56 protein-coding genes and 1 pseudogene (1 of these 57 running past the window's edge) are annotated in these 57,671 nt (G+C 40.8%); 40 read left to right on the top strand and 17 right to left on the bottom strand.

Annotation, left to right across the window (positions count from 1 at the left end; genetic code table 11):
* The 3 genes from IF202_RS15625 to IF202_RS15615 form a co-directional block, all read right to left on the bottom strand.
* Positions 1–132, bottom strand: partial view of a hypothetical protein gene (locus IF202_RS15625; protein WP_191595853.1) — the 5' portion only. Its footprint begins 60 nt before the window's first position; 132 of the gene's 192 nt are visible here — the first part of the coding sequence; it begins with the start codon at positions 130–132; the stop codon falls past the left edge of the window.
* A gap of 140 nt (positions 133–272) precedes the next feature.
* A complete protein-coding gene (locus IF202_RS15620) occupies positions 273–968 on the bottom strand; it encodes a ChrR family anti-sigma-E factor (protein WP_191595852.1) in 696 nt (231 codons plus the stop codon).
* Between the two features lie 6 nt (positions 969–974).
* The gene (locus IF202_RS15615; RefSeq protein WP_191595851.1) at positions 975–1,550 is read right to left on the bottom strand and encodes a sigma-70 family RNA polymerase sigma factor; all 576 of its coding nucleotides are present in this window, start codon (positions 1,548–1,550) and stop codon (positions 975–977) included.
* 293 nt (positions 1,551–1,843) lie between these two features.
* Here IF202_RS15615 and IF202_RS15610 point away from each other — a divergent pair, with 293 nt between their 5' ends.
* The 11 genes from IF202_RS15610 (at position 1,844) to rlmF (ending at position 11,744) form a co-directional block, all read left to right on the top strand.
* Positions 1,844–2,287, top strand: a complete 444-nt coding sequence (locus IF202_RS15610; protein WP_191595850.1) for a nuclear transport factor 2 family protein — start codon at positions 1,844–1,846, stop codon at positions 2,285–2,287.
* Positions 2,288–2,302: 15 nt separating this feature from the next.
* Complete coding sequence (locus IF202_RS15605; RefSeq protein ID WP_191595849.1) at positions 2,303–3,067, top strand: SDR family NAD(P)-dependent oxidoreductase; 765 nt, start codon at positions 2,303–2,305, stop codon at positions 3,065–3,067.
* Between the two features lie 91 nt (positions 3,068–3,158).
* Positions 3,159–4,409 (top strand): NAD(P)/FAD-dependent oxidoreductase, encoded by a 1,251-nt coding sequence (locus IF202_RS15600; RefSeq protein WP_191595848.1) that lies wholly within the window; start codon positions 3,159–3,161, stop codon positions 4,407–4,409.
* On the top strand, positions 4,403–5,191 hold the full coding sequence (locus IF202_RS15595; RefSeq protein WP_235963577.1) for a DUF1365 domain-containing protein: 789 nt from the start codon (positions 4,403–4,405) through the stop codon (positions 5,189–5,191). The genes IF202_RS15600 and IF202_RS15595 overlap by 7 nt, the downstream gene beginning before the upstream one ends.
* Before the next feature lie 57 nt (positions 5,192–5,248).
* On the top strand, positions 5,249–6,535 hold the full coding sequence (locus tag IF202_RS15590) for an SAM-dependent methyltransferase (protein WP_191595847.1): 1,287 nt from the start codon (positions 5,249–5,251) through the stop codon (positions 6,533–6,535).
* A 14-nt stretch (positions 6,536–6,549) separates the two neighbouring features.
* A complete protein-coding gene (locus IF202_RS15585) occupies positions 6,550–7,083 on the top strand; it encodes a DUF2878 domain-containing protein (RefSeq protein ID WP_191595846.1) in 534 nt (177 codons plus the stop codon).
* Positions 7,083–7,823, top strand: coding sequence for a hypothetical protein (locus IF202_RS15580; RefSeq protein ID WP_191595908.1), 741 nt, complete (start codon positions 7,083–7,085; stop codon positions 7,821–7,823). The genes IF202_RS15585 and IF202_RS15580 overlap by 1 nt, the downstream gene beginning before the upstream one ends.
* A gap of 51 nt (positions 7,824–7,874) precedes the next feature.
* Positions 7,875–8,432: a DUF3833 domain-containing protein gene (locus IF202_RS15575; RefSeq protein ID WP_191595845.1), complete on the top strand. Its 558-nt coding sequence runs from the start codon at positions 7,875–7,877 to the stop codon at positions 8,430–8,432.
* Positions 8,433–8,649: 217 nt separating this feature from the next.
* Entirely contained in the window at positions 8,650–10,197 is a 1,548-nt protein-coding gene (locus IF202_RS15570; protein ID WP_191595844.1) for an EAL domain-containing protein, read from the top strand.
* A gap of 78 nt (positions 10,198–10,275) precedes the next feature.
* Positions 10,276–10,626: a DUF6164 family protein gene (locus IF202_RS15565; protein ID WP_191595843.1), complete on the top strand. Its 351-nt coding sequence runs from the start codon at positions 10,276–10,278 to the stop codon at positions 10,624–10,626.
* 134 nt (positions 10,627–10,760) lie between these two features.
* Positions 10,761–11,744, top strand: coding sequence for a 23S rRNA (adenine(1618)-N(6))-methyltransferase RlmF (gene rlmF / locus IF202_RS15560; protein ID WP_191595842.1), 984 nt, complete (start codon positions 10,761–10,763; stop codon positions 11,742–11,744).
* 23 nt (positions 11,745–11,767) lie between these two features.
* Here the strand turns inward: rlmF and IF202_RS15555 are convergent, their stop codons facing one another.
* The gene (locus tag IF202_RS15555) at positions 11,768–12,673 is read right to left on the bottom strand and encodes a pseudouridine-5'-phosphate glycosidase (protein ID WP_191595841.1); all 906 of its coding nucleotides are present in this window, start codon (positions 12,671–12,673) and stop codon (positions 11,768–11,770) included.
* Complete coding sequence (locus tag IF202_RS15550) at positions 12,670–13,746, bottom strand: carbohydrate kinase (protein WP_191595840.1); 1,077 nt, start codon at positions 13,744–13,746, stop codon at positions 12,670–12,672. The genes IF202_RS15555 and IF202_RS15550 overlap by 4 nt, the downstream gene beginning before the upstream one ends.
* 201 nt (positions 13,747–13,947) lie before the next feature.
* Between IF202_RS15550 and IF202_RS15545 the strand changes: the two genes are divergently transcribed.
* The 3 genes from IF202_RS15545 to IF202_RS15535 all read left to right on the top strand — a co-directional run bounded on the left by IF202_RS15545 (position 13,948) and on the right by IF202_RS15535 (position 17,547).
* Positions 13,948–16,260: a putative bifunctional diguanylate cyclase/phosphodiesterase gene (locus IF202_RS15545; protein ID WP_191595839.1), complete on the top strand. Its 2,313-nt coding sequence runs from the start codon at positions 13,948–13,950 to the stop codon at positions 16,258–16,260.
* Positions 16,261–16,308: 48 nt separating this feature from the next.
* The gene (locus IF202_RS15540; protein WP_191595838.1) at positions 16,309–17,028 is read left to right on the top strand and encodes a 1-acylglycerol-3-phosphate O-acyltransferase; all 720 of its coding nucleotides are present in this window, start codon (positions 16,309–16,311) and stop codon (positions 17,026–17,028) included.
* 372 nt (positions 17,029–17,400) lie between these two features.
* On the top strand, positions 17,401–17,547 hold the full coding sequence (locus tag IF202_RS15535) for a hypothetical protein (protein WP_191595837.1): 147 nt from the start codon (positions 17,401–17,403) through the stop codon (positions 17,545–17,547).
* Between the two features lie 161 nt (positions 17,548–17,708).
* Here IF202_RS15535 and IF202_RS15530 read toward each other — a convergent pair whose 3' ends face one another.
* Entirely contained in the window at positions 17,709–18,209 is a 501-nt protein-coding gene (locus IF202_RS15530; RefSeq protein WP_191595836.1) for a nuclear transport factor 2 family protein, read from the bottom strand.
* A 128-nt stretch (positions 18,210–18,337) separates the two neighbouring features.
* Between IF202_RS15530 and IF202_RS15525 the strand changes: the two genes are divergently transcribed.
* The gene (locus tag IF202_RS15525; protein WP_191595835.1) at positions 18,338–19,222 is read left to right on the top strand and encodes a LysR family transcriptional regulator; all 885 of its coding nucleotides are present in this window, start codon (positions 18,338–18,340) and stop codon (positions 19,220–19,222) included.
* Between the two features lie 142 nt (positions 19,223–19,364).
* On the opposite strand, the pseudogene IF202_RS15520 reads toward IF202_RS15525, so the two are convergent.
* A pseudogene (locus IF202_RS15520) lies at positions 19,365–19,730 on the bottom strand (transposase); the annotation flags it as partial.
* A gap of 101 nt (positions 19,731–19,831) precedes the next feature.
* Between IF202_RS15520 and IF202_RS17350 the strand changes: the two are divergent.
* A complete protein-coding gene (locus IF202_RS17350; RefSeq protein ID WP_206705530.1) occupies positions 19,832–20,008 on the top strand; it encodes a hypothetical protein in 177 nt (58 codons plus the stop codon).
* 299 nt (positions 20,009–20,307) lie between these two features.
* Here IF202_RS17350 and IF202_RS15510 read toward each other — a convergent pair whose 3' ends face one another.
* The 4 genes from IF202_RS15510 to IF202_RS15495 form a co-directional block, all read right to left on the bottom strand.
* Positions 20,308–20,751, bottom strand: coding sequence for a YtoQ family protein (locus tag IF202_RS15510; protein ID WP_191595834.1), 444 nt, complete (start codon positions 20,749–20,751; stop codon positions 20,308–20,310).
* Positions 20,752–20,918: 167 nt separating this feature from the next.
* The gene (locus IF202_RS15505; protein WP_191595833.1) at positions 20,919–22,274 is read right to left on the bottom strand and encodes a DUF3482 domain-containing protein; all 1,356 of its coding nucleotides are present in this window, start codon (positions 22,272–22,274) and stop codon (positions 20,919–20,921) included.
* A 3-nt stretch (positions 22,275–22,277) separates the two neighbouring features.
* Positions 22,278–23,603 (bottom strand): DUF2868 domain-containing protein, encoded by a 1,326-nt coding sequence (locus IF202_RS15500; RefSeq protein ID WP_191595832.1) that lies wholly within the window; start codon positions 23,601–23,603, stop codon positions 22,278–22,280.
* A gap of 62 nt (positions 23,604–23,665) precedes the next feature.
* Positions 23,666–24,142 (bottom strand): Lrp/AsnC family transcriptional regulator, encoded by a 477-nt coding sequence (locus IF202_RS15495; RefSeq protein WP_191595831.1) that lies wholly within the window; start codon positions 24,140–24,142, stop codon positions 23,666–23,668.
* A 138-nt stretch (positions 24,143–24,280) separates the two neighbouring features.
* Between IF202_RS15495 and IF202_RS15490 the strand changes: the two genes are divergently transcribed.
* The 4 genes from IF202_RS15490 to IF202_RS15475 all read left to right on the top strand — a co-directional run bounded on the left by IF202_RS15490 (position 24,281) and on the right by IF202_RS15475 (position 28,645).
* Positions 24,281–25,252 carry a DMT family transporter gene (locus IF202_RS15490; RefSeq protein ID WP_191595830.1) on the top strand — a complete coding sequence of 324 codons (972 nt, stop codon included), beginning with the start codon at positions 24,281–24,283 and terminating at the stop codon, positions 25,250–25,252.
* 179 nt (positions 25,253–25,431) lie between these two features.
* Positions 25,432–27,045 carry a methyl-accepting chemotaxis protein gene (locus IF202_RS15485; RefSeq protein WP_191595829.1) on the top strand — a complete coding sequence of 538 codons (1,614 nt, stop codon included), beginning with the start codon at positions 25,432–25,434 and terminating at the stop codon, positions 27,043–27,045.
* 152 nt (positions 27,046–27,197) lie between these two features.
* Entirely contained in the window at positions 27,198–27,500 is a 303-nt protein-coding gene (locus IF202_RS15480) for a helix-turn-helix domain-containing protein (protein WP_191595828.1), read from the top strand.
* A gap of 50 nt (positions 27,501–27,550) precedes the next feature.
* On the top strand, positions 27,551–28,645 hold the full coding sequence (locus IF202_RS15475) for a hypothetical protein (protein ID WP_191595827.1): 1,095 nt from the start codon (positions 27,551–27,553) through the stop codon (positions 28,643–28,645).
* 77 nt (positions 28,646–28,722) lie between these two features.
* Here the strand turns inward: IF202_RS15475 and ettA are convergent, their stop codons facing one another.
* Together ettA and IF202_RS15465 are read right to left on the bottom strand one after the other, a co-directional pair.
* Positions 28,723–30,384 carry an energy-dependent translational throttle protein EttA gene (ettA, locus tag IF202_RS15470; protein ID WP_191595826.1) on the bottom strand — a complete coding sequence of 554 codons (1,662 nt, stop codon included), beginning with the start codon at positions 30,382–30,384 and terminating at the stop codon, positions 28,723–28,725.
* A 56-nt stretch (positions 30,385–30,440) separates the two neighbouring features.
* A complete protein-coding gene (locus IF202_RS15465) occupies positions 30,441–31,364 on the bottom strand; it encodes a DMT family transporter (protein WP_191595825.1) in 924 nt (307 codons plus the stop codon).
* Positions 31,365–31,504: 140 nt separating this feature from the next.
* Between IF202_RS15465 and nrdR the strand changes: the two genes are divergently transcribed.
* The 8 genes from nrdR (at position 31,505) to IF202_RS15425 (ending at position 39,136) form a co-directional block, all read left to right on the top strand.
* Positions 31,505–32,026: a transcriptional regulator NrdR gene (nrdR, locus tag IF202_RS15460; protein WP_191595907.1), complete on the top strand. Its 522-nt coding sequence runs from the start codon at positions 31,505–31,507 to the stop codon at positions 32,024–32,026.
* Entirely contained in the window at positions 32,023–33,198 is a 1,176-nt protein-coding gene (gene ribD, locus IF202_RS15455; RefSeq protein ID WP_191595824.1) for a bifunctional diaminohydroxyphosphoribosylaminopyrimidine deaminase/5-amino-6-(5-phosphoribosylamino)uracil reductase RibD, read from the top strand. Before nrdR ends, ribD begins: the two co-directional genes overlap by 4 nt.
* Positions 33,199–33,456: 258 nt before the next feature.
* Positions 33,457–33,963: a transcription antitermination factor NusB gene (gene nusB, locus IF202_RS15450; RefSeq protein WP_191595823.1), complete on the top strand. Its 507-nt coding sequence runs from the start codon at positions 33,457–33,459 to the stop codon at positions 33,961–33,963.
* A 204-nt stretch (positions 33,964–34,167) separates the two neighbouring features.
* Entirely contained in the window at positions 34,168–34,995 is an 828-nt protein-coding gene (locus IF202_RS15445; protein ID WP_191595822.1) for an AraC family transcriptional regulator, read from the top strand.
* Between the two features lie 64 nt (positions 34,996–35,059).
* Positions 35,060–35,641 (top strand): LysE family translocator, encoded by a 582-nt coding sequence (locus IF202_RS15440; RefSeq protein ID WP_191595821.1) that lies wholly within the window; start codon positions 35,060–35,062, stop codon positions 35,639–35,641.
* Between the two features lie 563 nt (positions 35,642–36,204).
* Complete coding sequence (locus IF202_RS15435; RefSeq protein WP_191595820.1) at positions 36,205–37,470, top strand: MFS transporter; 1,266 nt, start codon at positions 36,205–36,207, stop codon at positions 37,468–37,470.
* Between the two features lie 177 nt (positions 37,471–37,647).
* Positions 37,648–38,730, top strand: coding sequence for a YHYH protein (locus IF202_RS15430; RefSeq protein ID WP_206705529.1), 1,083 nt, complete (start codon positions 37,648–37,650; stop codon positions 38,728–38,730).
* A 94-nt stretch (positions 38,731–38,824) separates the two neighbouring features.
* On the top strand, positions 38,825–39,136 hold the full coding sequence (locus IF202_RS15425; RefSeq protein ID WP_191595819.1) for a DUF6172 family protein: 312 nt from the start codon (positions 38,825–38,827) through the stop codon (positions 39,134–39,136).
* A gap of 158 nt (positions 39,137–39,294) precedes the next feature.
* Here the strand turns inward: IF202_RS15425 and IF202_RS15420 are convergent, their stop codons facing one another.
* Positions 39,295–39,720 carry a PACE efflux transporter gene (locus IF202_RS15420; protein ID WP_191595818.1) on the bottom strand — a complete coding sequence of 142 codons (426 nt, stop codon included), beginning with the start codon at positions 39,718–39,720 and terminating at the stop codon, positions 39,295–39,297.
* 91 nt (positions 39,721–39,811) lie between these two features.
* On the opposite strand from IF202_RS15420, the gene IF202_RS15415 reads away from it, so the two are divergent.
* From IF202_RS15415 to IF202_RS15405, 3 genes are all read left to right on the top strand, one after another.
* Positions 39,812–40,687 carry a LysR family transcriptional regulator gene (locus IF202_RS15415; protein WP_191595817.1) on the top strand — a complete coding sequence of 292 codons (876 nt, stop codon included), beginning with the start codon at positions 39,812–39,814 and terminating at the stop codon, positions 40,685–40,687.
* 128 nt (positions 40,688–40,815) lie between these two features.
* A complete protein-coding gene (gene thiL / locus IF202_RS15410; protein WP_191595816.1) occupies positions 40,816–41,766 on the top strand; it encodes a thiamine-phosphate kinase in 951 nt (316 codons plus the stop codon).
* A 55-nt stretch (positions 41,767–41,821) separates the two neighbouring features.
* The gene (locus IF202_RS15405; protein ID WP_191595815.1) at positions 41,822–42,304 is read left to right on the top strand and encodes a phosphatidylglycerophosphatase A family protein; all 483 of its coding nucleotides are present in this window, start codon (positions 41,822–41,824) and stop codon (positions 42,302–42,304) included.
* A 104-nt stretch (positions 42,305–42,408) separates the two neighbouring features.
* Here IF202_RS15405 and hydA read toward each other — a convergent pair whose 3' ends face one another.
* From hydA to IF202_RS15390, 3 genes are all read right to left on the bottom strand, one after another.
* Positions 42,409–43,848 (bottom strand): dihydropyrimidinase, encoded by a 1,440-nt coding sequence (hydA, locus tag IF202_RS15400; RefSeq protein ID WP_191595814.1) that lies wholly within the window; start codon positions 43,846–43,848, stop codon positions 42,409–42,411.
* A gap of 111 nt (positions 43,849–43,959) precedes the next feature.
* Positions 43,960–45,423, bottom strand: a complete 1,464-nt coding sequence (locus IF202_RS15395; protein WP_191595813.1) for an NCS1 family nucleobase:cation symporter-1 — start codon at positions 45,421–45,423, stop codon at positions 43,960–43,962.
* 91 nt (positions 45,424–45,514) lie between these two features.
* Positions 45,515–46,756: a Zn-dependent hydrolase gene (locus IF202_RS15390; protein WP_191595812.1), complete on the bottom strand. Its 1,242-nt coding sequence runs from the start codon at positions 46,754–46,756 to the stop codon at positions 45,515–45,517.
* Between the two features lie 407 nt (positions 46,757–47,163).
* Here IF202_RS15390 and IF202_RS15385 point away from each other — a divergent pair, with 407 nt between their 5' ends.
* The 9 genes from IF202_RS15385 (at position 47,164) to IF202_RS15345 (ending at position 57,138) form a co-directional block, all read left to right on the top strand.
* Complete coding sequence (locus IF202_RS15385) at positions 47,164–47,811, top strand: TetR/AcrR family transcriptional regulator (RefSeq protein ID WP_191595811.1); 648 nt, start codon at positions 47,164–47,166, stop codon at positions 47,809–47,811.
* A 261-nt stretch (positions 47,812–48,072) separates the two neighbouring features.
* Positions 48,073–49,269 carry a 7,8-didemethyl-8-hydroxy-5-deazariboflavin synthase CofG gene (gene cofG, locus IF202_RS15380; protein WP_191595810.1) on the top strand — a complete coding sequence of 399 codons (1,197 nt, stop codon included), beginning with the start codon at positions 48,073–48,075 and terminating at the stop codon, positions 49,267–49,269.
* Entirely contained in the window at positions 49,266–50,501 is a 1,236-nt protein-coding gene (cofH, locus tag IF202_RS15375) for a 5-amino-6-(D-ribitylamino)uracil--L-tyrosine 4-hydroxyphenyl transferase CofH (RefSeq protein WP_191595809.1), read from the top strand. The genes cofG and cofH overlap by 4 nt, the downstream gene beginning before the upstream one ends.
* Positions 50,501–51,478: a 2-phospho-L-lactate transferase gene (cofD, locus tag IF202_RS15370; protein ID WP_191595808.1), complete on the top strand. Its 978-nt coding sequence runs from the start codon at positions 50,501–50,503 to the stop codon at positions 51,476–51,478. The genes cofH and cofD overlap by 1 nt, the downstream gene beginning before the upstream one ends.
* The gene (cofC, locus tag IF202_RS15365; protein WP_191595807.1) at positions 51,478–52,161 is read left to right on the top strand and encodes a 2-phospho-L-lactate guanylyltransferase; all 684 of its coding nucleotides are present in this window, start codon (positions 51,478–51,480) and stop codon (positions 52,159–52,161) included. Before cofD ends, cofC begins: the two co-directional genes overlap by 1 nt.
* The gene (cofE, locus tag IF202_RS15360) at positions 52,154–52,927 is read left to right on the top strand and encodes a coenzyme F420-0:L-glutamate ligase (RefSeq protein WP_191595806.1); all 774 of its coding nucleotides are present in this window, start codon (positions 52,154–52,156) and stop codon (positions 52,925–52,927) included. Before cofC ends, cofE begins: the two co-directional genes overlap by 8 nt.
* A 102-nt stretch (positions 52,928–53,029) precedes the next feature.
* The gene (gene npdG / locus IF202_RS15355) at positions 53,030–53,722 is read left to right on the top strand and encodes an NADPH-dependent F420 reductase (protein WP_191595805.1); all 693 of its coding nucleotides are present in this window, start codon (positions 53,030–53,032) and stop codon (positions 53,720–53,722) included.
* A gap of 84 nt (positions 53,723–53,806) precedes the next feature.
* Entirely contained in the window at positions 53,807–54,811 is a 1,005-nt protein-coding gene (locus IF202_RS15350) for a TIGR03842 family LLM class F420-dependent oxidoreductase (RefSeq protein ID WP_191595804.1), read from the top strand.
* Between the two features lie 398 nt (positions 54,812–55,209).
* Entirely contained in the window at positions 55,210–57,138 is a 1,929-nt protein-coding gene (locus IF202_RS15345; RefSeq protein ID WP_191595803.1) for a methyl-accepting chemotaxis protein, read from the top strand.
* The last annotated feature ends 533 nt before the right edge of the window (positions 57,139–57,671 follow it).

Genomic DNA, 57,671 nt, shown 5'->3' with positions numbered 1-57,671 from the left:
TAACTGAGATTGTCCACTAACACCTGAATCAATTTTATCTATCTCTCCACCACGGGCAAGGAACTCTTGCATCTGCTTTTCAATGGATTCCGACGTTTCCGAAGCAGCTGGCTGTTTTTTCTTAGTTGCCATGATAAATAGTCCTTGTTATTTGATTGAACAAGGACTATACCAGAATTTCACAAACTTTGCTTGTTATTGGCTAACGTCTGCAATCGTGCGTTCATATTCGCCCATGATTAATTGTGAGTGAAGTATAAACTGTCTCTTTTTTATGCTTGAGAATGGGGGTGATAGCGACGAATAATTGGGTTTAATAATCGTGCTAACCAACCGGTAAACTCAATTGGTGCATCTAGAACGGTTAAGCAAATACATTCCGCATCTTTGGTGACAATAGGCTTATGCTTATGGCTGGCATCACGATTAATAAAGTCACCTTGGCGATATACTCCACTCTCATCTGAAAACGCACCTTCCAATACCAATGTTATCTCATCACCTGTGTGAGTATGGGTTGGCATATGCGCACCCGCTTTTACTCTAGTCAGTGCAATCTGTGCTCCACCTTCTTCGTTATAAAGTGTGGCAATTTTAAAAGAGGGTGATAATCGCATCCAATTAAGGTCATCATAATTTTTAGTAATGAACTGGCGTAAGCTGCTAGGGATTTTGTATTCATCCCATTGCGATGGATTTTTTAGCTGAAGTGGTTTTTCAACGCGATCTTCTGCTTTCGGCTGTTTCATTAGTGTATCGAAAAAGCTGTTTTTTAAACTGTTTAGCTGGCGTTCTTCTGTTGGTGTTTGATCAAACAGGTGCGAACCGAGCATTTCAAGTTTTCTAATTTGCTGCTGGCATTCATTGCAATGTTCTAAATGTGTAGACACACACAAAGAGTGAGCTAAGGCTAATGAGCCTGCAGCGTAATCGGTCAACATTTCAATCGATGGATGGTAGTTAGTCATCGAATACTACCTCTTAACGTAAATAGTGAGTTTGTGCAAAGCAAGACGGACTCTAGACTTAATTGTGCCTAGGGGAAGAGATAACTCCTCCGCTGCCTCCTTGTGAGTTTTGCCTTCTAAATAAACCTTTGCCAATACCTGCTTTTGGTCAGGTGGCAACTTATCCAAACCTTGTTGGATACGTTCTTGGTCCCTTTTCTGCTGAGCGTCTTTAAACGGATCTGCGTTTTCATCGATGACATTTTGCCAAAGATACTCAGGATCAATATCAGACTGATGGCGGCTGTTTTTACGCAAATAATCAATACGTGCGTTTCTTGCTAGAGTAAAAACCCATGTATTAAGAGAGGCTGACTCTTTCTTGTATGTGTGAGCCTTATTCCATATACGGATCATTACTTCCTGAGCAATATCATCGGCCATCAAATTGGCACCTGGTTGCTTAGCGAGACAAAAAGCTCTCACCTTTGGAACATAGTGGTCGAACAAACGAGCTAAAGCTGCTTGATCTTTATGTTCAGCAATCGCAAACATATCATCTATGCGCTGCTCGTCAGATTGTAATTTTGTTGCGCGTTCCATTTATAGCTCCGTAAAGAAAGGAAGGCTGTTATCACGCTTTGCTTGCGTTTAATTAATATACGTATCAAAGGTAAGTGTGGATCACTTTTTTCTATTTACCTAAATAAAAGATGAGCAAAGGCAAAAAATAGGGGTAAATGATAGAGCAAGTGAATTTAATGTATGCGTTAGGTTAATAACTTTTTATTTGAAATAGTGTTTACACAAAAAATGTGATCCAAAACAAAAATGGCAGCGTTTAAGTAAAGTAGATAAAAACGGATTGATTCCCTATTTTAAGGCAAGTGGAGCGTATGGCGGATTCTAAAATGGATTCTAATTATTTGTTAATCGAACGTTTCAAAGAATTTTATCAAGATGTCAAACATCCGCAGTTAGATAAAATCGATGAAATTTATACAGAAAATGTTGTCTTCAAAGATCCTGTGCACGAACTACGTGGTTCAGAAGCACTTCATGCGTATCTTTCTGAGATGAGTGTGAATGTTCAAAGTGGTCGGTTTGAATACTTAGATCAAGTAGTTTCAGAAAATACCGCTTACATAAAGTGGAATATGCACTTTAAGCATCCTAAGCTTGGTAAGGAAACCATCACAGTCCGTGGCATAAGTCAGGTGCAATTCAATGGACGTATTTACTTTCATGAAGATATTTACGATTTAGGACAGCTTATTTATGAGCATGTGCCTTTGTTAGGGTCTGTCGTGAGAAAATTAAAAAGACGATTAGCGGTTTAGTCTAGGGATATTTTAATGAAGGATGTGAATCAGCGAATTGTTTGGATAACGGGCGCTAGCTCTGGTATTGGTCTCTCACTTACTAGGCGTTATTTAGATGACGGCTGGAAGGTATTGGCAAGTGCTCGAACACAGGGTGAACTTACACTACTTCTCGATACCTATGAACACTTGATCTTTGCCCCTTTTGATGTGTCTGATGGGAATCAGGTAGATGCAATGAAAGAGACGCTTAGTGCTTTAACATCACATCTAGATTGCGCCGTTTTAAATGCAGGGACTTGCGAATACTTAGACATAACGGATGAAAATCCTGATTGGAAAATGATGGATCGAGTTATGTCGGTTAACTTTTTTGGCTTGGTGAACAGCGTTGATGTTTGTTTATCACTACTAAAGAAAGCGCATCACCCACATCTTGTTGGTGTCAGCTCACAAGCGGTACAAGCGTCATTCCCGCAAGCTGAAGCTTATGGTGCAAGTAAAGCGGCAACACGATATTTTTTATCTTCTCTTCGAATGGATCTGAAGCAATTCAATATTGATGTCACTTGCTTATTACCTGGTTTCGTCGATACGCCTCTAACGCAAAAAAATACTTTTTCTATGCCTTTTCTTATGTCAGCAGATGAAGCCGCAAAACGCATGCATACGGCATTGAATTCACGCCCGTACGAATTCGCTTTTCCGAAGCGATTGTCTGCCATGCTTTGGATGGGACGTCATTTTCCCAAATTATGGCTTTCTATGTTGGCGCCTAAAAGTACAGAGACAAAGTAGTTCAAAAATTTACACTTCAAAACAAGCGAAGCTGACAAAATACATTATCGTGCCTAGTACACAAGGTACTGAGTTTTAAGGAGACAAATAAGTGAAAGTGGCCATTATAGGATCAGGGATTTCAGGGTTAACCAGCGCATACCTTTTACAGCGTAAACATGAGGTTACCGTATTTGAGTCAGCACAACGTATTGGTGGTCATACCGCAACCGTAGAAGTGCAAGAAGAAGAGGGTACCAGAGCAATTGATACCGGATTTATTGTCTTTAATGATTGGACGTACCCGAACTTTATTCGATTGATGAACGAGATCGGTGTTTCTTCACGCGCAACGGAAATGAGCTTTAGCGTTAGCTGTCAGCGTACAGGCTTGGAATATGGCGGAAATAATTTAAATACCTTGTTTTCTCAACGACGTAATCTTTTTAATTTCCCTTTCCTTGGTATGTTGAAAGACATTCTTCGCTTTAATAAAGAAGCCATTCAAGACTTAGAAAGTGGCGAATTACGAGAAGGCGTTACATTAGGTGAATACCTCAAAGAGAAAGGCTATGGGAAACGCTTTGCGAGTCATTACTTGATTCCAATGGGGAGCGCTATTTGGTCATCTACACTGGATGAAATGATGGCGTTTCCTTTGGTGTTTTTTGTTCGCTTCTTCAAAAATCATGGTTTGTTGAGTGTGAGTGATCGCCCACAGTGGCGTGTTATTGAAGGTGGTTCTTCTGCATATTTGCAGCCTTTAGTCGAGAGTTTTACAGATGAAATTCGTTTAGGTGTTCAAATCAAGCAAGTACAGCGATTTGCTGATAGTGTGGTGATTCAACTAGAAGACGGTTCTGAAGAAACATTCGATCAAGTGGTTTTTGCTTGTCATAGTGATCAAGCGTTATCGTTGCTTGCTGATTCAAGCCAAGACGAAAAAGATATATTGTCTGCTATTCCTTATCGTAATAACGATGTCGTTCTGCACACAGACACTAGCTTGTTGCCAAAAGCCAAACTGGCTTGGTCGAGCTGGAATTATCATCTAGGTACAGACCAAAATAAGCCAGCAACCCTCAGCTACAACATGAACATCTTGCAACATTTTTCAAGCGATACGACCTATGTTGTTACTCTCAATCAAACTGACATGATTGCGCCAGGTAAAATCATCGGCAGCTTTAAATACGCACATCCTACTTTTACGTTAGAAGGTATCAAAGCACAGGATCGTTGGTCAGACATTAATGGCGTGAATAACACTTGGTTCTGTGGCGCTTATTGGCGTAACGGATTCCATGAAGATGGTTGCTGGAGTGGTGTGCGAGTGGCGAATGGACTGGGTGTGGAATGGTGAGTCAGTCCATTGAAACGATGAACGAAAACGGTGCGATGAAACACAGTGCTATTTATCAAGGCACCGTTCGACACCGTCGTTTTTCTCCTAGATCTCATTCTTTTAGATATCGTATTTTTATGATGTATTTTGATTTAGATGAATTAGATACCGCTTTGGCTTTGAGTCCTTGGTGGTCTATGAAAACTTGGTCTTTAGCACGTTTTGCCCGTAAAGATTATTTTGGTGATGCTTCTGTATCGATAAAACAAGCGGTACTCGATGTAGTAAATGAACGCCTTGGCTTAGCACTTTCAGGCCCAGTTCGTATGCTGACGAATTGCCGTTATTTTGGTTTTATCATTAATCCAATCACCATCTATTACTGTTTTGATGAGGAAGAAAAATTGCAAGCCATGTTGCTTGAGGTCACGAACACGCCTTGGAGTGAAAAAATTGCTTACATTTTAAAATGTGATCCAAATAATCAGACGCAACGTATTCAATTTAATAAGGAAATGCATGTGTCGCCGTTTCACCCAATGGATCATTTTTATGATTGGCGCAGCAACATTCCAGCTAAGAAGTTAGCTGTTCACATGGAGAATAAAGAATTATCCGGTGAGCAACGTGTGTTTGATGCCACTTTATCTTTATCCCGTGTGCCAATGACATCCTCTTCTATGGCTCGAGTGCTTTTTAGCTATCCGGTTATGACGATGCAAGTAGCATTTGGTATTTACTGGCAAGCATTCAAATTGTGGGTGAAAAAGGTACCGTTTCATTCGCACCCTACCCATTAACTGTTTATCAAAAAGTGGTCCATTTGAAAAAAACACTCATTAAGGAGACTAATAATTATGAACTCCGTAAGTATGGATAATCAAAAAGTGAGAAAAAACAACACAACGACATGGTTCGATAGCCTAGCCCGTAAAATGGTTTTTGCTATGTTAGAGCGATTGGAAGTCGGTCATTTAATTCTAGAAGAAAATGGTAATATTTACTTATTTGGTGAAGAAAAAGAGAGCTCGAAGTACATTGCTCATATCCATATTCATGACATAAATACTTATCGAGATATTTTTCTGAACAGTAGCATTGGTGCCGGTGAAGCTTATATGAAAGGCTGGTGGACATCGTCTGATGTTGTTGCCGTGATTCGTTTGATGGTAGCTAACTTAAATTTGATTAATAAAATGGATGCCAAACGGCCTATATGGAGCCGTATTGGTGCCAAGATCATGCACAAAATGAATGCTAATACTAAAAAAGGTTCAAAAGAAAATATTTCTGCTCATTATGATCTCGGTAATGATTTCTTCTCTTTGTTTCTTGATCCAACCATGATGTACTCCTCTGCGATTTATCCTCAAAAAGGAGCGTCTTTAGAAGAAGCCTCTGTTCATAAGCTGGATCGTATTTGTCAAAAGCTACAGCTGAGTAAAGAGGATCATCTTTTAGAAATTGGTACGGGTTGGGGTGGCATGGCGATTCATGCGGCCAAACATTATGGCTGCCAAGTCACAACGACCACCATTTCTAAAGAACAATATGAATTTGCCAAAGAACGAGTAGAAGCAGAAGGCTTACAAGATAAAATTACTTTGTTACTTGAAGATTACCGTGATTTAGAAGGCCAATACGATAAGCTCGTATCGATCGAAATGATTGAAGCGGTTGGTCATAAGTTCTACGACAGTTATTTTTCAAAATGCAGTGCACTATTGAAGCCTCATGGTGTAATGGTTATTCAGGCAATTACCATTGCCGATCAGCGTTATGACTATGCGCGTCGTTCTGTTGATTTCATTCAGCGTTATATCTTTCCTGGTGGCTGCTTGCCATCTAACCAAGTGATTGCTCATAAAATTGCATCTAAAACAGACATGCAAATTGTCGGTTTAGAAGATATTACTGAGCATTATGCTAAAACACTTGCGGATTGGCGCACACGCTTCCATGCGGCTCGTCACCATGTCATGGACATGGGGTTTGATGATGTGTTCTGCCGTATGTGGGATTTTTACCTCGCGTATTGTGAAGGTGGCTTTAAAGAACGAGCGATCAGCACTGGGCAGTTTGTGTTTGCAAAACCTGAGCATCGTTTGTCTATCGAGCAACCTGTTTTGACTGTACGAACATAAGTTTGGCTGACAATATGAAGCGCTTCTTTAATGCGGCTTTGTTTCAAATCATCTGGTTTGTTTGTTTGCTCGCAGGCAGTGCTTGGGCGCTTGCAGCAACCGCCCTGTATTTGTTTCTACATGATCGCTATTTTATGACGACGCGTCGTGAATGGCGGCTGTTGTTTGTGTTTGTTGCTCTTGGGGTACTGATTGATGGTACTTTGTTTCAACTGGGCGTTTTTTCAAACGACGACGAGAATGGTGTTATTGCTATACCACCTGTTTGGCTATTATGTCTTTGGGTAAGCACAGGAACCTTGTTTGTTCATAGTTTAGCATTTCTACGATCTCGATACTTATTGAGTTCAGCATTGGGCATGATTGGACCAACGATGAGTTATTTTGCAGGCGCTAGACTTGCTGGTATCACATTAGCAGAACCCATTTTTATGTCTTTGCTCGTCGTTGCCCTTGTTTGGGCCATAGTGTTGCCACTTGGATTTTGGCTTAGTGAAAAATGGGACTTGTTTGAAGATCAAGACTTGGATATTAGAGGGATTGAGTGATGGTGCTTTTAGTCTATTTAAAGCAAAAGTGTGTAGCAATAATTGCTGTTTTTATTTTCTTATTTAGTTCTATTAGTCTAGTTCAGGCCGCAAATAGCAGCACTATAGGCAGTAATATTATAGGTAGCGCTTATAGCTTAAAAACAGGCTCTTTATTGTATAGAGAAACCCATAAAAAAATTAATCATGTACTTCACGAAGTAAAATACACTGAGCCAAACGGTGACGTTTTTGCACGTAAAACAATTGATTTTTCGCAGTCCCTTATTGCTCCAAGTTTAAGTCAAATAAACGAACGTAATGGTGAAGAGATTTTCGTAAGGCAAGAAGGTAATAGTCTCGTTGTTAGCTACAAAGAAAACTCAGTCTCTAAACAAGATTCAAAACGTTTTAAAGTAGACGCGGGCATGATAATTGATGCTGGGTTTGATGGTTTTATTAAGCAATATTGGTCTGTATTGGAATCTGGTAAGAAGCTCAGCGTCGATTATTTAGTGCCAAGCGAGAAAACTACATTTCGCTTCCGTTTTAGTCGCGCTCCTTGTATCGATGGAACAAAAAGTGATGCGATTTGCTTTTCTTTATCACCCATTTCTTGGGTGGTAAAACTCGCAGTTGACCCTATCGTTGTTGCCTACGATGCCACAGAGAAAAAATTATTGCGTTTTACTGGGCGAGCTAATATCGCTAATGCTGCAGGTAAATATGAAACTGTAGATATTCAATATCGTTATTTTTAAATACTTCTTTATAAACTATTTTTCAAAGTAGTGTCATTCAAAGGAAATAATATGCGTAATGTATGGCAAGCCACCCAAAGTAAAATACTGGCTTTGATGTGTTTATTTATGCTGTCGGCGTGTTCGACTTCAGATGTTTCTTTGTACGCCAATAATGAACCTAAATTCCAACTACAGGAGTTCTTTTCAGGTTCATTAAAAGCTCATGGTATTCTGAAAAATCGAAGTGGCGAAGTGACTCGTTATTTTAATGCGACACTGGAAGGGAATTGGGAAAACGGTGTCGGAACGCTTGCGGAAGAATTTCTATTTGATGATGGTGAAATTCAGTATAGAACTTGGACTATGACGCCAGATGAAAATGGACAATACATTGCGACAGCCAATGATGTTATAGGCTTCGGTGAAGTGAAAATATCAGGTAATGCTTTGTTTATGAATTATGTCCTTCAGGTTCCTTACGATGGTAGTACCTTGGAAGTAAACGTGGATGACCGCATGTACATGGTGAAAGAGGGCGTTGTTATGAATGAATCTGTAATGACAAAATTTGGTTTTGAAGTCGGTTATTTGTCTATTGTCATTGAAAAAATAAATTCCAATATGTAATGACAAGTGATTCTTTGTTGCTCGATAGCTTTAACTGTGAAGCATAATTAATGTAAGTTCTTTTAGTGAATGTATTTTCTCAATTTTTTAAAGGCCATCTTTTTTGATGGCCTTTTTTATTGGTAAAAAAACAGTAATATGCAATGATGTTATTAACTTAATATTTTTTGCTTTAACAAGGTGCGTTAAAGCATTAGTCGTATTTATAAGGTATTTTATGTTTACAGGGATTACGACATTAACACCTTTCAAAAAAAGCCTTGTCTTTTCTTATGGTATTTTTTCATTATTTCTGAGTTTACTCGTTTTTGCTTCTGGGTTGTATTTCTACCTGATAAAAGATCTAAATGATCAATCTCAGGCTGCTGAAAATGCCCTGACTCATCGAATGGATGAGATTTTTAGAGAACTTAAGCATATTGTGAATGATGCCTCTTTATCTTGTCAGAAAGAAGATATAGGGCAGCTACGCCACAAGGTTTTCTACTCTCCTATTTTTAAAGAGTTTGGCTTGTTCGATGACAACTTTCGTGTTTATTGTACAAATTTTGGTGTTAATAACTTTAATATCTTTTCAACGATTAAAGATCGTATAGAACAAAGTGAAGACCATACAACCGTATCCCTAGTTAAGTCTTATATCCTTGGTGAAAAAACTTTTATCGCATTTTACCTTGGGAAGAATGGTATTGGAGCCAATGGCTTGGCGCCGCCTAAAAGTTTATCTATGGATATTGACCATTTATTATTACCAGATTATCCCTACGAATTAACTATAGGTAAGTTGGCTTTGGTCTCGAATGAACTCAACATGGGTTCTGAAATATTAGATCAAAAAAATATTTCCCTTGATGATTGGGCCATGACGTTAAAAATTATTTTGCCATCCAATGTGTATTGGAGCAAAGCAATGACCTTGCTTCCTTTTGGTGTCGTGCTTTGGATTGTGCTTTGGGCTCTATCTTGTGCGCTTCATTGGGGTTTTCTATATTATCGTCGTTCCTTACCTCATTGTCTAAGGAGGGCGATCAGAGGCAATGATATGGAAGTGTATTATCAGCCTATAGTTTCACTGCATGATAATAAAACTCATGCTATGGAGGCTTTAATTCGATGGCGTTCACCTTATCATGGTCAGGTGTCACCGTTATCCATTATTGAAATCTCAGGCCGTTTAAATTTATTAGGAGATTTAACTTGGATGGTTCTTCGTAACGTAGGGCAGTTTTATCGAGAAAATCAAAAATTGCTCAACAATATTACGACGGCTGTGAATGTAGATAGGTATTGTTTATTAAATGAGGACTTTATTTCTACGTTCACTGGTATCCTTGAAGAGTATCCAGAATTAAAAGGACGATTAGGTTTAGAGGTTACAGAAACCAGTGCATTAAGTGCTATAGAGTTGCCTTTAATGGTGAGCCGCTTTGAGCACGTAAAAGCATTAGATATCCGCCTTTCTGTTGATGATTTCGGTACGGGTTATTCAGGGTTAGATTTTCTTCGTCGTTTCCCATATGACACACTAAAACTTGACCGAGTTTTTATTGCCAGTTTAAAAGACGATCAGTTCACTCAACAGGTATTGACGTCTATTACTAAATTGGCAAAAGAACTCAATATGAAAGTGGTTGCTGAAGGGGTAGAACGTAAAGACCAATTAGATGCGGTAAAAGAGTTAGATATTGATAGTGTACAAGGCTACTATTTCTGCGCCCCACTTCCTTATGATCAAGTGCTTACATGGCTGGTGAAGAACAAATAGAAGTAGACACCATATTGTATTCCTTGCTGTCTTCTCTTACCCTTCGCTCTTCTTTTTTTACCTTCAAGGTTTTACTGCATGGCAACGCTTGTTTTTCGGCTTAAATATGTTCCAGATGAAGAAGCGGATGATATTCGTCATTTGTTAACCGATCATGACATTGCTTTCTATGAAACAACCGCTGGTCGTTGGCAAATATCTATGGCTGGAATTTGGGTAAAAGACAAAACAGAAGCAGATAAAGCATTCGCGCTTATCAAGGTTGATCAAACCGAGCGAGCGAAAGACATGATAGCTCCATCTATTGGTCAGTGGTTGATTGGCTATATACAGCATGCTCGTCAGAACCCCGTTGAAGCTCTTTTCACCTTGTTTGCTGTTATCTTTGTTATTGGTCTTACTGTTGCTCCATTTATGTTGTGGTTCTGACTCTTTCCTCCTTTCAAATATAGATAAATTCGTTCATTGTCCTAATTTTATTAATACGACATCACCTTGTGCGCTTTAGTCCAATATTAGAAATTCGGTTATACTTATTCTTTGGTTCAAAAAATGGCATCACAGTGGTCTTAAAAAACAAAAATACGAAAAGTAAGCGGACGAATAAATTAGAGCTTCACCCTAGAAATCCACATCGTGCGCGTTATGATTTCGCTCTTTTGGCAGACTCTTGTCCTGAACTTTCTGCTTTTATAAAACTGAATCAATATGGTAATCAATCGGTTGATTTTGCTAATCCTGACGCGGTGAAAACATTAAATCGAGCCTTATTGAATCACTTCTATGGGGTAGCCTTTTGGGATATTCCAAAAGGCTACCTTTGCCCGCCTATTCCAGGACGGGCTGATTACATTCATTATTTAGCCGATTTGTTGGCAGACAGTAACCAAGGCGTTATTCCTCGTGGAAAAGGCGTTAAGGTTTTAGATGTTGGAGTGGGGGCAAACTGTGTTTACCCGATTATTGGTCACCAAGAATATAGTTGGCAGTTTGTTGGCTCGGACGTGAATCAACTTGCGATAGCAACGTGTGACACCATTATCAAATCAAACTCGTGTTTAAAAAATGCGGTAACGGCGCGATTGCAAACTCAACCAAACAAGATTTTCAACGGTGTTTGGAAGGAGCAAGATAGATTCGATTTAACCTTATGCAATCCACCATTTCATACGAGTGAATCAGCAATGCTCGGTGAGTCACAGCGTAAATGGCGTGGAGTCAAAGGGAAAAAAGAAGGGACGGATAAGCCAGTATTAAACTTCGGTGGTACAGCGCCAGAGTTATGGTGTGATGGTGGTGAAGCTGGCTTTATTTCTCGTATGATCAAAGAAAGTGTTCAGTATGGCGACCGTTGCTTTTGGTTTACTTCGTTAGTAGCTCGGCAAGGAAACCTGGATGCTATTTACCGTGTTTTAAAAGATGTTGGTGCACGACAGGTGAAAACAATTGAAATGGCTCAAGGTCAAAAAATCAGTCGATTTGTCGCTTGGAGTTTCCTCGAAGACGATCAAATCGACTATTGGAAAGACAACTATTGGCAGAGTTAGTCTTTCGCTTTTCTGGTTTGTATTTACATTGCGGCAGAAATTTCAGCAGCAAGGCGAGCGTTGTTAAACACAAGCTGAATATTACTTGCTAAGCTGTTGCCGCCAGTTAACTCTGCTACTCGTGCTAATAAGAATGGTGTTGACTCTTTACCTGCTACACCTTGTTCTTCCATTTCAGCTAATGCTTGATTAATGGCAGAATCAATAACGGCTTTATCCATAGCAAACTCTTCTGGAATTGGGTTGGCAATAATGGCGCCACCATGCAATTGCATATCCCACTTTGCTTTAATGAACTCGGCTATTTCAGCAGCTGATGATAGGTTGTAATCAACACTGTGGTCACTTTCACGAGTATAAAATGCTGGTAGAGTATCCGTTTTGTAACCTAATACTGGCACGCCTAGGGTCTCTAAATATTCTCTTGTTAATGCTAAATCCAATATAGATTTTGCACCAGCACAGACAACAGCAACATCGGTTTTCGCCAATTCTTGTAAGTCTGCAGAGATATCGAAAGTCTGTTGGGCACCACGGTGAACACCACCAATACCGCCAGTAGCAAACACTTTAATACCAGCCATTGCGGCGATAATCATAGTAGCGGCAACCGTTGTTGCGCCATGTTGTTTTTGTGCAACAACAAAAGGCAAGTCACGGCGTGAACACTTAGTCACGGACAAGCCTGCTTTTGCTAATGTGTCTATTTCTTCATTGCTTAGGCCTGCTTTTAGACGACCGTCAATAATCGCAATGGTAGCTGGAACCGCGCCGTTATCACGGATGATTTGTTCCACTTTTTTTGCTGTTTCAGCATTTTGGGGCCATGGCATGCCGTGAGAAATGATCGTGCTTTCTAGTGCGACAACAGGTTTTCCAGCGGCAATAGCTGCTGCTACATCAGGGTTGATATCTAAGTATTGATTCATAGGTTTTCTATCCATTGGGTTACATGTTGAACGGTAAGTTCTGGGTGATTAGCGTGTGCGCTTTCTAGTGTCATGGCTGCGCAAGCAAGTGCGAATGACAGTGCCTGATCAAGTTTTTTGTTTTGCTGACATGCACTTAAATAACCTGCCAAAAGGGCATCGCCTGCGCCAGTGTCACTAACCGGTAGTGTCGGATGGCAGGCTTTACGTTGGCTGTTTTCAGCATTTGCAAATAGTACACCTTGGCTGCCAAGGCTAAGTAATACTTCTTTAACCCCTTTGGCTAATAGGGCTTCTGCCAGTTTTTCTGGTATCTCTTCGTTGGAATCAAGAATGGCACGAGCTTCATCTTGATTTACTTTTAGTAAAGATAACTTTGGTAAAATAGAGCGTAGTCTAGGCGCTTTAGCGGTAGACACAGCATCTGCAATAAAGAGTGCTTCAAGTGGTTGCTGAGCAAGCCATTCGATGCTTTTAACTGTGAGGTTTGCATCGACAACAATACTATAAGCGCTTTGTAATAGAGCTTGCTTAGTACTGAGTTTGTGTTCATCTAAAGAATCGATGATTCTCATATCGGCAATAGCCGCTTGCAGTTCACCGCAGTCATTACTGATTGCTAAATAAGTACCTGTTGGCAGCGTGTCATGACGTAAAACATTATGCGTTTCTACACCGCTTAAACGTGTTTTTTCTATGAGCCAATCGCCCCGTTGATCTACACCTATTGGAGCAATCAAATGAACGTGTTCACCTAAACGAGCGAGATTTTCAGCGATATTTCTTCCTACGCCACCAGGACTTTGGGTAATAGTGCCAGGGTTGGAGTCATGAAGTGCTAATGAGGTTCCGCTGTGTCCGTTGATGTCGACATTTGCACCACCTATCACGACGTAGGTATTTTGTTCCGCAAGTAAATAACCTTTGCCTAAAATGTAACCTTGTCGAGTAAGTTGCATAATGTGGCCAGCAACAGACTCTCTACTCATGTCTAGCCTGTCTGCAAGAGATTGCTGAGAGGCTAATGGGTCGAGCTTGATAGCTTCAAAAACGCGGTAAGTTTGTTCTTTCATGCTGGTCTGCCACAGTCAAATTAACAAAAGTTTTAAATTATAACTTATGTTAATTTTTATTGATGTTCAAGTGCTTTAGGTCTTAGATGGCATAAACGCCCTATAACCCCTATTATTCTTAGTTATCAGTGTATTATTTAGATGTTATGCTAAATGAGTTGTTTGGCAGGCTTGCCTGATTTGTATTTTAGAGGTTTTAACGTGTTAAAAAGCTTTCAAGCACGATTGATTATATTTATTTTAGTGTTACTTGCCTTGGTTCAGCTAGGTACCGCATTGGCTGTATTAACGTCCTTAAAAGAAGACAACTACAAGCAAGGTGTTGATGCCATTGATGTATCGCGCAATGTCTTTGATTTATTCCTAGAATCACGAGCTGAGCAGTTAACTCAAGGTGTCGAAATTTTGACGTCTGATTTTGCCTTTAAACAAGCCGTGGCGACAAGAGAAACAAGCACCATTCGATCTGTTTTAGAAAATCATGGTGCTCGTATTAATGCTGATATTTCGCTTTTGGCTTCTCCTACTGGTGAAATCATTACTGCCACTCAAGAGCTTGGTGTCAATAATGCTATTTCTGACTTAGTTTTAGCCGCTCGACCTTCAGGTAGCTCATCTATTAGTACTAAAATCGCGTTTGGAGATAGTGCTTATCAGTTGGTTTTAGTGCCCGTTAAAGCGCCTAATGTAGTTGCTTGGGTAGGAATGGCGTTTTTGTTAGATCATTCCTTAGCAGAGCAAATTAAGACGGTTGCTGGTTTAGATATCAGCTTCGTACATGAAACAAATGATTCTGACCTTTTATCAAGTGGGTCGACATTACCTGAAAACGAAAAATCGACGCTTTTGAAAGACATTGGACGCATCGAAAATATTCTAAATGCCCCTGTTTTTTCTAATAACGAAAAGTACCTATCATTAGGTGTTGATCTGGGTATACCGAGCCAGTGGGGTATTATTCATTTACCTTATGGTCCTTGGCTAGCTAGTTACAACAATACTCGTAACCAATTGTTATTGATTTTTTCTGCCGCTTTAGCGCTAGCTTTATTATTAGGTGTGGCGTTTGCTCGTAATATGACACGCCCAATTGGCCGGTTGGTAGATTATGCCCAACAGATTGGTCTAGGTACTAAAAAAGTAAAAGCACCGAGTTTGAGTGGGGAGTTTTGTGTTCTATCAAGCACGATGGAAACGATGCAAGACTCGATCAAGAACCGTGAAGAAGAGCTGACCTATCGAGCTTCCCATGATCAATTGACAGGCTTGCTTAATCAGAGCGCTGTTGAGCAGTATTTGAGTGATGTCCTACCGAAAACAAAAGGTAGCCTTCTACTCGTTAACATTCGTCACTTTAAAAACATTAGCAATATGTTAGGTGTGGATGTTGGGAATCTTTTGTTATCTAAAGCCGCAGAACGTCTTAAGGGCTGGAAGGATGATGCTTCTATGGTCGCACGGTTAGGTGGAGACCGTTTTTTACTGATTCTTGAACAAAATATTTCAGAGACAGACTGTCTTGATTTAAGAACACTGTTTGAAATGGAATTTGAGACAGAGAGTGGATCATCAGCACATTCTTGTATGAGCCTAGACATAAATGTTGCCGTATTATTGTTTGAACATGCTACTTCTAGTGTGAACGGTGCTTTGAGACGGTTAGACATAGTATCCGATAAAGCGAAAGAAGGAAGTGCGCTTTGTGCTTTTTACGAGGAAGGTCAAGATGAAGACCATCAGCGACAATTAACAATTGTCCAAGACTTGCCTATGGCGTTACAAAGTAATCAATTGTTTGTCGTTTACCAGCCAAAAGTCGGGGTTGCAGAGAACGACTGTAATGAAGCTGAAGCGCTTATTCGTTGGATTCATCCTAAATTAGGTTTTCTTCCTCCTGACGAATTTATAACCTTATTGGAACACGCTGGTAGTATTCAGCTGTTAACAAAATGGGTGATTAATTCTGTTTTATCTCAACTAAGCGAATGGTGGTCTGCAGGGCACGAAATTCGTGTGGCTATTAATTTGTCTGCACATGATTTAGTAGACGAAACTTTGCCAGACATGGTGAGGCAAGCGCTTGAGGATAATGGCTTACCGGCACGAGCGTTAGCGTTGGAAGTGACTGAAAGTGCGGTTATGAATGACCGCGTCAAAGTGATTAACGTACTAAAGGCTTTGCAGAGAATGGATATACACCTTGCCATTGATGATTTTGGGACAGGTCAATCATCGCTAGCGTATTTGCGTGAACTACCAGTCAATGAGGTGAAAATTGATCGAGCGTTTATTCAGCATATAGCCACGAATAAAGGTGATGAATTTATTTCCAAAGCGACCATAGATTTATCTCATAGTCTAGGTTTTCAAGTGACAGCGGAAGGAACAGAAGATGCTGCCAGTGTCGATATATTGAGGCATTATGAGTGCGATAAAATACAAGGATACTTTTTTTCTAAGCCCTTAGTTGCTGATGACTTTTTCCAATGGCGTGAAAATTTTCATAAGATTTAATCTAAACCTATAATGCTTGAAGGTTGTTATTAATAGGTAAATTGTACGATGTTGTTTCTGATACGATCTGTATTACTTTTAGTTCTTACCGTGGTTGTGACCATAGTTGGGACTATTTTTTGCTTACTAACATTACGTTCAAAGAATCGTGTTTATTATATTGGTCAGGTCTTTTCTAAAGTAGCGCCTCTCTTTGGTTTGTCGGTTGAAGGGCGTGTTTCTCACCTATCACAAGGTTCTCCACAAGCTGTTTATATTGCCAATCATCAAAACAATTTTGATTTATTCACACTGGCAGCCGTTTTACCAAAAGGCGTTGTGACGGTAGGTAAGTCTAGTCTATTGTGGATTCCTTTCTTTGGCGCACTTTATTTGGTAAGCGGTAATATATTAATTAACCGCGATAATCGAAAAAAGGCGATAAAGACGATTGATCAAGTAGTATCTAGTATGAAAAAGACAGGGCTTTCTATTTGGATGTTTCCCGAAGGTACTCGCAGTCGTGGAAGAGGCATGCTCCCATTTAAGAGAGGTGCGTTTCATGCCGCTGTCCAAGCCGGTGTTCCTATTGTGCCTGTTATTTGCAGCAATACTCATGGGCAAGTGAATTTGAATCGCTTAAATAACGGAAATGTTATCGTTGAAATGCTCGATCCAATTGATACAACAGGCTTGCATGAGACGGATGTTATTCATTTGATTAAAGCTTGTGAAGAAAAAATGCGTAAAACTCAAGAGCGTCTAGACCTAGAGTTGACGGAATCCTGACAGTTGATTTATGGTTAAGTTGTCATTCCTTCGCTACTTCATAGGCTAATGTACCTACTCGATTGACAACTATTATCTCGTTTTGAACGTATTAATTCCATTTCTTACGATGACCTATTCTGGGCATAGTGCGCATTTTTTAGTGCAATGATGTCTTTATTAAAAAGTATACGGCTATCAGTCAATAGACGATTTAACCAACAAAGGGCAAGATTTATTAGGGCAATGCAGGAAAAATTGCCAAGGGAAAAGGGCTTATTCGTACCTTCCTTAACCTTAGACCTCAGCAATAACCAACATACTTGGTATCGATAGGAGAGTCATTTGCCTATAGGCTTCGAGTTCTCATACAATCCACTAAGACCATCCAAAATGAATCACCAATATGAGCAACTGACGCTAAAAGAGCGATATCAGATTAAAGGTCTAAATGAACTGGGGTTTTCGGCAATAGTCATCGCGACCGAGGTGGAACGAAGTAATAAAATGATTGCTCGTGAACTGCAACTCGTTTACTAATACTTAAATGTCTTTCGGTTCGTCACTGATTGGTACTTACATTAGTTTAACAACAGAAACATAAATAATGCACAATTTCACCCATCTCTTTTCAAAAGTCATTTTGTTTAAAAAGCTCGATATATCCAGAGAACATATCGAGCTTTTCAGAGCATAGTTGGTTATTTCTTAGCGTGGTAAGCTTTAGACACTGCATAGCTGTCTTCAAACCAGTTCCAACTCTTCACTTTGCCACCTTCAACTTGAACACGTACCGCCCAACTGAACTTACCGGTGTCTACACCCGACTCGTTAACAATTGCACTCATGCTACCCATAAATACCGCTTGGTCACCGTTTGCAAAGCTATGATCTGTAGACCAGCTTGTTACTTTCAAGCCTGCACCAAAGAGAGGGAAAAAAGTGTTCAGTACCTTTTCTTTTGACTCCCAGTTACCGATCCACGGAATACTTGTGTCACCTTCGTTGTGCCAAACAAAATCGTCTGCCATTAGAGTCTGAAGCTTGTTCATATCACCAGAGCCGGCCGCCCATAGAAATGCTTGAGCCGTTTCAAGTGTTTTAGTTGAATCAATTTTTTTTGTTTCATCCGCCAGTGCTGGCGTGACTTGGAAGAAAGCCAGAAGGCTAATCAGAACGATGTGTAGATTTTTCTTAAACATTACCTTTCTCCTAATTATCTATTTTGGAATTCAATGAGTTTCAATTCTATTTATTGAATTGGTATGGTGACTATACCTATACTAAGTTTTTGGTAAACTCTCTAATTAAACATATTTGGTATGCAAAAATGCACAACATACGATGGGGTGATCTGCAATATGTTCTGACTGTGGCAAATGAAGGGTCATTATCTGCTGCAACCAGATCACTAGGAGTCAACCACAGTACCGTATTACGTCGACTTGACGCTTTTGAACTCCGTCATAAATTACAGGTCTTTCATAAACTTCCTACTGGATACAAATTAACGGTAGAAGGGAAAAAACTCCTGGAGTCCGCGCTCGCTGTAGAATCCACAGTGAAAGAGCTGGAACGTAAAATCTTCGGACAAGAAATGAAGTTGGAAGGTATATTGAGGCTAACGACAACAGACGCACTGTCTCGTTTAATTTTGAGTTCTCATTTGGCGGCTTTTCATCAGCTTTATCCAAGGATTCAGTTGGAACTCAGTCTAACTTCTCGACGACTGAATATTTCAAACTTAGATGCGGATGTTGCAATTAGGCCTGCCACTGAGTTACCAGAATCATTTTCTGGCACTAAATTATGCAAAATAGCTTATGGTGTATATGGAGCCCCAAGTTATATCAACGGCCTCCAAGGTAAGCACCCTCTTGAATCTGCATCTTGGTTAGTAATGTCTAAAGGTAACGCTTCTCTACAAGTGTCGGAACTAATTATGGAAGAAAAGATAGTAATGAAAACGGACTCTTTTGAGCCTTTGATGGCGGCGGCTGAGAACAAGATGGGGCTTGCTTATTTACCTTGTTTTATTGGTGACTGTTCTGGAATTCTACAAAAAATAGATGTGAAAATGATAGACCAGAGCACAGACCTTTGGATGATGACTCACAACGATTTGGAAAACTCCGCCAAAGTGAAAGTTTTCTTTGGCTTTATGGAAGAAGCAATAAAGTCAGATCACAACCGCCTAGCAGGACTGGGTTATTAGGGAACATAAGGTCAAGTCGAGCGACACGGAGACTGTAGCTAGTCTTATGAAAAGCCCAATAGCAGCCAGTAATGTGGCTGGTTTATTACTTTCTTACCACTAAACAAGATCATTAAATCTTGTTTAGTGGTTTTTAAACGGATTAACCCCTTGCGGCTCGCATCATTTGATTAACTCGAAACACATTTGCAAGAGTAAACAGCATGGCGAGCTTACTGTCATTTTTAGCTAACCCACGATGAATCGCTTTTCGAAAAATAGCGGAAATCAATCAGTCTGCTTTGACACCTTTTAACTCTTCTCACTTTTGAGCGCCCCGATAGCTTGAATCGGCTGAGATAAAGCTCACTTCACCATGAAGAAGGTTCGCTGTTTTCGTGATGTCATGCACGTAGGCTGCTGTCGTACTAAGACTGTGAGTGAGTCCTGTTCGTGCATCCACACCAATATGAGCTTTCAAACCGAAGAGCCACTGCTTTCTTTTCTGAGTCAGATGTATTTCTGGATCACTCATGTTGCATGGAATGAATACAAAGCATCGTTGATAATGAATAAGGCGATTTTTTAGACAACAGGATATACGCAGATAAAACGTTTAAGACGTCTTTAGTGAATATGAAATTGGGCGTTAAGATTATTGCGCCACCGATTTACGCATTATTAGCATTGAATGAAAAAGGCGATATAGTAATCCTTCTGATTACGCTCAAGATCCCAAGCAAGCGCGGCTCGACATTATCACTTGGTCACTCGAACGCTCAGGGTCATTGCAATGGCGGTGGTTGATATTACCAAACAATCAATGACGCGATTAAAGACTATGACCTTTTTAGATGTATTAGCAAAACAAGTTGGCGTTATTAGCGTGTTTAGTGATTGATCTGCAACGGTCACTTATTATGCCAATTGTATGGGCTTAAAATAGTTGTTTTTAAAAATGCTATCACACTGGACGCCGTGTTAGAAACGTACCAGTAAATTATGAAACACAAAGAATAGAAAAGGCCAACAATGGGAGACATTACTTCTTCAAAAGTAGGTTGGCCTTTGTGCATTCAGCTGGTAGCGGGTGATATTGGTTTAACTCAATAAGGCTGCAAAGTGTATTTAAGAATATCGACCACTTCTTGTGGTGTCTGGGTCCAAGCTAATGCCAAAGCGTCTACTTCTTTGAGTGGGTGAATGATATTTTTAGCGTGCATTGTAATGTAAGGTTTACCTAGTGCAGCGCAATAGCCCGCATCAAATGCCGCGTTCCATTGTTTGTATTTTTCACCAAATCGAATCACCACTAAATCGGCTTTCTTGATGGCATTCTGAGTACGAATAGCATTCACTTTTGATGACTTATGATCACGCCAAAAAGTTACTGACTCTTCACCTAAATGATCGCCTGCTGCGTCACTGGCGTCATGATCAGTCACTGGGGAAAGCACTTCTACATCAAGCGAAAGATCTTTGATGCCTTGTTTGATTTCTTCACGCCATTCACTGTGTATTTCACCTGAAAGGTAAATTATAAAACTCATAGTACTTCTCCAACTTTGATCAGTTCCACCAAAAGGGTGCGAAAATAATGAAGTATAAAACGTATTTAATCGGGTGAAATAGTAAAAAAACAAACCCGTTCTAAAAATATGGTTTCTATAATGTTAGAAATAGGCTCATTATTATTTGAAGTCTTGGTACTCGATCTTTAATTTTTAAGAGAAAGAGCTGTTCTTAGCGTTTTCTGTAAGCCGAGTTTGACAGGGTGAGAATCGGATAATATCTGTGTTTCCCATTCTGGATGTTGTTGTGCTTGCTTCCAGAAAGGTTTTATTTGTTCAATGAACTCATTGTCTTTGGATGGAGTGACAAGCTGAAACACTTGCTGAGAAGCGTGTCCTCGTTGATGCAAATGTTGAATGGCGGTTAAGCCACGCAGGCATAGGAGCGTTAATGTTGCAGTGTCCAAGCACAAGTAGTGGCGGTTAGTTAATTTGCTTTTTAAGGTGTTTTTATAATGTTGCCCGGTTTTCCAGGTTGCGCCTAAAAGCGCGCCAATGGTAGTGGCGGTTCCTAACGTTAAACCAGCCGACATGACATCGATTCCTGCTCCAATTGCCGCGCCTGTTAATGCGCTTGTTCCTGTTTCAATTCCCCATTCTTTTAGGGTTTCTGTATCAAAAATGTCTTGTTGCCATTGGTCGTTTTTGATCGGTAAGGGGGAGGCAACCAAATCTTCTTTTTGAAAGTCATAAAGGCGCAGTAATTCGGTTATATGGCTTTGCTCCATTTGACGTATTTTGTTTTCAAATAAAGTGGATTCTGTTTGATTTGGCGGATATTGAGCACATTCAAGACGAGAACTAGCTGTCTTTATTAGCAGTTCGACCAATTGGTTGGTTGCCACGGTAAGGCGGAGCTGAGCGGCGACTTCACGAGATTCAATCAATTGGTTAATGGTGTCGTAATATTCTGGCATTAAACTCTGAATGCTTTGGTATAAGCGTTTTTCATCTTCAAAATAAAACGCCACAGAGTCGTATTTAACCACCGCATGTAAATGTCGTTCTGCTAACACTTCACGCCACGCTTTTAGGTGAGCGCTTGGTGTCGCACTGAAATTCAATATTGGAATAATGGGCTTATTGGCGCTGGCTAATAACGCCAGTTCGTCTAAATACTTACCAAGAGGCGCTTGTCGTATGTCAATTACGTAAAGAATAATGTCGGTATTGGTGAGCTGTTTAATGATTTTGGCTTCTTGCTCAAACTCATTTTGTGCAAAGTGACTGTCGCAAAAAGGTTGTAGCCACTGGGAACCTTGTAACGAGCGGAAGTCGTTAGAATGACGAACGTCCCATAAGCCGGTTGAGTCTTCAAATCCTGGTGTGTCGGTTAGCGTAACAACGGTTTTTTGACCAATGTTTACCTTAACGCTTTCCACATGACGAGTGGTTCCCGCTCTGTCGTTCACGTCACCAAAGTCGTGTCGGCGTAACAAGGTACGAATGAGTGAGGTTTTACCAGTATTGGCGTGGCCAACAACAAGCAGAGAAATCGACATGGGCTAATCCTTACCTATGATTTTGGCAAACGGCAGTTGGGCTTCTTTTGCAAGGCGTTGCCAGTCTTCAACGAATTGAGCGCTTTCGTCATCGGATATTGCCATAAATGCAGAAGAATAAGACGCGCTCACTTGAGTGAAGAATCGTCTACTGCCACGATCTGGGCTTTGTGAAGCATCGACTAAAATATAAACAGGTGTTGATGTCGCCTCGATTAAGAATAGAGTTTGTTCTTTTCGACTGTTTAATAAAGATAAGGTGCTGGCCTTATTTAAAAAACTTGGTAGAGGAGCGCTCCATTCAAACAACGCCCAGGGCTGTAAAAAAGCCTTTTCATCGAGTGTGTTTATCTCGGTTTTACTGGTTGTTTTTGCTGATTCAGAGGCTTTATTTGAATCATTATCGACAATGAGGGTGCTGTGTTTTTCTTTATATTGATAACGGTTTTGAATAAGGCGTTCTTGATTACTAAGCGGCAGTGTTGAGCGTTTTAAATAATACAGACTTATACTGATTAAGGTGAGTATAAGTCTTGGAAGTACACCATAGATCATAATGCTGGCGAGCAAAAAATTAGCCCAATGTTGTCTTGTTGAGGATTCCTGAGAAACAAGATCGATTCGACTTGCCAGAATATCGAATTGATTAGGAAGTGAAAGTCCAAACCATTGCGGCACAATATTCAATGCTTGAGTGATCTGTATAAATGCTTCATCACTTAGTAAGGTTGTTTCCCAGACAAAGTCGACTTGATTGGTCAACAGTAATAATAAGGTCATCAGCCAGCCGGCCAATAAATAACATCCCCAAGCGCCATGTGAAATGCTGCTGACTAACCATGTATTTGACTGTATAGGGCATTGCCAATACAAATAAGCGGAAGTGGTTTCTTCGTCAAAATGTGAGTGCTTACTTATTTTTTTGTTTAGAAAAATCAGAGCGCTTAATAAAATGCCTTTGTTTTCGGATCTGTGTCTCATGGTTGCGACCATAGTGACAAACCAAGCCGTCAAATTCAGTAGGTGAAATCCTAATAAGATAATAAATAACCAGAAAATATTAACCTGATTCGATTGGCTCGTTGCAAAGGCAGGAGGAACGGCGACGAGTCCCAATATAAAAGACATGACTAAAACACCCAAAATAAGGCGGTTGAAATAGCGCTTTAATAGAGAAAACTGCATTGAATAACTGATAGATTGAGGTGATGTATCAAGAGAATTTAATGCAGATGTTAAATCGTTTGCCTGAGCTGGTAGACGAAACTCAGTGTGAGCTTCCAGCCAAGCGGCGAGTGATAATTTGGCGCGGAGTGAGGGAAAAGCCATTTATGCAGTTTCTCTTTTAAGAGGTATTAAGGCAAAGTAGTGATAGTTTGCCATAGTGTGAATTACTTTGTTTTATTAAATGTATTAGCTAAAGGTAAAGGAGCATCGGCCTTTATCGCACGAATAGCAAAGTTGCTCTGAATGCCTTTTACGAAAGGGAGGTTTTGTACTTCTTTTAAGATTCGCTCGTAATCGGTTAAATCTTTCGCCACCGCTTCTAACCGATAATCTGCAAAACCAGAAACTAAATATGCGCTAATTATATTGCCTAAATCTAATACCTCTTTCTCAAATTGTTCTATGGCTTCTGTACTGTGATTATTGAGCCTAACTTCAATAAACACCGTCATAGCAAAGCCTGCTTTCTTACGATCTAGTTTAGCGCTGTAGCCTTTAATATAACCCTCTGTTTCCAATGCTTTTACACGTCGTAAGCAAGGAGACGCTGAGAGGTTTATCTGCTCAGCAAGATCTACATTACTTAAGCGGCCGTCATTTTGTAATCGTTGTAAAATAAGAGAATCTGTATTGTCTGACATGATATTGGCATATCCATTAAGTTTTTATTAATTAAATAATGATAGATGCCAAAATATAGCGAATTATAGGTGTAATTGGCAAGGACATGCTCTGGGCCTAATCCGCATAATGGCTCTTCACTTAACTGAGGAATGAAGATGTCATACCTTGTCGAAAAAGAAGCTGTCGAAGCCAAGGTGGTAAAAGAACCTTCATATCGAATGATTGCTAGTGGAACGACCTTGTATTTAGGCATTGGTGCGGCGTTCTTCACTGTTTGTATTTGGGCATGTTGGCTAATTGTCATTAAATTAGGAACACAAACCGCTTTAACCTCTTATGATTTGGCTTTGTTACGGTTTGGTGTGCCTTGTGTGCTTCTATTACCTTTTGCTTGGCAGGCGCGAAAAAAAATTGCCGCCGTACCTTTTAAGTACTTAATTGGCATCACCTGTGGTGCTGGTGTGCCATTTGTTTTTTTAAGTTCGACCGGAATGTCATTTGCACCCGCTTCTCATGCTGGTTTGTTGCTCCCTGGTACCTTCCCTTTATTCGTTACTGCTATTGCTTACTTCTTCTATAAAGAGCCATTAAGTCGTTTACGATTATGTGGCTTAATTGGTATTTTTGCAGGCATCGTTTTGTTGTTATTAACCTCTTTATTAGTGTCAGAAGGGCAAGTGTGGCTAGGTGATTTATACCTGTTAGGCGCTAGCCTATGTTGGGCTATTTATACTATTAGCTTACGGGTTGCAGGTTTACCACCTTTGGCTGCCAGTGGATTATTGAGTTTAGTTTCACTAATTATGCTCTTTGTTTTGTTTCTTCTTGGTGTGGTTGATTCAGGGATCAGCCAAGTCAGTCTGGATGTGATATTAAAACAAGTATTCGTGCAGTCTATCTTAGTGGGTGTGGTCGCAGGCTTTAGCTATGGTTTTGCTATCAATAAACTGGGTGCAGAGCGAACTTCAGCAGTGGGTGCTCTCACACCAGTACTTACATCTTTATTAGCTATTCCATTATTAGGTGAAATACCAACGTTAGAAGTGATCGCTGGATTAATCTTGGTAGGTATCGGTGTGGTATTCGCTAGTGGCATTCTGCGGTCTAAAAAAAATATTAAAACATAAAGCACAAGGAATGCCTTTAGTAATGCCTTTATTTAAGGGATCAGACAAATGTCATTTAAAGGGTCTAAATATGTAATAAATATGTAGGTAATTGTTAAACTTGATTGATCCATCAGAACCATTCATTTTAATATGACGTATATATGCTGTATTCAGCAGCTTTGTTAGGAGCTCCAGTTATGCGTTTAAATTCCATTCGGGTAAAAGTTTCTTTGCCTGTTGCCATTATGACTATCACCTTCATAATTGCCTTATCGGCAATGACTCATATTATTAATCGATTAGAAGGAGCCTTAATCACCCAAGTCGATCAATACGAAGAAGCTATGTCGGAAATTTTAAATGCGGATAGAGATTTGTATCAAGCGAAGCTAGCAGAGCAGCACCTTGTTACGAGTATCGGAAATGCACAAGAGGAAGAAAAAGATCGTGTAGGCAATGCCCAGCAAGTAAAAGACAGAGTAGCGCTATATCGTTCTCATCTTAAAAACGACCTTAATCTTGTTAACATGATCAAACCGTTTGATGCCGCCTTTACTACTTGGTTAAATTCTTCAAATGCACTGGTTCAAATGAATGTTAATTCATCCGATTATAAATCGACTGAAAGCAAAACAAATGCAGATTTTTCGGCACTAAGAGATATTTTAGACTCAGCAGGTGAAGCGGTTAAAGAACGCTCTCATAAGGCTCAAAAAGAAGTATCAGAACATGTTGAAAGCTTCGGGAATTTCTTCCTAGTCGTCATTGTTATCGGATTGCTTATTTCTATTTGGTTCAGCTACAGGACGCCTAAAACCCTAACGGATCAAGTGCGTTACCTAGGGCAGCGCATTCGTGAGATTTCCGAAGGTGATGGTGATTTAACGCAGAAAATCGAATTCTCTACTAAAGATGAATTAGGCGACCTAGCGGATGAGTTTAATGGATTTATGGATCGACTTAGAGGGATCATTGGCAGTATTCATAAACAATCCGACTCTTTAGGTCAAATGACTACTGGTTTAAAAGACGTGTCAGTAAGAACATCAGATATTACCTCTGCGTTAGCCAATGCCTCTGAGTTTATTGTCAGTGCAGGCCATGAAATGGACATGTCTAACCAGCAAATGGCGTCCGTTGCCCGTGATACTGCTGATGAAGCGAATAACTCAAATGTACTTACTAAGAGTGGTATGTCAGCGGTTACCAATTCTCAGAAAGCCATAAAAGAATTGGTTGCAGACATTCAATCGGCGCTTGCTCGCTCAGAAGAATTACAGAAGAGCTCAGAAGCCATTACCTCTGTTTTAGAAGTAATAGGTAATATTGCCGAGCAGACTAACTTGTTGGCATTGAACGCGGCAATTGAAGCAGCACGCGCAGGTGAACAAGGTCGAGGTTTCGCTGTTGTTGCAGATGAAGTAAGAACGCTTGCTACTCGAACACAAGACAGCACAAATGAAATCGAATCCATGATTGAAAAGCTTAACATCAATGTTTCTGAGTCAGCGAAGGCGATTCGTAACAGTCATGATAATGCAGAGTTCACCGCAAGTAACTTTGATGAAGTGACAAAAACATTTACGGCATTAAGTGAGTCTTTCAGTAAGGTTCAGGAAATGGCGGCGCAAACAGCCCAAGCGACACAAGAGCAATCTGTTGTGGCGAACGACCTGAATCAAAACATGGTGTCTTTGAACGAACAAACAACGTCAGTGCAAACCGTTGCAGATTTGATACATCAACAATCAGAAGACATCTCTAAACTGTATAAAGAGCTTGATCATCAAGTGGGCAGCTTTAAGGTTTAGTCTTTCTTAGTCAGTATTTAAAACGAAAATATAAAGCCGCTTATCGCAAGATAAGCGGCTTTTTTGTGGCTGTTGTTTCGTGCGTTTAAGGTTTATTCTAATCGTTACTGGTAAACCTATTAAAGTAGATGATTATCAGGAAGGAGATAGTCATGAGTGATATTTTAAAATCCGTTCATAAAACGGCCAAAGGGTTAAAAAAAGCAGGTGTGATCGATAAAACCACCATGCGTAAGTTTGATGCCTTGTGCCTCACTTCTATTCATGAATTTACGCCTGAGAAAGTTCGTCAACTACGATTGGCTAACAATCTTTCTCAACCTGTATTTGCCCAATATCTAAACGTCAGTGACAAGCTCGTCAAAAAATGGGAACAAGGTGAAAGCAAACCCAGAGGCGCCGCGTTGAAGATGCTTTCACTAGTTGAACGAAAAGGGATAGAAACGATTGCTTAATTTTACGTTACTATGAAGAGAATCTAGCTTTAATTGATATAGGAAAGAAAATGGAAGAGCTACTTTTAAACGCAGATGAAAAAATTCATGAAATTATAGAACTAGTCTCACAACTTCAGCACCGAATAGGGAATAATGACTCTTTCCTCCATAATAAAGAAATCAGAAATAGTCTAGACCGCTTTAATCGTGCTGCTTCCGATTATAATAATTACAATGATTCCGCTAAAAATGGAAGTTCCAAAGAAAGTACAATTTATAAATTAATTGAAGTTCCTCGACAAGGAGTAGGGTTAGGGTTTGCTATTTTAAAATCTGGATTGTCTGATGGAAGAGTGAGCTCTCTGAGCACTGAATTAGTGGAGAAATCAAATGATCTATTAGCAGCTGCTGGTTATAACTCATTAAGCAGTAATGGAAGTACTGGATTAGATAGTTTTCATAGCTTTAAATCTGCAAAAAATCAACTGAACGAACTTTTTAATCAAAGTGCACAGCATGATGATAGAGTAAAAAAACTACTAAACGAAAATGAAGTCAAAATCACACAGATTAGTGAAAGGTCGAAACAGTTAGAAAGTGAAATGAAGGCAGAGATAGAAAAAGTATCCGTCTTGTATAGTGACTCCTTGAAAGAAATTGAAGTCAAAGAAAGCCAAATTAACGATATATTAGGTCATGCATCAGGTAGAGTAATAGCAGGGGATTTTGAGACCAGTGCTGGAGATGAAAAGGCAATGGCAAATGTATTGAGATATGCATCATTGGTATGTATGGCAATAACAGTAGCCATTGTTACTTTTTCATTTTATGAGACAACTCAAGCCAGTTTTGAATGGAAAAGTTCTCTTTTTCGCATAGTTTTAGCTATCATGCTGTCTATACCTGCAGCCTATTTAGCTAGAGAGTCAGCAAAACATCGTGCTCAACAATATGAACATCAGCAAACGTCTTTAGATCTAAAAGCTATAACGCCATATATAGCGTCATTACCTGAAGAAGAGCAGCATAAAATTAAAATAGAAATTGCTAACAGATTGTTTGCTGCAAGAGATTTTACAAAAACTAATATAGATTCATATCCTATAAATACACATGAATTGATGATGGAACTTATAAAGAAGTTAGATACAAAAAAGGATTAGTTTCACATTAAGCCTAAAAAAACCGCTTACATTTCTGTAAGCGGCTTCTCATTACCAACCAATCCTATTAAATAGAATTACGCATCAATACGTTTGTATTTGATACGTGTTGGTGTGGCTTCGTTGCCGGTACGTTGTTTGTAGTCGGCTTCGTATTCGGCGTAGTTACCTTCGAAGAATACCGCTTTTGAATCGCCTTCGTACGCAAGGATATGCGTGGCGATACGGTCTAGGAACCAACGGTCATGGGAAATAACAATCGCGGCACCTGGGAAGGCAAGTAAGGCGTCTTCCAGTGCTCGTAATGTTTCCACATCAAGGTCATTGGTCGGCTCATCCAGTAGCAACACGTTGCCGCCTTCTTTAAGCAATTTCGCAAGGTGCAAACGGTTACGCTCACCACCAGACAAATGCTTAACCAATTTCTGTTGATCTGATCCTTTGAAGTTAAAGCGACCGATGTAAGCACGAGACACAACTTTGTAGTTGTGAACGGTGATCATGTCTTGGCCGTCTGCAATTTCTTCAAAAACGGTTTTGTCGCCATCCAGTTCACGCATTTGGTCAACGTAAGCCAGTTGTACAGTCTCACCTAGTGTCACTGTACCTGTGTCTGGTTGTTCAATACCCGCAATCATTTTGAACAGTGTTGATTTACCAGCACCGTTACCACCCACCACACCGACGATGGCGCCTTGAGGCACGACCATGTTGAAGTCTTCTAGTAGCATTTTGTGTTCGAAGCTTTTGCTGACGCCTTCGATCTCTATGACTTTGCTACCAAGACGTGGTCCCGGTGGAATGTACAATTCGTTGGTTTCGTTACGATCTTGGAACTCTTGCGAGTTCATTTCTTCGAATCGAGATAAGCGCGCTTTGGATTTAGATTGACGACCCTTGGCACCTTGACGAACCCACTCTAGCTCCGACTTAATGGCTTTTTGATGGGAAGCCTGTTGCTTCGCTTCGCTGGCCAATCGAGCGTCTTTTTGTTCTAACCAAGAAGAGTAGTTACCTTCGTATGGAATACCGTGTCCACGGTCAAGCTCTAGAATCCAACCCGCTGCATTATCAAGGAAGTAACGGTCATGGGTAATCGCCACAACAGTGCCTGGATAATCTTTCAAGAAGCGTTCTAGCCAAGCAACGGATTCTGCGTCCAAATGGTTAGTTGGCTCGTCTAGAAGGATCATGTCTGGTTTGTTGAGTAATAGACGACACAACGCCACACGGCGACGTTCACCACCAGAAAGGTGCTCTACGCTTGCTTCCCAAGGTGGAAGGCGAAGTGCATCAGCGGCTACTTCTAGAGCGCGCTCTAGGTTGTGACCTTCTTTCGCTTCGATCAAGGCTTCAAGTTGGCCTTGCTCTTTGGCTAAGGCATCAAAGTCTGCATCGGGTTCTGCGTATTCTGCGTAAACGGCATCTAAGCGAGCCATCGCCTCGATAACGTCCGCGAAAGCTTCTTCAACAATGCCGCGTACGTTTTTCGTTGGATCAAGATGAGGTTCTTGTTCCAAGTAGCCGATTTTAATGCCCGGCATTGGGCGAGCTTCACCATTATGTTCAGTGTCGACCCCCGCCATAATGCGTAGAAGCGTGGATTTACCAGAACCGTTAAGACCCAATACACCGATCTTAGCGCCAGGGAAAAATGAAAGAGAAATGTCTTTAAGTATCTCGCGTTTAGGAGGAACAATCTTCCCAACGCGGTTCATGCTGTATACAAACTGAGCCATAAAATGAGTCACTTATTGAATGATTTGAAAGTATGTTAAGGATAGCACAGCTCAAGCTAATGCAGAATAATCAGTGAGGCGCCAACCACGACTAAAATAGCGCCCAGCCAAGCCCCAATCGCTGGTCGTTGGCCTGTAGTAATCCACAATGCAGGTAAGATAAGGACAGGTACGACGGCTGATAGCGTAGTGACAATGCCAACGTTGGCGTTTCCGATGCCCCAAACTAAAAGGCTCATGCCGATCACCATTCCAATGATTGCCATGGCTATTACGCCTAAAAAATCAGAATAGTTTAATTTCCAGAAAGGTAGAGCCCCAATAGGCTGCTTGTGGCGATAGAACAAACCATAAGCAAGGATAAGTGCAATTGCACCTGTGCATACTCGCAGTGCAGACACAGCAATAGGGTCTGCACCATCAAGTAAAGCGGGTTTGCTTAGTAAAGCGCCGCTGGCTTGTCCAAGTGCACCACCCAGCGCCATAAGAATACCTACGCTTAACTTACCCTTGGTTTGTTCCCACGCGTGATTGTTTTTATCTTCCTTAAAAACAGCACGCTTACCAAATAATATGGCAATGATAACGCCAGTTAGAACCAAGCCACAGGCAAGGAGTTGGCTAAAAGAAAGGTACTCATCTAGAAATAACCAGCTAAGTAAAATAGACATAGGAGCATTGGTTGCAAAAATGACGCCAGTACGTCTTGGTCCAAGACGATGTACGGCGCTAAATAGCATGGTGTCGCCAAGAAATATTCCCAGTACACCAGACAGCATAACGACTTCTGCGTGTTGCCATAATAGGGCACTAAATCGCTGACCAATGAAACAAATAAGTAACAGAATAGAGCTGGCGATGGAGATTCGAACAGTATTGAAACGCATGGTGCCGAAGCGTTGTATCAACCTAGGGGCCATTAAGCTTGAAATAGTCCAACACAATGCAGCGCCCAAACCGGCTAATTCTGCGAATAGCATAAATATCCTTGTGAACTGGCCGACGGCTACATGGAAGTGCGTTTGTAGCTATATGATGACGGGGTTGGTATTATTTGCGCCAGAAAATGACGGCCTTTATTGAGGCATTCTTACACCAAATTAGTAATATTGGAAGTGCTATGCGATGCCCTTTTTGTGGAACCCTAGATACTAAAGTAGTGGATTCTCGGTTGGTTTCTGAAGCCGCACAGGTTCGCCGTAGACGAACTTGTATTGAATGCCATGAACGCTTTACCACCTTTGAAGTGGCTGAGCTGCAAATGCCAAAATTGATAAAAAACGATGGTAGTCGTGTGCCATTTGATGAAGAAAAACTGCGTAACGGCATTATCAAATCACTTGAAAAACGACCTGTTAGTATTGAATCTGTCGAGACTGCAATCACTCGTATTAAAGAAAAAATGCAAGCAACAGGTGAGCGTGAATTACCATCTCGTTGGACGGGTGAAGCGGTAATGGAAGAACTGCAGCGCCTTGATCATGTTGCTTATGTTCGATTCGCTTCTGTTTATCGTAGTTTTAAAGACATTAGTGAATTTCGTGAAGCGATAGATCATCTAGAAAGCCACAGTGTTAGTGAGTCTGAATTACTCGCCAATGACCCTAATGACAAAGCAGCCAACAAAGAAGACAAAGAATGACCTTATATAATCACGAATATTGGATGGCAAAAGCAATTCAGTTAGCTCAAAAAGGCCGCTATACCACGCACCCAAATCCACGAGTGGGTTGTGTCTTAGTAAAGGGCGATCAGCTTATTGGTCAAGGCTTTCATCTCAAAGCAGGTGAAGCTCATGCGGAAGTTAATGCACTTAATGATGCTAAGAAAAATAGCCAAGACGTTAAAGGCGCAACGGCTTATGTGACGTTAGAGCCTTGCAGCCACCAAGGTAAAACACCACCTTGTGCTGATGCTTTGATTAAAGCGGGTGTTGCTTGTGTTGTGTTTGGTATGCAAGACCCGAATCCAGAAGTATCAGGTCGCGGTTTAGCAAAAATCAAAAAAGCGGGCATCGAAGTGATTGGTCCCATTCAAGAGTTGGAGTGTGAAGCGTTAAATCATGGATTTATCAAACGTATGACAGAAGGCTTGCCTTACATCCGTGTGAAATTAGCTATGAGCTTAGATGGCAGAACCGCGATGGAATCCGGTGAGAGTCAATGGATTACAGGGCCAGAAGCGCGTCTTGATGTGCAGCGCTTACGAGCACAAAGTGATGCTATCGTCACAGGTATCGGCTCTGTGTTGGCTGATAACCCGAGCATGACGGTTCGTATTGATAGTGATGATCAAGAAGTTGACTCTAAAACAGTTCGCCAACCATTGCGCGTTGTTATGGATACCGCTTTGTCGATTGTTCCTGACGCTAAAATTTTGTATCCGACGTCTCAGGCGTGTGTGTTTTCTGTGGAAGAAGACATTGAAGCGGAGCATTTGAATGTCTTAAATAAAAAAGGCGTAAAAGTGCGCTTCTCACCACGCGGAGACGATGGACGTTTAGATTTGTTAGATGCGATGGAGCAGCTTGCGGATGCGGGTATCAATGATGTCTTGTTGGAAACTGGATCAGCGTTAGCGGGTAGTTTTTTACAAGCAGGTTTGGTCGATGAAATTACCGTTTATATGGCGCCAAAATTATTAGGCTCCAGTGCGCGTCCATTATTTCAGTTGCCTTTAGAGGCAATGGATGAAGCGGTTGAACTGACGCTAAAATCTGTACGCCAAGTTGGACAAGATTTACGTTTGGTATACCAGCCAACCTATTTAGAGGAAGACTTCGAAGAAGACGGTTTTGACGAAGACGAAGAATAATCTCAGTGACGTGAGTCATTGCTTTTAAAGCCTTTTTTGGAAAAAAGCCAAAAACCTACGTTTCTTAGCGATATTTAGAAAATTTTGCCAAGAAACGTAGGATAAAAATTGCTATAATCGCCGCCCAAGATAAATGCATATTCGTGCCTTTGGTCATAATGACCATGGACACTGTCTGATAGACAAAAACAGGTACTACCAAACAGGCGAAAAACGTCAGCCCAAAAGGCGGCGTAGTCTGGATAATTGAGGCGAAAAATGAGCGAAGTGGAAACAACAAACGATCAAACTCCAGCACCAAAAAAGAAGGCGAAAAAACCTTCGCGCTCGCAAATGCGCAGTGCTTCTCGTCGTTTGGCATTGCAAGCGGTTTACCAATGGCAGATGAATCAATCTGCGGTAAGCGAGATAGAAACCCAGTTCACTATTGATCAAGACATGGATTCTTGTGACAAACCTTACTTCCGCGAACTTTTGCAAGGTGTTACAGCCAGCGCGAAAAAATTGGATGATTTGTTTGAAGAGCTACTAGATCGCCCATTAAGCGAGCTAGATCCAATAGAATTGGCTGTTATGCGTATTGGCGCATTTGAATTATCAGAACGTTTAGACGTCCCATACCGTGTTGCGATTAATGAAGGCGTAGAGTTGGCAAAAGGCTTCGGTGCAACAGAAAGCCATAAATACGTTAACGGTATTCTAGACAAACTAGCACAACGTGTTCGCCGCGAAGAAATCGCAGAACGCCGAGAAGCGAAGAAGTAGTCGATAAGGCTCGTTCCTTAAAGAGAGCCAACATCCATCGAAGTCGTTTCTGAAAAATAGTTAAGAGCCCTGTTATTACTTGTTAATAACAGGGCTTTTTTATATCTACTCTTTTCTTAGTTTCGCAATATCGTCCAATCTTTTACGTTTCAATTTAGGTAGTCTAGTTTTATTGTTTTAGACCATTAAGAAAGGAGGGTTGTTGTGTCAGCAGAAAATCGGTTTCAGTTTGCTAAAAGTTCAGCCCTTGATGAAGTCATGTTGCTGGAAGCTTCTATGAGTGATTTCTCTTATGGAGTCCATGCCCATGAAGAGTTTTCGTTTGGCGTGACGTTATCGGGTCGACAAGACTTTTTCGCGTTAGGTGAGCATCACAAAAGTCATGCTGGTAATGTAATTGTGTTTAACCCTGAAGATGCTCACGATGGAAGCTCGGGTGGTGGCGATGCACTTCATTATAAAATGCTTTATGTTCACCCTGATCAGCTCGTTCCAATGCTTGAAAGTGTTGGGGTTTATCAAGCACAAGATTTTCGAGTGGAACACGTGGTGCAAAACGATCCTATTTTGAAGGCGCATATTCTGCATTTGGCTGCCTTGGTGGAAAGTAACACAGCATCATCATTGAAATATTCCTCTGCCTTGTTTGAGTTTGCTGAGCACCTTGCTCATAAAGAGAGAGTGAAAGTAGGTGCTTTGCCGCGAGTTAAAGATCCTGTTTTTGAACGTGTACGTGACTATCTACATGCTCATGTCAGTGAAGAGGTGTCACTCGACGAATTAAGCCAAGTAGCGCAAATATCTAAGTATCACTTATTACGTCGATTTCGTGACTACTTTGGTATGACGCCTCACCAATATTGGCAGAACTATCGTATTAATCGTGCGAAAGAAGCGTTAGAGCTGGGCATGTCATTAGCCGATGTCGCGTTTACCTTTGGCTTTAGTGACTTGAGCTACTTTAATCGTCGCTTCAAACCCGTTTTTGGCTTAACGCCTTATCAATTTAGACGCAATTTATTACGAATCTAACGACAATCTAATTCTCCATTTTACTTCCATCTAATATCTATCAAATTCTATTTGAGGAATTCCTATGCTCGAAATAATCATTTATGCCTTTGGTATTATGTACAGTCCTGGGCCTGCGAATACGCTTGCACTTTTTGCTGGTGTGAATGGGCAAGGTTGGCGAGCGTTTCTTTATTGTGTGGGTGTCGGCCTTGCCATGCTGATTTGGTTTCTGGTGATTGGTTATCTTGGCAGTGAAATTATTCCGAAAGGCTATCAGTCTGTGATTTCTATTTGTGGGGGGATATATATTGCTTATTTAGCGATAAAAATCATGCAGTCGAGTTTTCAACAGAAAGCCAATAATGACAAAAATGCTGTGGTAAATTTTCGAATGGGATTGGTTTTACAGCTTTGTAACCCTAAAGCAATGGTCGCAATCGTACCTATTGTAACCGTTCAATTTCCTCGAATGCAGATCGAAGGTGGGCAAATCGCATTATGGTCATTAGGACTTTCAATGATCGCGTGTGGTGCGCCAAGTACGTATTTATTCGTTGGTTCATGCCTTAAAAACGTGGCAACAAACCGAAACGTGATGGCATGGTTGAATCGCGTCATGGCGATGTTGTTATTCTTCGTAGCTTATCGGTTTGTTTTTACTTAATTACTTGTACCGTTTTCGGTTGTGGCAACTTAAGAACAGGTTTTTTCTGCAACGCTATAACACTTCCATGATCTCAAGTACCTATTGTTTAATAAATTCATCGTCACACATGACTTTTCGACTAAAACCACAAGATACGCCATAACCTTCTGTTTGAGTTACTGAAGCTCTTTACATGGTGTTGGATGTTCTAAGCTAGTAGCTAATATCGTGTCTTGTTTCGGTGTCTTTGTAACTAGGCGTAATCTAAATATCATTAGTAAACTTCATAGTATGTTGCGTTAGTCTGTTATGTAGATACCGCTTTTTATGGTGAAATATTTTGCAATACTCGCCATTAAAAAATGGAAGCAGAGTTGATGTTGCTGTTTTTAGAGCGAATGACGTTTGTGGTCAATATTGTGACGGTGTTGGTTGATCGTATAGGGTTAAATAAGAATAGCGTAATCATAAATGGAACCACCTAAATTGGCAGGCGGAGTTAGGTATTTATCTAGCTCTGTTTTTCTAGGTGCAACCTAGTATTTTGTCGGTTTATGTAAAGTGTGAAGGTGGTGAGTTTGATGGTTCAGGTACTTTCAAAAGTTTGGGCTTTATTACTCGGTATCGTGCTCATTATGTTGGGTAATGGTATGCATTTCACCTTGATCGGTTTGCGAGGGGGGATTGAAGGTTTTTCTTCTGCTTCACTTGCTATCATCACCTCGGGTTATTACGTGGGTTTTTTATCTGGTGCACACTTTACGCCATTATTGATTCGTCGAGTTGGCCATGTGCGTGTGTTCGCGGCACTGGGGAGTTTTATGTCGGCAGGCTTGATTGCCTTCCCTTTACTGACAGATCCTTGGGCTTGGACGCTTATACGTTTATTGGTAGGTTTCTGTATGTCGGGCATTTATGTTGCGGCAGAAAGCTGGTTAAACGATTCGGCGACTAATGAAACACGCGGTAAAGTTTTGTCCGCTTATATGATTGCACAAACGCTTGGCATCATCGGCGCTCAAGGTCTACTGACTTTGGGGGACGCTAGTACATCTGCACTGTTTATTGGCGCTTCTATTTTAGTATCTATTTCGTTTGCTCCTATTCTTTTGTCTGCGGCCGCTGTGCCTGCGGTACAAGTGGCCAAACCCATGTCACTTAGAGCCTTATTAAAAGTGTCACCTTTAGGAGCTGTTGGGATATTTTTATTAGGGAGTGTTTATGCTACACAATCAGGGATGGGGGCTGTGTTTGGTAGTCAAATTGGCTTATCTGCAAACAGTATTGCTTTGTTTGTCGCCATGTTATTTGCTGGTGCTTTAGTAATGCAGTATCCCATAGGCTGGTTATCAGATCGGGTAAGTCGAGGTAAATTAATTTTTTGGGCCTCTTGTTTTGGTGGTGCTTCCTGTGTGTTTGGTTGGATGAGTCATGATGCTTTTTGGCCTTTGATGGCGTCGGCCTTTTTTGCGGGTGGTGTTACAGCGCCACTTTATGCTTTGTTTCTGGCTTATACCAATGACTCACTTTCCCCGAGTGATATGCCTGCGGCATCAGGAGGGCTTGTCTTTACATTTGGTTTGGGGGCTATTGCTGGTCCGTTGTTGAGCGGTTGGTTTATGCAGATTTTAGGCCCTAGCGCTTTTTGGCTGGTGATTGGCGTGACTTTTTTAGGGATTGCTGGCTTCGCTCTATATAGTGTGTCTCAGCAAAAAGAAGAGTTATCAGTGGAGGATACAGACAGCTATCTTGGTGTTTTGCCTACAACTTCTACTGTTGCCGTGGAGGCAGCAAGTGAGTGGGCGATAGATAATGCCGAGCATCAAGCGGAAGAGGAAATACGATAACATAACAAGACAGAACTGAATTGGTACAGCGACTTAGCTCTGTATGTACTTTTTCTTCGGCTAGTCTTGTTTAAACCTGCTTAATGTAAGTCTGTGTAAAATGAAGTCATTAACTTTATATTTGGTGTTATTTTCAAGTCCAATTTACTTAAGTTTCAAAACACCACGGGAGATAATATGAAGTTATTGAAATATCTCATTCTGATGGGCATTCCTTTTTTTACTTATGCCAAAGCACCACAAGTCGCCATTGGTGCTTGTGAAAGTAAGGTTTCTGGGGACAGCTGTAGTTTTAGTTCTCCAAGAAATACAGTAGAAGGTATTTGCCGTCAACCACCCGCTCAAAAACAACTGGTGTGCGTACCGGCAAGAAAGGCGGGCAATCAACTTTTATCTAGAGCCAATGGACAGGAGCAAATACGAGCTCCAAGAAAGCACACGATTGTTCAATCAGATGGGCAGGTTGAAACCACCATAGCGAATGTTGAACCGATTACAGATAGTAAAATTAGTACGCGGATAGAAGGCGATGAACGTATTCTTATTGCCAATGGTATTTCTGAGCACTTTACTGGGCAGTTTCCCAATTCTGGTAATCCTAACGAGATCAAAGAGCAAAGCTATACGTTTAAAATTCCAGCTAATCCAAAAATTTCAGGAAAAATAACACCTTTAGGTTTGCATGATTTCGGTTTGGGTTTAAATGGTGTTCCTTTTGATCCTATTGCAGCTGAATGGTATTTGGGTGATCGAAGCTCTGGTTGGCAATACGAAGCGATGTCTGGTGCAGTGGAATTAGGACTTGATGAAAACCATGCCCATGTTCAGCCATCTGGTGCTTATCATTACCACGCATTGCCTACCTTATTAGTATCGGATTTGCATCTTTCCAGTGAAGAGTATTCTCCTTTAATTGGTTGGTCTGCAGATGGTTTTCCTATTTATGCGCTTTATGGTTATAAGAATCCTGAAGACAAACAGTCTGGCATTGTTGAGCAGACTTCTAGTTATCAACTAAAAAGCGGACATAGACCAGACGGTGGCAGTAATCCCGGTGGGCATTATGATGGTACTTTTGTTGCCGATTATGAATATGTAAAGGGCGCAGGTAGTTTGGATGAGTGCAATGGTCAAGTTACCACTACGCCAGAATTTCCTAATGGTATTTATGCGTACTTTTTAACAGAGGCTTTTCCTGTTATTCCTCGATGCTACAAAGGCACACCATCAACAGATTTTACCCAGCAGAGAGTTAGATAAAGAGCGATATCGTTGGCTGCTTTATTAGTAACCAGCTATCATATGGGGTATTGAGGCAGTTGTTACGCTGCCTTACCCAAATTTTAGGATCCTAATGAAAAAGACGTTTGTACTATCACACCCAAAAATGACTTATCAGCGTATTATTGAGTCAGCTAAAAACGAAGTTAAGAAGCATATCAAGAAAGAGCGTAACAAAGCCTTACCTGAGAATGCAGATTTTTGGGGATTTAGTTGTAAGTTTGGCCAAACAGCGGATAAAGCTCGAGCAATTCATGAAGGCGATATTAATACCAATATCAGTTCTGCGCAGAGCCAACACTGGAAATCGTTCTACCTTGAAGTAGTTGCAGTACCAAAGACTCGAACTAAGCGTCCAGACGATACCAACGAAGACGACGTTTAATCTTTATTTCTTTTTTATAGAGAGTAGTAAGTCACTGCCTACATATAAAATAGCCCTCGTTACTAATGCTTATTGAAGTGCCCAACTTTATGGGGTCACTTCATATCAGCATTTAAGCGAGGGCTTTTTTATGAGTCATTGGTAATACAGTATTAAATCTAATTAACCTGTTTACTAAACCATTTTTGGTAGGGTTGGTAGCGATCGTATAGCCAATTAAATACAAGGGTATATATAAGTATAAATATTAAAAAAGCCGCTTCTAAAATGGCAGCAGCCAATAAGGTGATCTCTAAATACCAAGCCATGACTGGCAATGTGATGACCACCATTCCTAACTCAAAACAAACTGCATGAGAAATACGAAGAACTAATCCTCTCGCTAAACGGTTAAATCCGATCAACTTATCGAAGACTAGGTTGTAAATATAATTCCAAAGCATCGCAAATAACGATATGGCAATCGCTACAATGGTCATCCTTTCAGGATCAAATCCGCCAATAATAACGGACGAAGGTATAATGATAGAAAGTACGGTGATCTCAAAAAAAATGGCTTGAAAGATGCGTTCAACGGTTTTCATTATTAATTTTATGCCTGTATGTAGTGACTAATTACGTATTTTTATCCATTATGAAGATATTAAATAGTTAGATAGTATCTGGAAAAGAGATATGTTTAGTGTCGAACAACTTCAAGCCTTTGTAACAACCGTAGAAGTGGGATCGTTTTCTGCGGCCGCGCGACATTTAAGTAAGGCACAATCAGTCGTCAGCCAACATATTATTAATTTAGAGATAGACTGTAACGCCACACTGTTTGAACGTACGGGTCGTTACCCGCAATTAACAGACGCAGGTAAAAAGTTACTGCCACAAGCGATGGCATTGCTTAATCAGCATCAGCGTTTAACAAACTCAGTACTAGCACTGAATGATCAAATTCCAAGAGAAATTACCATTGCTCTTGATGAAGGAATTCCACTTAAAATAATAGCCAGCGCTATTGCAGAGCTTCAAACTAAGTATCCGAATGTTTCTCTCGAATTTTTGAGTGCATCAAGCCTCGATATAATCGACATGTTAAAAAGTGAAAAACCTTTAACGGGCATCATTTTTAGTGAATTAAATATTCCTAGTGACTTAGATTATGAATGCCTTGGTTCTGTACAGTTTGATTTATACATTGCGAAGTCACATCCTTTAGCAAAACAAGGCTGTAAAAATATTGATGGTTTACGCCTATATAGACAGTTACTTATTCGCTCTCGTAATACGCAAACCAGTAGCTTTCAATTAAAAATAAGCCCCGATGTCTGGTATGCAGACAACTATTTTGTCTTACTTGAACTTGCCATACAGGGATACGGCTGGTGTTTACTGCCAAACCATGTCGCTATTGAGGATGTAGAAAAAGGCAATCTTATTAAGCTTCCTATCGAATTTGAAAAAATGGGCTGGTTAGCTAACGTAGATATACTTCAGCATCAGAGACACAGTAATCTTGAGGTCTTTAAAGTACTTAGAAGTTTATTACGTAACGTATTATAAATTTTATTTCGGACGGCTTTATCTATACTGGCTGTCGTAATATCTAGCAGTGAAATAGACCTTGCTGAGATAAGGCTTTAGACATCATTGACGAATGAATTTTTTCGTCAGAATAAAAGGATATTGTGTTGAAAGAATTCGAGTTAATACAAAACATCTTTCAAGCTTCTGTCATGGCAAACACCCAAGGACGTGGTGATATTCTATTGGGTATCGGTGATGATTGTGCTCAAGTACAAGTGCCACAAGGGCAGAGTTTGGTGTTTTCTATGGACACTTTGGTGGAAGGTAGACACTTCCCCTTCGATGCTGACCCTGTCGATATTGGTTATCGTGCGGTGGCAACGTGCGTTAGTGATTTAGCCGCAATGGGTGCGAAACCTGCGTTTTTTACTTTAGGTTTGACGATTCCTGAGTCCGATCCACAATGGTTAGCAGGGTTAGCGCAAGGTATGGCAGAGCTCGCGGAGCCAATCGGGCTAGCCTTGGTTGGTGGCGATACAACAAAAGGACCACTAACCATTACGCTGCAAGTACATGGGTATATTGAGCCAGAATTAGCCAGCTTACGGTCGAGTGCTAAAGTTGGAGACGATATTTATGTCACAGGTTTGCTTGGCAATTCCGCTGCTGCTGTTCCGATTGTTACTGGCGAATTACAAGTAACGAGTGAACGTTTTGATTATTTCTACGAACGATATTGGCGACCACAGCACAGATTGATTGGTGGAATGGCATTGAAACGTGTTGTACATGCCATGATGGATATCTCTGATGGTCTGGCTCAAGACATTCAGCATATTCTGAAAGCCTCTTGTGTAGGCGCGCAGCTAGATGCGAATCTCTTACCTATTTCCCCTGAATTGATACAATGGCAGCCAGAAGCGGCGGTAACTTTTGCGCTAACAGGCGGTGACGATTATGAACTGTGCTTTACTGCACCAAAAGAACAAGCCACAGAAATTGCTTTGATTACACAGACCTTGAGTTTGCCTTGTACAAAAATTGGCGAAGTCGTAGCAAAAGGTTTTACTATTCAAGGGTATAATGGTGACATAACAGGCTGGCAACATTTCTAATGATGCCAAGTTGTTCAGTGATTTTTTACATGAATTAATAGGATAAAGGTGTTTCATGGCAAATTCTGCCCCAGCGTCAATTTGGCGTAACCCAATACATTTTTTGGCTTTTGGACTTGGTTCTGGTGCGGCACCAAAAGCACCGGGTACCTTTGGAACATTGGCTGCAGTGCCTCTTTATTTATGGTTACTGCAAGATCTAAGTAATATTGAATACCTAATAATGCTGGTGGTTACTTCACTGGTGGGTATTTACTTATGTGGCAAAACGTCGAAAGACTTAGGTGTCCACGACCATTCTGGGATTGTTTGGGATGAGTTTGTTGGCTATTGGATTACCATGTGGCTCGCCCCTGCGGGTTGGATGTATATCGTGTTGGGTTTTGTTCTATTTCGCCTGTTCGACATTTTAAAACCTTGGCCGATCTCTTGGATAGATAAACATGTACATGGTGGTTTTGGCATCATGTTTGACGATATTTTAGCCGGCGTAATGTCATTAGTTGTGCTACAAGCCTTAGCGAATTTTGTTTTTTAAGCCTTTCAATAAAAAAACTAGCACTTTTAAGTATTAAAAAAGCGCCCGATGATTCTATTTAGAGTCATCGGGCGTTTTTCTTTATTTTAGTTAGCTAATGGAGTTTAGCGTTTTACGGCAACTGGCTTGTTCAGTTCTATGCGTTTTTTAAGTGCTTCGTAGTAAGGTGCATAAGCTGGACGATCAACGTATTTTCCATCGCCAGATTTCGCGATTAGTGTATTGTCATGCCATGCTAACTTACCATTACATACAGTTGTTTCTGGTACGCCGTGAATCTCCATTCCTTCAAAAATACTGTGTTCGATTTTAGAGTGATGAGTTTTAGCCGAAAGCGTTTTGGTTGCCGCTGGATTCCATATCACCAAATCAGCGTCAGCGCCGACACGAACGCAACCTTTATTCGGATACATATTGAAGATTTTCGCCGTATTTGTTGACGTTAGCGCAACAAATTCATTTGGCGTGATTTTTCCTTCGTTTACGCCTTTTTCCCATAACACCATCATGCGTTCTTCTACGCCTGCAGTACCATTAGGAATCATTGCAAAGTTGTCTTTCCCCATGGATTTTTGTTCAGCACAAAAGGCACAGTGATCGGTTGCAGTAGTTTGTAATGTTCCAGCTTGAACACCTTTCCATAACGCATCTTGGTGATGTTTTGGTCTAAACGGTGGGCTCATTACATGAGCTGCTGCTGTCGCCCAATCTGGGTTTTGATAGACACTGTCATCCACCGTTAAGTGGCCAGCTAGCACTTCACCAAATACAGTGTGGCCATGGTCTTTCGCATAACGAATCGCGTCCACTGCTTCTTCTGTAGAAACATGCACAAGATAAATTGGAGCGCCTAATGTATTGGCAATGCTGATTGCTCGGTTTGCGGCTTCGCCTTCAACTGAAGAAGGGCGAGACAAAGGATGGGCTTCTGGGCCAGTCATACCTTCCGCAACTAATTTGTTTTGTAGATGGTAAACGAGCTCACCATTTTCAGCATGAACCGTTGGAATGGCACCCAATTCTAAGCACCGAGTAAAGCTGGAAACTAAAATATCATCAGTCGCCATTATGGCGTTTTTGTAAGCCATGAAGTGTTTAAAACTGTTCACGCCATAGTCTTTTACTAGCGTGCCCATGTCTTTGGCTACGCTGTCATCCCACCAAGTAATCGCTACATGGAAGGTGTAATTTGAATGGGCTTTTTCTGCCCAGCCACGCCATGTATCGTAGGCTTCGAGTAAAGGTTGCTGAGGGTTTGGAATAACAAAATCTATAATAGTCGTTGTACCGCCAGCGAGTGCGGCTGCCGTACCTGAAGCAAAATCGTCTTTTGCGACAGTCCCCATGAAAGGTAATTGCATGTGAGTGTGAGGATCTATCCCACCAGGCATAATAAGTTTGCCCGTTGCGTCTATGACTTCGGCGTCTGTTGGTACGATACTGATATTACCAATCTCGATAATTTTATTGTCTTTACAAAGAATGTCAGCTTTAAACGTTTCTTCATGTGTGACGACGGTTCCGCCTTTTATTAATAGACTCATTGTTTGTCTCCTCTTACATGGAAAAAGTAGTAGAAAAAAATAATAGGATTAGCTGAAAAAAATAAAAAAGCTGACGATGCGGAAGACATCGTCAGCTGAGGTAATAATTTATTAAGCTTCTTTAGACACTTGAGATTTGGTTAGCAAGAAGTAAACCAAAGCACCAGTGAAGGCACCAGTGAACCAGCCGTAGCTGTAGAACCAACCAATAGCAGACACATTTAATGCTAATAAGGTAAGTACAACGGGTACTGCAAATGCGATAAGTCCGGCACTGTTAAATGCTGGGTACAAGCCGTTTGATTTGTACAGGGAAACAAGGTCTAAATGCTGACGTTTTGTTAGGAAGTAATCGACAATCATAATGCCAGCAATAGGCCCCAATAGACTTGAGTAACCTAATAGCCAGTTTGAATACATACTTTCGACACTGACATCAGACTCCAGCAAGCCTAGTTTTTTCAGTAGTTCCCAACCCATTAATAGAATGCCAACAAAGCCTGTAAGCAACACACCACGAGTGTGGTTGATAAGTTTAGGCGCAATATTTTGAAAATCGTTAGTAGGGGATACTATGTTCGCTGCTGTATTGGTTGATACAGTGGCGATAATGATTAATACCATCGCGATAGCCACCAAAAATGGGCTGTCGATTTTACCGATCAAAGAAATAGGATCAGAGATAGTTTCGCCAACTAAAGTCGTAGACGCTGCGGTTAATACAACACCTAATGCAGCAAAGAAAAACATAGTGATAGGCAAGCCAATGATTTGACCAACCACTTGGTCTTTCTGAGATTTAGCATAGCGACTGAAATCAGGAATGTTCAAAGACAGTGTTGCCCAAAAACCCACCATTGCGGTTAAACCGCCAAAGAAATACCCCATAAAGCCAGCGTCTGCTGGACGGTTAGCAGGAATAGCAAGTACTTCTGATACAGAAATTTTACCGCCAGCCCAAAACATCAAACCAAGGCTCACAATCAATAATAAAGGAGCAGACAGTGTTTCCAGCCATTTAATCGATTCAGCGCCACGTATTACAACTACCATTTGAAGTGCCCAAAATAGGAAGAAGCCGATTACTTCGCCAACGCCACCTAGACTTGCCCAAGCAGAAGATACTTCGGACAAAAACAAATGAATGGCCAAACCACCAAACATAGTTTGAATACCAAACCAACCACAGGCGACGAAGCCACGGATTAAACACGGAATGTTAGATCCTACTATGCCAAACGAAGAACGCAGTAATACAGGAAAAGGTATCCCAAACTTAGTTCCTGGGTACGCATTTAAAGTAAGTGGAAGCAGTAAAATTACGTTAGCGATTAGAATAGTGAACAAAGCTTCGGTAACAGAAAGCCCAAAATAAGCGGTTAATACACCGCCCAAAGTATAAGTAGGTACACAGATTGACATACCTACCCATAATGCGGCGATGTTCCATTTATTCCATGTTCTATCTTTGATTTTTGTTGGTGCTAAATCATCGTTATACGCTGAACTTTGTTCTAAGTCGGTATCGACTTCTAACTCATAAAACTCACCTTGCTGAACGGACTTACTACTCATACTGCCACCTTTTGTATGTTTGATTATTAGAGTTCACTAATTCAATTTGAACTGTTTTATTTTTCACAGTTTCTTTGTTCTTTTCTTGTATTTATTTATGTTGTTCTGCGATCCGTTTACTGGCCTCTAGCATAGTGTGCAACAGTACATTGGCTCCTGCTGCACATTCTTCTGGCGAGCTGTATTCGGCTTCGTTATGGCTAATGCCTTTTAGACAAGGTGTGAATATCATACCTGTTGGAACTAAGTCGGCCATGTAGCAGGCATCATGGCCTGCGCCAGCGTAAATATCCATGTGGCTGTAACCGAGTTTTTCGGTTGCGGCTTTCACATCGTCAGAAGCATTAAACTCCACAGGCGCGAAATACCAGAAAGGATCAAGATTGACTTCTAAGTCATGTTCTTTTGCTATTTTTTCACAAAAAGCCGTCAGCTCTTCATGCATCGTCAATAAGACATCAGGGCGAGGGTTACGAAGGTCTGCGCTGAACTTCACATTACCAGGTATCGTATTCCGGGAGTTTGGCCATACTTGCATGAAGCCGACTGTTCCTAAGCCATTTTCATGACGAAGGGCGATAGCATTCATTTCCGTTACAATCGCAGACGCAGCAAACATGGCGTCTTTACGTAAATGCATTGGCGTGGTGCCAGAATGAGAAGGACGACCAACAACTTCTACGTTATACCAACGAATACCTTGACCAAGACGCACGATACCAATGGCTTTTTCTTCGTCTTCTAAAATAGGGCCTTGTTCAATATGGGCTTCAAAAAATGCTCCCATGTGACGACTACCGAGCTCCATGTCACCTAAATAACCGATGCGCTCTAACTCGTCACCAAGACGAATACCGTCGACATCGGTTTTGTTTAATTCGGTTTCTAAATCAAAACGACCAACGTAGGTGCCAGAACCTTGCATCGCAGGTTGAAAGCGTGAACCTTCTTCATTGGTCCAGACGGAAAACTCCATCGCAGTGGGTGTTTGAATATTGTTTTCATGTAGAGTGCGCAGCACTTCTACGCCAGAAAGAACGCCAAATACGCCATCAAATTTGCCGCCTGTTGGTTGAGTGTCAAGATGGCTGCCAGTGCCAACAGCAGGAAGGTCATTGTTAATGCCTGCACGGCGAGCAAAGATATTGCCAATTTTATCGACTTCTATTTCACAGCCACAGGCTTTACACCAAGAAACGAAAAGATCACGGGACTGTTTATCTAAATCTGTTCCTGCAAGACGGTTACATCCGCCTTTTTCTGTGCCGCCAATGTCGCCCATTTCCATTAACGTGTCCCAAAGGCGTTGCTGGTTGATACGAAGATCTTGCATGGTTTATCTCCTAAATAACTAATATCTCTTTGAAATAACTCATATATTTATATTAATTATTTTTTATAAAAAATGAGTTTTATATTTATAAATTTCATAATTGGAAAATATATTAAATAAATATTTACCAAAAGGTAAAACCTTTTATCAAAAAAAGTCAATCATTTATCCATTCTAAAAATAAGGTTATGGAATAGCTAAAAAATTAGCAATGATTGACGTAATGGAATATATATAAAGTTGTCTTTACGGTCAGCAATAAATAGGCCAACTTTATTTTTACTTTTGATTTTACTCGTTATAGACGTTTTTTTATGGTATTTTAAAGAGGAATTAAACTCATAAAATTAAATAAAAACAGTGGGTTATCTGTATGTCAATATTATTTAATAGGGTAGGAATTCAGAGTGACCGAGAAAAAAGTAAGACGCACTAGGCAATCAGTGAATAGAGAAGTGTTGGAGTCCCGTATATTGCGCTCTGCAGAAATTGTTTTTGCTTCCAAAGGCTTTAGTGGTGCATCAATGGAGCGTATTGCTGAAATATCTAAAATATCCAAACAAAATCTAATTTATTACTTTCCAAACAAAGACTTACTGTATAAGCGGGTGTTGAAGGAAATACTCGATATCTGGATTGAAAAGCTGTCTTTCATTGAGTTAAATGGTAATACGCCACAAGATATTATAGGCAATTATGTACGTGAAAAAATGCGAATTTCTCGCCTTCATCCCAATGGTTCAAAAGTCTTCGCGCATGAGATTATCAGTGGTGCTCCTGTCCTAAAAAGTTATCTTGTTAGTCATTTAAAACCTCAATTTGATCGTGATGTAGATGTTGTTAAGTCATGGATAAATAAGGGATTAATTGATGATATTGATCCAGAGCATTTATTTTTTACAATATGGGCAGCCACGCAAACTTATGCAGATTTTTCTGTGCAAATGGAAGTCTTATTAGGAAAGAAAAGCTTAGAAGAGGACGACTATGAACGAGCTGAGTTGGCAGTAACAGATTTTGTTATGCGCGCTCTTGGTGCCAAAAAAAATATTTAAAATAATTTCAAACATCATTTATAGCCCCTTTTTCTCTATATAACCTTCCTTTTAAACGATCATAAATGAAGGAAAAATTCTTTTCATTCATGATCTTAACCATTTGGTTAACCATTAACTTATCTAAACATTATTTCTGATGTTTTTTTTTAGTGCGTAGGTTGCACTAAAAAAAACAATTTACTCTTTCTCCAATACTTGATATTAATTTTTATACCAAATGGTAAAAAAGTTAAATAATCATTAAATTGTGGAGTGAATATGATCTCTGTTTCTGAAGCCATATCTTATGAATTCGCCACTGGGCCAGACTTATATGCACTCTGCCAAGAGGCCGCTAAAGTACGCGATGCTTCTTGGGGAAATCAGTTAACTTATTCAAAAAAAGTATTTATCCCATTGACCAATATGTGTCGTGATAGCTGTGGTTATTGCACCTTTGTTCAATCACCTGAATCCGCAACATCTAATTACATGACACCAGAGCAAGTATTAAAAACGGCTCGTGAAGGTGCCGCGCTGGATTGCAAAGAAGCCTTATTTAGTTTGGGCGAACGACCAGAAGAGCGTCACCAAAAAGCCCGAGACATTCTTGCTTCCCTTGGTTACACAGACACACTCGATTATCTTCATGATCAATGTGAAAACGTGTTAACCAACACCACTTTGCTTCCGCATGTGAACGCTGGTGCCTTGTCGTATGATGAATTAAAACGGCTCAAACCTGTCGCCGCGAGCATGGGAATGATGCTGGAAAATGTTTCCAGTGCCTTATTGAAAAAAGGGCAAGCCCATTACGCTTGCCCAGACAAAACTCCAAAGCGTCGACTCGATACCATAGAGCAAGCGGGAAAACTTGATATTGCCTTTACCACTGGGATCTTAATTGGGATTGGCGAAAGTTGGGAAGACCGAGTTCACAGTCTTGTTGCTATCCGTGAACGCCATGAAATGTACGGTCATTTACAAGAAGTGATTATCCAGAACTTCCGCGCCAAAGATGGCACGGCAATGGAAGGTTGCCACGAACCAGATTTAGACGACATGAAGCGCACGATTGCTATGGCGCGTTTGATTCTTCCTGCGGACATCAGTATTCAGGCACCACCAAATTTAGAAGTGGAATACGGCAGCTACATCAACGCAGGTATTAATGATTTTGGTGGTATTTCACCGCTTACAAAAGACTTTATCAATCCAGAACGTGCATGGCCACAGATCAGTAGTGTGGCGCAAGCCTGTGAGGGTTTAGGTTATTCTCTTGCGGAACGTTTGACTATTTATGATCGTTTCTATTCTGAAAACAATGACTCTCAACAAAGTAACGTTCAAAAAATCGACTCTCAGAGCCGTGCTTATTTAACACCCGATTTACTGCATCGCGTCATCGACCTTTCTCGAATGCCAGGCCTAATTCAAAACACAAAAGTTAGAACAGAAGGAGGAGTCATCGCATGATTTCATCTATAGAAAATGTATCCAATACCGCTCCGAATCTTTTTTTAGCAACAACCATTAGCGACCAAGTCAGCGAATCGGTTAGAACAATCTTAGGCCGTTCGTTATTAGGTGAAGAGCTCAGTGTGGAAGATGCGTGTATCTTATTTGCCACTCAGGGCGAAGACGCGCAAGCCGTGTTAGATGCTGCGAATACGGTTCGCGAAAATCGTGTCGGAAACACAGGCACTTTCGTCATTACTCGCAATATCAACTTCACCAATGTGTGCTACATGGGGTGTCGTTTTTGTAACTTCGCCAAAGAAAAGGGCGACAAAGACGCTGAGTTTTTAAATGTCGAGCAAGTTGCTGATAAAGCTGAAGAGGCTTGGGCGCGTGGTGCAACAGAAGTGTGTATTCAAGGTGGTTTACATCCAGACATAGATGCAAATTATTACCGAGAGTTAATTATCGCAGTGAAAAAGCGTGTACCTGATATACACATTCATGCTTTCTCGCCTTTTGAAATCTGGTATGGCTGCAAAAAAGCCAAGCTAGAGCCAGAGGTATTTTTAACGGAACTGAAAGAGCTTGGTTTAGGTTCTATGCCTGGTACAGCAGCGGAAATTTTAGACACCGAAATTCGCAAACTTCTCACTAAGAATAAGCTCACCACAGAAGAATGGGTTCGCATTATCAAAGCGGCACATTCGGTTGGCGTACCAACAACCTCGACCATTATGTACGGCCATGTGGATCAACCAATTCATTGGGCAAATCATCTTAAGTTACTTCGTGATATTCAAAAGGAAACAGGCGGATTCACAGAGTTTGTACCGCTTGGCTTTATCCATTATGAAACTCGTTTATACAATGACAACCCAGACAAGGTTCGTACAGGGCCAACGCAAGATGAGCATTTTAAAATGCACGCCATTGCTCGATTAATGCTGCAAGGTCACATTGATAATATTCAAGCCTCTTGGGTGAAAATGGGCCCAGACGTTGCAACCAAAATGTTGCAATCTGGCGCAAATGATCTGGGTGGAACCTTGATGAACGAGAGTATTTCCCGAGCAGCAGGCGCGACTCACGGACAAGAGGTGTTCCCAGAAGACATGGTGGCGAATATTCAAAGCGCAGGTTTAAACGCTGTTCAACGAGATACTAAATACGGCGTCGTAAAAAACTATGGCAGTGAACCGAAAAGCCTAACGGCAAGCAATCGTATTGCAATTCAAGGTGTTGCCTAATGGTTTCACCAGTGGCGAAAAATCTCAAAATCACCTTACTTGCCGGTGGCGTCGGCGGCGCAAAAGCGGCGGAAGGTTTGGCTGCGAGCCAATATGCGAGCGTCACAACGATTATTGGCAACATCGCAGACGATGATGAATTCCACGGTTTGTGGGTGTCGCCAGACATCGACACCTTAATCTATTCCCTTGGCGATCAGATCGATCGAGAACAAGGTTGGGGACGCAAAAACGAAACTCATCAAGTGCTTAACGAATTAAATGCGTTAGGTGAAAACACATGGATGACGTTGGGCGACTTAGACTTAGCAACACACATTTACCGCACCAGCCAAAAAGCCAAAGGTGTAACCGCCAGTGAGATTACTACGACTTTGGCAAAACGCCATGGTGTAACCTTGCCGATTTTATTACCAACAAATGATGTTGTTCAAACTCGTGTCAAAACCCTCGCAGGCTGGTTGTCTTTTCAAGAATTCTTTGTACGTGAGCATTGTAAACCAGATGTTTTAGACATTGAGTACAAAGGTGCAGCGGATTCAGTTGCGACACCTGAAGCCTTAGAGCAAATTGCAAAAAGCGATATTGTTTTGATCGCCCCAAGTAACCCTATTGTTAGTATCGGTGCGATTCTCGCAGTACCTGAAATTCAACAAGCGATCGAGAAAAGTAATGCTTATGTGATTGCTGTTTCACCTTTAATTGGTGGTAAAACCATAAAAGGTCCCGCAGATAAAATGCTTGAAAGCGCTGGAAAAAGTATTGATTCAAAAGGTGTTTATCAGTGTTACGAGCATTTCTTGAACGCTTTGGTCATTGATGACCTTGATCAGTCGGATGCCGCTTGGTTAGAAGGACAAGGCGCTGATGTACTGGTGACGCCAACCTTAATGAAGACCGTAGAAGAAAAATCAAATTTGTTATCTAAAGTAGTTCATTTTGCTTTAACTCAGCGCGCCAAAGGGGAAAAGAAATAATGAATAGCCTAGAAAATACATTAATAGAAGATAAGTTGTGTGTGGTGATTCCGATGAAATCTCCTCAGCGTTCTAAGCAACGACTCGCAAACAGCATGACCAATGAAGCACGCGAAAGTTTGTCTTTAAACCTCTTTCATAACACCTTGGCTTTTTTTCAAGAGCACTTTCCAATGCTAGATGTATTAGTGGTCAGTGAGTCACTGGATGTGTTGGGCCTTGCTCAATCTTATGAAGCGAACACATTATTTGATGATGGCGAAAAAGGCTTAAACGGTGCATTGGACTTCGCTTGTGATTGGGTTAAAAAATCTGGTTACGACAGTCAACTGATTATTCCTGGTGACATCGCAGTACTCAACCCTAATGAAATAAGAGAATTAATTGGCGCGGCATATGATGCTGAAGTCGTTATTGCTGTCGCAAAAGATGGTGGCACTAATGCATTGCTGACGTCGCCACCAGACGCTATCGAATTTGAATATGGCAATCAGTCAGCCAGAATTCATAAAGGCAATGCGTTTGAAAATGGGCTGACGTGTCACTCATTAAACTTTACTCATCTAGCGCTCGACATTGATCACAGTGAAGATTTAAAACAAGCTGTTATACGAGCACCAGAGCGTTTTAGCGCCTGGAAAAAATGTCTTATATCACCCATTAAGGAGCGACGTTATGCCTGATTCTATGAGTATGTTTCGTCTAATGGGCTTGCCTGATTTCCAAGAGGGTGACGATTTAGCTCAAAATATTATTGATACTTTTATCTCGCAAAAACAAACCTTAGTAGCAGGCGATATTTTAGTTATTGCTCATAAAGTGGTGTCAAAAAGCGAAGGTGCTTGCGCGTATTTAGACCAAGTGACACCAAGCGAAGAAGCCATCGAATTAGCAAAAACCGTCAACAAAGATCCACGAAAAGTCGAAGTTATCTTGTCTCAATCCAGCCGTATCGTGCGTGCCATGAAACGACCAGACCAAGACGAAGGTGTATTAATCGCAGAGCACAAACATGGCTACATTTGCGCTAATGCGGCGGTAGATGAATCGAACGCTGACCATCCCGGACAATTGATTTTATTACCAGAAGACCCAGACAAAAGCGCACGCGAACTTTGTCTCGTCTTAGAAAAACACTTTGGCTGTGAGCTAGGTGTAATCATCAGTGACACTTTTGGTCGACCTTGGCGATTAGGCCAAACCAACGTAGCAATTGGCTTAGCGAATGTGCCGGGTGTTATGCACATGTTGGGGGAAGAGGACGCATTCGGTCGTCCGCTCAGCGTGACCGCGCCCGCTTTTGCCGATGAACTTGCGGCGGCCTCAGGATTATTAATGGAAAAAAGCGCCAAATCTCCTGTGATTGTTTTCCGTGGTTTGGATTGGCCTAAAACAAACAGCTCAAGCAAAGATTTAATGCGTGCTCATAACGAAGACTTGTTCAGATAAATAATCATGAAGAACAACAATCGTTAAGAGCAACTCTTTTTAATAGTAAGAAATACCACCCGATTTAACACATTGATATTTGATAAAGAGAAAGAGGAATTTATGAACGAAGCAGTTGAAAAAGTAGCCATTATTGGCGGAACAGGCCCGCAAGGTAAAGGGCTTGCATTGCGCTTAGCTCTAGCAGGAGTCAGCGTTGTATTGGGCTCTCGTGATGCGACAAAAGCACAAGACGCCGCGACAGAAATGACGGCGCTATTAGCAGAAAAAGGCACCACAGCTGACATTACTGGCATGAGCATGGAGGACGCAACAAAGGCCGCTAGCGAATTGGTTATTTTATCTGTGCCTTACGCAGGTCATGACGCGACACTAACCACTCTAGCGCCTTTGCTTATCAACAAAGTGTTAGTCGACATTGTTGTACCACTCGCACCGGGCAACCCAAAAGCCGTTGAAATGCCAAAAGAAGGCTCTGTCACCGAAGCCGCGCAAGCGTTATTGGGCGACAGTGTTCCTGTCGTTGGTGCCTTGCATAACGTGTCTGCTATTACCTTGAACGACCTTTCTCGCACGATCAACTGCGACATTTTGGTGTGTGGTAATGACTTGGCTGCAAAGAAGAAAGTTATGGCGCTTATTGAACTGATGGGAACCAAAGCTTACAACGCAGGCTTGGCAGAAAGTGCTCGTTGTATTGAAGCGCTAACGCCCATTTTGATTCGTTTGAATATCTCAAAAGATGTGCCGTTCAGTCATGCAGGAGTACGTATTTGCCCACCTGACGCACATTAATGGCTACATCGTAATAAGTTATTCGGTTGTTTAGAAACATAATTTAGAAAAAAATTAAAAGCATAATTACAAGAGGAACACATTATGGAATTTGGTATTACGTTTAAAGGTTTTGTTAGCCCAGATCGCGCTCGTAACTTGGTTCGTCAAGCAGAAGCCGCAGGTTTTACTTATTGCTGGTTTTACGATTCTCACATTCTTTGGCGTGAATCGTTTGTTGCTATGGCCATGTGTATGGAACACACCACAAAAATGCGTTTTGGTCCTTGTGTAACCAATCCGAATATTCGTGATTGGTCTTTGTCTGCCAGCTTGTATGCAAGTTTGGCGCATCAAAGTAATGGTCGTTTTGACATCGGCCTTGGCCGTGGTGATTCCTCTATGCGAGTCATGGGTAAAAAACCGGCCACCATCGCGCGTATGACTGAATTCACGACCAAGGTAAAAGCCATGGTTAGAGGTGAAGAAGTGGAATACGGCGAATGCCCAGACCCAGTAAAATTACCTTGGGCGACGGGTTACGAATTGCCTGTTTGGATTGGTGCTTATGGACCAAAAGCTTTAGCTGCAGCAGGAACCGTTGGTGATGGCCTTATCTTACAAATTGGTGATCCTGCTTTGGTTAAATGGTTTAAAGACCAAGCGATTGCTGCGGGTGAAGAAGCTGGCCGCGACATGTCCAATTTCAAAGTTCAAGCTGCAGCGCCTGCTTACTTCGGTGACATGGATTACTGTATTGAACACACCAAATGGTTCCCAGCAATGGTCGGTAATCACGTTGCTGACATCGTTGAAAAATACGGTTCAGATTCAGGATTAGTGCCAAAAAGTCTAACGGATTACATCGAAAATCGTAAAGGCTACGACTACTCGAAACATGGGCAGAGCGACAACCCATTCCTAGACTTCATCACAGAAGACATCATCAAAAGCTTCTGTGTATTAGGTACGGTTGAAGACCACATTACACGAATCAAAGATCTAGAAGAAGCGGGTACAACCCAATTCAATATCTACCTAGACAGTGGAGATGAAGAAGAAATTATCGCCAAATACGGTAAAGAAATTATTCCCGTATTTAATAGTTAAGGGTAATGGTGAGAAGTAACGCTCATTACGAATATGTACTTTAAAAATAATCCTTTGGTATCTTTCTTCTTTCAAGGAAAAAGAGAAAGGTTAATGATGGGATTATTCTTTTTATGTAAAGGCCAGTGAAAACTGGCCTTTTATTAAGAAAGGTACGAACAAGTTTTTTAAACTTTATTTTTCAAATAAAACTGTCATATGCTGAGTTTCTCAAAAAAATCGCTATGCACTATTGGATAGTAGGTTGTCATCTAAATGTTTACAGGTATGTAGACCACTGAGACAAAAGGACTTGTTCGATTCTTCCTTAGGAAATCGAATTTATTATATATATCAAAAATCTCGTTACTATTGAGGTTTAAGCTATTTCACATTATTTTCTAAACTGAGGTTCTAATATGAAGATACAAACAAGAATGGTAATTATTTCTTGTTTTGCTTTGCTAACATTAATTATTGTATCTACTGTAATTAATGTTAGCAGTATGCAGAAAGTCGCGAGTGAGCGAATGGAAGAGGTTGAGCTTCCTGCCACGTTAGGGGAAATTAGTGGTGGTATTACAGGTGAAATATTACCTGCGATAATTGTATCTAAAGCATTAGCGAATAATCTTTATGTCCAAAAGTGGCTCTTGGGAAATGAGAGTGAAAGTACTATGGACGGCTTTAATGAGTACTTAAATCAAGTTAAAGATAGCAATTCAGCATTGGCTATCTTTTTAGTTTCTGAGAAATCGAAAAAGTTTTATTACGATGGTGGAGTATTAAAAACAATAAACAATACGACACCAAAAGACAGCTGGTACTATAATTTTGTTAAAAGTAATAAAGAATTCGAATTAAATATTGATACAGATGAAACCAGCGGAAAAATATCTGTATTTGTAAACTATCGTATTGAATCGAATGGTAAGTTACTCGGTGTTGGTGGTATTGGACTTGCCCTTGATGCAATCACAAATATTGTTGGTGACTATCGAATTGGGAATAGCGGAACGGTCTTTTTAGTCGACAAATCGGGTGTCATAAAAGTTCATGGGAATAAAGAATTATTAGGTAAAACACTTTCAGATTCATATGGTTTTGACTCGACTGTTGAGGAAAATATAATATCTGGAAATAATATTGTTCAATCTTCTTATTCTAATGAAAATAAAGAAGATACAATTTTTTCTTCGACAAAAATAAAATTCATTGATTGGATTTTAGTCGCACAAGTACCAGAAAATGATCTTCATAGCGGTATAAATAATTCACTAAGGAACAGTACTATTATTAGTATAACAGTAGCACTTTTGTTCCTCGTTGTTATTACCCTTGCCATACGTGCCTTTTTTCGTCCTATAAATATAGTCGTGAAAGCCTTAGTAGATATCGGTCAAGGTGATCAAGATTTAACTCAGCGTATTAATTATAAGGCAAATAATGAAATTGGGCTTCTTGCAGAAGGCTTTAACAATTTTGTAGAAAAAATTGAACATGTCGTTCGTTCTGCGAATGCCATCAGTAATGAGTTAGATAAAAAAGTAGATCAGACATCTAATGAATTATCTCGAGCTTCTGCATGGGCAAAAGATCAAGTTTTGATGACAGAGCAAGTGGCTACTGCGGTTACTGAGATGGAAGCCACATCAGCAGAAATAGCCGAAAATGCAAATGAAGCAGCAGCATCCACGGCTAAGGTGAGTAGTGGATCTGAACATGGTGGAAACGTCATAAAAGAAGCCATTGTTACCATCTCTGATATGTCTACCACGATAGAAAGTACATCTAAAACGATCACTGATTTAGCAAAAGACGTTGATGCAATTTCTCAAGTTGTTGATGTGATTCAAGCAATATCAGAACAAACTAACTTACTTGCCCTTAACGCCGCGATTGAAGCGGCACGCGCAGGAGAATATGGTAGAGGTTTTGCTGTTGTGGCCGACGAAGTTCGTTCACTTTCCTTACGTACACACCAATCTACACAGGAAATAATAGCAACCATTAAGAACCTTGAAGAAGGCTCTAATAATGCGGTTTCAGCAATAGCTATAGGGATTAATTCCACTACAGAAAGTACACATAAAATTAATCAAGCAGGTGATGAATTTAATGAAATAGCGGGTGCTGTGTCATTAATTAGTGGGATGAACTATCAAATAGCTACTGCCACTAACGAGCAAAATGTTGTGGCCGCTGATGTTAGTAAGCATATGATATCAATCGCGGATATCCTTGCTAAGTCGTCCTCTGCTAGTCGTGAAAATGAAGAGAGGTTCACGGACATAAAAGATGGATTACAAGATTTGTCATCAATCCTAAATCAATTTAAAACAAATTAAGATAGGTGCAACTGAACGGAGCCACCACTAAATACGCGGCTTAATAAATGAGAAGTAATTACTCTTCTTAAATAGCTTATATCCGTTCTAATCTTTAGTCCCTTCCCCTTATAAAGACAAAAGGGGAAGGGACAATGTGCTCGCCAATCAAGCCTTACGGCTTTTTATTTCAGAAAGGGCGAATGATTCAGAGATACATCAGGTGAGCGTGTTCAGAATCATATGAGTTCATTGTAATTTTAATTACGATACAGCTTTTATCAAACTCAATATAAAAAAGAACCCCAATGTCGGTTATCCGGCATTGGGGTTTGTTTTTCTATAGTACTCTACACTTAAGTAGAGAATAGACGTTTTACTTATTGAGCTTTAAGCGCTTCGAACTGAGCTTGAAGATCAGAATGCTTCGCGTTGTAAGCTGCTTCTTTTTGGCTGAATGTGTAAGCGCCATTTAGATCAACGTTTTTATCAACTGTTGCGCCTAGGTTCTCTAGAGAAACGGTTAATGCTTGAACACCAGCGCGAGCTGTTTG

It is taken from the genome of Marinomonas colpomeniae, assembly GCF_014803385.1.
GTDB classification, from domain to species: Bacteria; Pseudomonadota; Gammaproteobacteria; order Pseudomonadales; family Marinomonadaceae; genus Marinomonas; species Marinomonas colpomeniae.
The sequence above is the reverse complement of the archived record's forward strand: the minus strand, read 5'-3'. Positions and strand labels throughout refer to the sequence as shown.

Excerpts from the sequence above, each read along its gene's own strand:
- cofH (WP_191595809.1), top strand. The coding sequence starts at position 49,266 with ATGATTTCATCTATAGAAAATGTATCCAATACCGCTCCGAATCTTTTT.
- npdG (WP_191595805.1), top strand. The coding sequence starts at position 53,030 with ATGAACGAAGCAGTTGAAAAAGTAGCCATTATTGGCGGAACAGGCCCG.
- IF202_RS15500 (WP_191595832.1), bottom strand. The coding sequence starts at position 23,603 with ATGGCTTTTCCCTCACTCCGCGCCAAATTATCACTCGCCGCTTGGCTG.
- IF202_RS15540 (WP_191595838.1), top strand. The coding sequence starts at position 16,309 with ATGTTGTTTCTGATACGATCTGTATTACTTTTAGTTCTTACCGTGGTT.
- IF202_RS15510 (WP_191595834.1), bottom strand. The coding sequence starts at position 20,751 with ATGAGTTTTATAATTTACCTTTCAGGTGAAATACACAGTGAATGGCGT.
- IF202_RS15435 (WP_191595820.1), top strand. The coding sequence starts at position 36,205 with ATGGTTCAGGTACTTTCAAAAGTTTGGGCTTTATTACTCGGTATCGTG.
- IF202_RS15555 (WP_191595841.1), bottom strand. The coding sequence starts at position 12,673 with ATGAATCAATACTTAGATATCAACCCTGATGTAGCAGCAGCTATTGCC.
- nusB (WP_191595823.1), top strand. The coding sequence starts at position 33,457 with ATGAGCGAAGTGGAAACAACAAACGATCAAACTCCAGCACCAAAAAAG.
- IF202_RS15395 (WP_191595813.1), bottom strand. The coding sequence starts at position 45,423 with ATGAGTAGTAAGTCCGTTCAGCAAGGTGAGTTTTATGAGTTAGAAGTC.
- IF202_RS15535 (WP_191595837.1), top strand. The coding sequence starts at position 17,401 with ATGAATCACCAATATGAGCAACTGACGCTAAAAGAGCGATATCAGATT.
- IF202_RS15585 (WP_191595846.1), top strand. The coding sequence starts at position 6,550 with ATGAAGCGCTTCTTTAATGCGGCTTTGTTTCAAATCATCTGGTTTGTT.
- nrdR (WP_191595907.1), top strand. The coding sequence starts at position 31,505 with ATGCGATGCCCTTTTTGTGGAACCCTAGATACTAAAGTAGTGGATTCT.
- IF202_RS15420 (WP_191595818.1), bottom strand. The coding sequence starts at position 39,720 with ATGAAAACCGTTGAACGCATCTTTCAAGCCATTTTTTTTGAGATCACC.
- IF202_RS15415 (WP_191595817.1), top strand. The coding sequence starts at position 39,812 with ATGTTTAGTGTCGAACAACTTCAAGCCTTTGTAACAACCGTAGAAGTG.
- IF202_RS15495 (WP_191595831.1), bottom strand. The coding sequence starts at position 24,142 with ATGTCAGACAATACAGATTCTCTTATTTTACAACGATTACAAAATGAC.
- IF202_RS15440 (WP_191595821.1), top strand. The coding sequence starts at position 35,060 with ATGCTCGAAATAATCATTTATGCCTTTGGTATTATGTACAGTCCTGGG.
- cofD (WP_191595808.1), top strand. The coding sequence starts at position 50,501 with ATGGTTTCACCAGTGGCGAAAAATCTCAAAATCACCTTACTTGCCGGT.
- IF202_RS15480 (WP_191595828.1), top strand. The coding sequence starts at position 27,198 with ATGAGTGATATTTTAAAATCCGTTCATAAAACGGCCAAAGGGTTAAAA.
- IF202_RS15485 (WP_191595829.1), top strand. The coding sequence starts at position 25,432 with ATGCGTTTAAATTCCATTCGGGTAAAAGTTTCTTTGCCTGTTGCCATT.
- cofE (WP_191595806.1), top strand. The coding sequence starts at position 52,154 with ATGCCTGATTCTATGAGTATGTTTCGTCTAATGGGCTTGCCTGATTTC.
- IF202_RS15465 (WP_191595825.1), bottom strand. The coding sequence starts at position 31,364 with ATGCTATTCGCAGAATTAGCCGGTTTGGGCGCTGCATTGTGTTGGACT.
- IF202_RS15595 (WP_235963577.1), top strand. The coding sequence starts at position 4,403 with ATGGTGAGTCAGTCCATTGAAACGATGAACGAAAACGGTGCGATGAAA.
- hydA (WP_191595814.1), bottom strand. The coding sequence starts at position 43,848 with ATGAGTCTATTAATAAAAGGCGGAACCGTCGTCACACATGAAGAAACG.
- IF202_RS15565 (WP_191595843.1), top strand. The coding sequence starts at position 10,276 with ATGGCAACGCTTGTTTTTCGGCTTAAATATGTTCCAGATGAAGAAGCG.
- IF202_RS15615 (WP_191595851.1), bottom strand. The coding sequence starts at position 1,550 with ATGGAACGCGCAACAAAATTACAATCTGACGAGCAGCGCATAGATGAT.
- IF202_RS15345 (WP_191595803.1), top strand. The coding sequence starts at position 55,210 with ATGAAGATACAAACAAGAATGGTAATTATTTCTTGTTTTGCTTTGCTA.
- IF202_RS15350 (WP_191595804.1), top strand. The coding sequence starts at position 53,807 with ATGGAATTTGGTATTACGTTTAAAGGTTTTGTTAGCCCAGATCGCGCT.
- IF202_RS15505 (WP_191595833.1), bottom strand. The coding sequence starts at position 22,274 with ATGTCGATTTCTCTGCTTGTTGTTGGCCACGCCAATACTGGTAAAACC.
- IF202_RS15525 (WP_191595835.1), top strand. The coding sequence starts at position 18,338 with ATGCACAACATACGATGGGGTGATCTGCAATATGTTCTGACTGTGGCA.
- cofG (WP_191595810.1), top strand. The coding sequence starts at position 48,073 with ATGATCTCTGTTTCTGAAGCCATATCTTATGAATTCGCCACTGGGCCA.
- IF202_RS15425 (WP_191595819.1), top strand. The coding sequence starts at position 38,825 with ATGAAAAAGACGTTTGTACTATCACACCCAAAAATGACTTATCAGCGT.
- IF202_RS15605 (WP_191595849.1), top strand. The coding sequence starts at position 2,303 with ATGAAGGATGTGAATCAGCGAATTGTTTGGATAACGGGCGCTAGCTCT.
- IF202_RS15405 (WP_191595815.1), top strand. The coding sequence starts at position 41,822 with ATGGCAAATTCTGCCCCAGCGTCAATTTGGCGTAACCCAATACATTTT.
- IF202_RS15610 (WP_191595850.1), top strand. The coding sequence starts at position 1,844 with ATGGCGGATTCTAAAATGGATTCTAATTATTTGTTAATCGAACGTTTC.
- IF202_RS15580 (WP_191595908.1), top strand. The coding sequence starts at position 7,083 with ATGGTGCTTTTAGTCTATTTAAAGCAAAAGTGTGTAGCAATAATTGCT.
- IF202_RS15550 (WP_191595840.1), bottom strand. The coding sequence starts at position 13,746 with ATGAAAGAACAAACTTACCGCGTTTTTGAAGCTATCAAGCTCGACCCA.
- IF202_RS15530 (WP_191595836.1), bottom strand. The coding sequence starts at position 18,209 with ATGTTTAAGAAAAATCTACACATCGTTCTGATTAGCCTTCTGGCTTTC.
- IF202_RS15620 (WP_191595852.1), bottom strand. The coding sequence starts at position 968 with ATGACTAACTACCATCCATCGATTGAAATGTTGACCGATTACGCTGCA.
- cofC (WP_191595807.1), top strand. The coding sequence starts at position 51,478 with ATGAATAGCCTAGAAAATACATTAATAGAAGATAAGTTGTGTGTGGTG.
- IF202_RS15390 (WP_191595812.1), bottom strand. The coding sequence starts at position 46,756 with ATGCAAGATCTTCGTATCAACCAGCAACGCCTTTGGGACACGTTAATG.
- IF202_RS15590 (WP_191595847.1), top strand. The coding sequence starts at position 5,249 with ATGAACTCCGTAAGTATGGATAATCAAAAAGTGAGAAAAAACAACACA.
- IF202_RS15570 (WP_191595844.1), top strand. The coding sequence starts at position 8,650 with ATGTTTACAGGGATTACGACATTAACACCTTTCAAAAAAAGCCTTGTC.
- IF202_RS15475 (WP_191595827.1), top strand. The coding sequence starts at position 27,551 with ATGGAAGAGCTACTTTTAAACGCAGATGAAAAAATTCATGAAATTATA.
- IF202_RS15490 (WP_191595830.1), top strand. The coding sequence starts at position 24,281 with ATGTCATACCTTGTCGAAAAAGAAGCTGTCGAAGCCAAGGTGGTAAAA.
- IF202_RS15430 (WP_206705529.1), top strand. The coding sequence starts at position 37,648 with ATGAAGTTATTGAAATATCTCATTCTGATGGGCATTCCTTTTTTTACT.
- IF202_RS15575 (WP_191595845.1), top strand. The coding sequence starts at position 7,875 with ATGCGTAATGTATGGCAAGCCACCCAAAGTAAAATACTGGCTTTGATG.
- ettA (WP_191595826.1), bottom strand. The coding sequence starts at position 30,384 with ATGGCTCAGTTTGTATACAGCATGAACCGCGTTGGGAAGATTGTTCCT.
- ribD (WP_191595824.1), top strand. The coding sequence starts at position 32,023 with ATGACCTTATATAATCACGAATATTGGATGGCAAAAGCAATTCAGTTA.